General features: G+C 72.2%; 52 protein-coding genes (1 of these 52 only partly in view). 24 read left to right on the forward strand and 28 right to left on the reverse strand.

What is annotated here, in order from left to right:
- From DV20_RS30190 to DV20_RS30200, 3 genes are all read right to left on the reverse strand, one after another.
- On the reverse strand, positions 1-605 hold a 605-nt coding region (locus DV20_RS30190; protein ID WP_043782207.1), incomplete at its 3' end, for a helix-turn-helix domain-containing protein.
- 118 nt (positions 606-723) lie between these two features.
- Positions 724-2,169 (reverse strand): aldehyde dehydrogenase family protein, encoded by a 1,446-nt coding sequence (locus DV20_RS30195; protein WP_043786304.1) that lies wholly within the window; start codon positions 2,167-2,169, stop codon positions 724-726.
- 55 nt (positions 2,170-2,224) lie between these two features.
- The gene (locus DV20_RS30200) at positions 2,225-3,259 is read right to left on the reverse strand and encodes a zinc-dependent alcohol dehydrogenase family protein (protein ID WP_043786306.1); all 1,035 of its coding nucleotides are present in this window, start codon (positions 3,257-3,259) and stop codon (positions 2,225-2,227) included.
- Between the two features lie 75 nt (positions 3,260-3,334).
- Here DV20_RS30200 and DV20_RS30205 point away from each other — a divergent pair, with 75 nt between their 5' ends.
- Positions 3,335-3,940 (forward strand): rhomboid family intramembrane serine protease, encoded by a 606-nt coding sequence (locus DV20_RS30205; RefSeq protein ID WP_043786308.1) that lies wholly within the window; start codon positions 3,335-3,337, stop codon positions 3,938-3,940.
- On the opposite strand, the gene DV20_RS30210 is transcribed toward DV20_RS30205, so the two are convergent.
- Positions 3,908-4,453: a DinB family protein gene (locus tag DV20_RS30210; protein ID WP_043786310.1), complete on the reverse strand. Its 546-nt coding sequence runs from the start codon at positions 4,451-4,453 to the stop codon at positions 3,908-3,910. The two genes, DV20_RS30205 and DV20_RS30210, sit on opposite strands and share 33 nt — an antisense overlap.
- A gap of 107 nt (positions 4,454-4,560) precedes the next feature.
- Here DV20_RS30210 and guaA point away from each other — a divergent pair, with 107 nt between their 5' ends.
- On the forward strand, positions 4,561-6,117 hold the full coding sequence (guaA, locus tag DV20_RS30215) for a glutamine-hydrolyzing GMP synthase (RefSeq protein WP_043786312.1): 1,557 nt from the start codon (positions 4,561-4,563) through the stop codon (positions 6,115-6,117).
- Positions 6,118-6,180: 63 nt separating this feature from the next.
- On the opposite strand, the gene DV20_RS30220 is transcribed toward guaA, so the two are convergent.
- Complete coding sequence (locus DV20_RS30220; RefSeq protein ID WP_043786314.1) at positions 6,181-6,420, reverse strand: hypothetical protein; 240 nt, start codon at positions 6,418-6,420, stop codon at positions 6,181-6,183.
- Positions 6,413-7,693 (reverse strand): PspC domain-containing protein, encoded by a 1,281-nt coding sequence (locus DV20_RS30225; RefSeq protein ID WP_043786316.1) that lies wholly within the window; start codon positions 7,691-7,693, stop codon positions 6,413-6,415. The genes DV20_RS30220 and DV20_RS30225 overlap by 8 nt, the downstream gene beginning before the upstream one ends.
- Positions 7,694-7,830: 137 nt before the next feature.
- On the opposite strand from DV20_RS30225, the gene DV20_RS30230 reads away from it, so the two are divergent.
- The 3 genes from DV20_RS30230 to DV20_RS30240 are packed head-to-tail and all read left to right on the forward strand — an operon-like array spanning position 7,831 to position 10,493.
- Complete coding sequence (locus tag DV20_RS30230) at positions 7,831-8,448, forward strand: restriction endonuclease (RefSeq protein ID WP_051736201.1); 618 nt, start codon at positions 7,831-7,833, stop codon at positions 8,446-8,448.
- Positions 8,449-8,506: 58 nt separating this feature from the next.
- Entirely contained in the window at positions 8,507-9,805 is a 1,299-nt protein-coding gene (locus DV20_RS30235) for an ATP-binding protein (RefSeq protein WP_051736207.1), read from the forward strand.
- A 7-nt stretch (positions 9,806-9,812) separates the two neighbouring features.
- On the forward strand, positions 9,813-10,493 hold the full coding sequence (locus DV20_RS30240) for a response regulator (protein WP_043786320.1): 681 nt from the start codon (positions 9,813-9,815) through the stop codon (positions 10,491-10,493).
- Between the two features lie 4 nt (positions 10,494-10,497).
- Here the strand turns inward: DV20_RS30240 and DV20_RS30245 are convergent, their stop codons facing one another.
- Complete coding sequence (locus DV20_RS30245; RefSeq protein WP_235191013.1) at positions 10,498-11,466, reverse strand: DMT family transporter; 969 nt, start codon at positions 11,464-11,466, stop codon at positions 10,498-10,500.
- 104 nt (positions 11,467-11,570) lie between these two features.
- On the opposite strand from DV20_RS30245, the gene DV20_RS30250 reads away from it, so the two are divergent.
- Positions 11,571-12,479: a LysR family transcriptional regulator gene (locus DV20_RS30250; protein ID WP_043786321.1), complete on the forward strand. Its 909-nt coding sequence runs from the start codon at positions 11,571-11,573 to the stop codon at positions 12,477-12,479.
- Here DV20_RS30250 and DV20_RS30255 read toward each other — a convergent pair.
- The 7 genes from DV20_RS30255 to DV20_RS30285 form a co-directional block, all read right to left on the reverse strand.
- Positions 12,476-13,627 carry a serine/threonine-protein kinase gene (locus tag DV20_RS30255; RefSeq protein ID WP_043786322.1) on the reverse strand — a complete coding sequence of 384 codons (1,152 nt, stop codon included), beginning with the start codon at positions 13,625-13,627 and terminating at the stop codon, positions 12,476-12,478. The genes DV20_RS30250 and DV20_RS30255 overlap by 4 nt on opposite strands.
- Positions 13,628-13,643: 16 nt before the next feature.
- Positions 13,644-15,266 (reverse strand): serine/threonine-protein kinase, encoded by a 1,623-nt coding sequence (locus DV20_RS30260; RefSeq protein ID WP_043786323.1) that lies wholly within the window; start codon positions 15,264-15,266, stop codon positions 13,644-13,646.
- Between the two features lie 253 nt (positions 15,267-15,519).
- A complete protein-coding gene (locus DV20_RS30265) occupies positions 15,520-16,341 on the reverse strand; it encodes a hypothetical protein (protein ID WP_235191014.1) in 822 nt (273 codons plus the stop codon).
- Between the two features lie 260 nt (positions 16,342-16,601).
- Entirely contained in the window at positions 16,602-17,663 is a 1,062-nt protein-coding gene (locus DV20_RS30270) for a hypothetical protein (RefSeq protein WP_235191023.1), read from the reverse strand.
- A 961-nt stretch (positions 17,664-18,624) separates the two neighbouring features.
- Complete coding sequence (locus DV20_RS30275; RefSeq protein WP_043786325.1) at positions 18,625-18,939, reverse strand: hypothetical protein; 315 nt, start codon at positions 18,937-18,939, stop codon at positions 18,625-18,627.
- A 64-nt stretch (positions 18,940-19,003) separates the two neighbouring features.
- The gene (locus DV20_RS30280) at positions 19,004-19,300 is read right to left on the reverse strand and encodes a chorismate mutase (RefSeq protein WP_043786326.1); all 297 of its coding nucleotides are present in this window, start codon (positions 19,298-19,300) and stop codon (positions 19,004-19,006) included.
- Between the two features lie 161 nt (positions 19,301-19,461).
- Complete coding sequence (locus tag DV20_RS30285; protein ID WP_043786328.1) at positions 19,462-19,878, reverse strand: DUF1707 SHOCT-like domain-containing protein; 417 nt, start codon at positions 19,876-19,878, stop codon at positions 19,462-19,464.
- Between the two features lie 145 nt (positions 19,879-20,023).
- On the opposite strand from DV20_RS30285, the gene pcrA reads away from it, so the two are divergent.
- Entirely contained in the window at positions 20,024-22,438 is a 2,415-nt protein-coding gene (gene pcrA / locus DV20_RS30290; protein ID WP_043786329.1) for a DNA helicase PcrA, read from the forward strand.
- A 1,111-nt stretch (positions 22,439-23,549) separates the two neighbouring features.
- On the opposite strand, the gene DV20_RS30295 is transcribed toward pcrA, so the two are convergent.
- Complete coding sequence (locus DV20_RS30295; protein WP_043786331.1) at positions 23,550-24,230, reverse strand: M23 family metallopeptidase; 681 nt, start codon at positions 24,228-24,230, stop codon at positions 23,550-23,552.
- Between the two features lie 1,266 nt (positions 24,231-25,496).
- On the opposite strand from DV20_RS30295, the gene DV20_RS30300 reads away from it, so the two are divergent.
- Complete coding sequence (locus tag DV20_RS30300) at positions 25,497-27,179, forward strand: hypothetical protein (protein ID WP_235191015.1); 1,683 nt, start codon at positions 25,497-25,499, stop codon at positions 27,177-27,179.
- Here DV20_RS30300 and DV20_RS46275 read toward each other — a convergent pair.
- Positions 27,142-27,459, reverse strand: a complete 318-nt coding sequence (locus tag DV20_RS46275) for a hypothetical protein (protein ID WP_200876533.1) — start codon at positions 27,457-27,459, stop codon at positions 27,142-27,144. The two genes, DV20_RS30300 and DV20_RS46275, sit on opposite strands and share 38 nt — an antisense overlap.
- 150 nt (positions 27,460-27,609) lie before the next feature.
- Here DV20_RS46275 and sucC point away from each other — a divergent pair, with 150 nt between their 5' ends.
- From sucC to DV20_RS30340, 7 genes are all read left to right on the forward strand, one after another.
- Positions 27,610-28,779: an ADP-forming succinate--CoA ligase subunit beta gene (gene sucC, locus DV20_RS30310; protein WP_043786334.1), complete on the forward strand. Its 1,170-nt coding sequence runs from the start codon at positions 27,610-27,612 to the stop codon at positions 28,777-28,779.
- Position 28,780: 1 nt separating this feature from the next.
- On the forward strand, positions 28,781-29,671 hold the full coding sequence (gene sucD, locus DV20_RS30315; protein ID WP_043786336.1) for a succinate--CoA ligase subunit alpha: 891 nt from the start codon (positions 28,781-28,783) through the stop codon (positions 29,669-29,671).
- A gap of 207 nt (positions 29,672-29,878) precedes the next feature.
- Positions 29,879-30,658, forward strand: coding sequence for a DUF5336 domain-containing protein (locus tag DV20_RS30320; RefSeq protein ID WP_043786338.1), 780 nt, complete (start codon positions 29,879-29,881; stop codon positions 30,656-30,658).
- Between the two features lie 136 nt (positions 30,659-30,794).
- Positions 30,795-32,243: a cell division protein PerM gene (locus DV20_RS30325; RefSeq protein WP_043786340.1), complete on the forward strand. Its 1,449-nt coding sequence runs from the start codon at positions 30,795-30,797 to the stop codon at positions 32,241-32,243.
- A gap of 77 nt (positions 32,244-32,320) precedes the next feature.
- Positions 32,321-32,938: a phosphoribosylglycinamide formyltransferase gene (purN, locus tag DV20_RS30330; protein ID WP_043786341.1), complete on the forward strand. Its 618-nt coding sequence runs from the start codon at positions 32,321-32,323 to the stop codon at positions 32,936-32,938.
- On the forward strand, positions 32,928-34,496 hold the full coding sequence (gene purH / locus DV20_RS30335) for a bifunctional phosphoribosylaminoimidazolecarboxamide formyltransferase/IMP cyclohydrolase (RefSeq protein WP_043786343.1): 1,569 nt from the start codon (positions 32,928-32,930) through the stop codon (positions 34,494-34,496). Before purN ends, purH begins: the two co-directional genes overlap by 11 nt.
- 130 nt (positions 34,497-34,626) lie before the next feature.
- Positions 34,627-35,400: a hypothetical protein gene (locus DV20_RS30340; protein WP_043786346.1), complete on the forward strand. Its 774-nt coding sequence runs from the start codon at positions 34,627-34,629 to the stop codon at positions 35,398-35,400.
- On the opposite strand, the gene DV20_RS30345 is transcribed toward DV20_RS30340, so the two are convergent.
- Both DV20_RS30345 and DV20_RS30350 read right to left on the reverse strand, forming a co-directional pair.
- Positions 35,397-36,128 carry a hypothetical protein gene (locus DV20_RS30345; protein ID WP_051736209.1) on the reverse strand — a complete coding sequence of 244 codons (732 nt, stop codon included), beginning with the start codon at positions 36,126-36,128 and terminating at the stop codon, positions 35,397-35,399. The genes DV20_RS30340 and DV20_RS30345 overlap by 4 nt on opposite strands.
- Before the next feature lie 44 nt (positions 36,129-36,172).
- Positions 36,173-36,661 (reverse strand): GNAT family N-acetyltransferase, encoded by a 489-nt coding sequence (locus DV20_RS30350; RefSeq protein ID WP_043786348.1) that lies wholly within the window; start codon positions 36,659-36,661, stop codon positions 36,173-36,175.
- Positions 36,662-37,005: 344 nt separating this feature from the next.
- Here DV20_RS30350 and DV20_RS30355 point away from each other — a divergent pair, with 344 nt between their 5' ends.
- The 4 genes from DV20_RS30355 (at position 37,006) to DV20_RS30370 (ending at position 43,539) form a co-directional block, all read left to right on the forward strand.
- Positions 37,006-37,701: a hypothetical protein gene (locus DV20_RS30355; RefSeq protein ID WP_043786350.1), complete on the forward strand. Its 696-nt coding sequence runs from the start codon at positions 37,006-37,008 to the stop codon at positions 37,699-37,701.
- 268 nt (positions 37,702-37,969) lie between these two features.
- Entirely contained in the window at positions 37,970-39,577 is a 1,608-nt protein-coding gene (locus DV20_RS30360) for a DNA polymerase Y family protein (RefSeq protein ID WP_456356076.1), read from the forward strand.
- A 2-nt stretch (positions 39,578-39,579) separates the two neighbouring features.
- On the forward strand, positions 39,580-40,233 hold the full coding sequence (locus DV20_RS30365; RefSeq protein WP_043786354.1) for a hypothetical protein: 654 nt from the start codon (positions 39,580-39,582) through the stop codon (positions 40,231-40,233).
- Positions 40,234-43,539 carry an error-prone DNA polymerase gene (locus tag DV20_RS30370; protein ID WP_043786355.1) on the forward strand — a complete coding sequence of 1,102 codons (3,306 nt, stop codon included), beginning with the start codon at positions 40,234-40,236 and terminating at the stop codon, positions 43,537-43,539.
- Here the strand turns inward: DV20_RS30370 and DV20_RS30375 are convergent.
- Genes DV20_RS30375 through DV20_RS30385 form a run of 3 tightly spaced genes read right to left on the reverse strand, consistent with a single transcriptional unit; the run spans position 43,511 to position 45,498 of the window.
- Entirely contained in the window at positions 43,511-44,260 is a 750-nt protein-coding gene (locus tag DV20_RS30375; RefSeq protein WP_043786567.1) for a class I SAM-dependent methyltransferase, read from the reverse strand. The genes DV20_RS30370 and DV20_RS30375 overlap by 29 nt on opposite strands.
- 31 nt (positions 44,261-44,291) lie before the next feature.
- Positions 44,292-44,720 carry an acyl-CoA thioesterase gene (locus DV20_RS30380; protein ID WP_043786568.1) on the reverse strand — a complete coding sequence of 143 codons (429 nt, stop codon included), beginning with the start codon at positions 44,718-44,720 and terminating at the stop codon, positions 44,292-44,294.
- A complete protein-coding gene (locus DV20_RS30385) occupies positions 44,689-45,498 on the reverse strand; it encodes a helix-turn-helix domain-containing protein (protein WP_063607838.1) in 810 nt (269 codons plus the stop codon). Before DV20_RS30385 ends, DV20_RS30380 begins: the two co-directional genes overlap by 32 nt.
- Before the next feature lie 98 nt (positions 45,499-45,596).
- Between DV20_RS30385 and DV20_RS30390 the strand changes: the two genes are divergently transcribed.
- Positions 45,597-46,184, forward strand: coding sequence for a pentapeptide repeat-containing protein (locus tag DV20_RS30390; protein ID WP_043786356.1), 588 nt, complete (start codon positions 45,597-45,599; stop codon positions 46,182-46,184).
- Between the two features lie 45 nt (positions 46,185-46,229).
- Here the strand turns inward: DV20_RS30390 and DV20_RS30395 are convergent, their stop codons facing one another.
- Positions 46,230-49,373 (reverse strand): glycohydrolase toxin TNT-related protein, encoded by a 3,144-nt coding sequence (locus DV20_RS30395; protein WP_043786357.1) that lies wholly within the window; start codon positions 49,371-49,373, stop codon positions 46,230-46,232.
- 223 nt (positions 49,374-49,596) lie between these two features.
- On the opposite strand from DV20_RS30395, the gene DV20_RS30400 reads away from it, so the two are divergent.
- Together DV20_RS30400 and DV20_RS30405 are read left to right on the forward strand one after the other, a co-directional pair.
- The gene (locus tag DV20_RS30400) at positions 49,597-50,454 is read left to right on the forward strand and encodes a bifunctional methylenetetrahydrofolate dehydrogenase/methenyltetrahydrofolate cyclohydrolase (RefSeq protein ID WP_043786569.1); all 858 of its coding nucleotides are present in this window, start codon (positions 49,597-49,599) and stop codon (positions 50,452-50,454) included.
- Positions 50,451-50,768, forward strand: coding sequence for a DUF3017 domain-containing protein (locus tag DV20_RS30405; protein WP_043786358.1), 318 nt, complete (start codon positions 50,451-50,453; stop codon positions 50,766-50,768). The genes DV20_RS30400 and DV20_RS30405 overlap by 4 nt, the downstream gene beginning before the upstream one ends.
- Before the next feature lie 54 nt (positions 50,769-50,822).
- On the opposite strand, the gene DV20_RS30410 is transcribed toward DV20_RS30405, so the two are convergent.
- Together DV20_RS30410 and DV20_RS30415 are read right to left on the reverse strand one after the other, a co-directional pair.
- Positions 50,823-52,007 (reverse strand): MFS transporter, encoded by a 1,185-nt coding sequence (locus DV20_RS30410; protein WP_043786359.1) that lies wholly within the window; start codon positions 52,005-52,007, stop codon positions 50,823-50,825.
- 181 nt (positions 52,008-52,188) lie between these two features.
- Complete coding sequence (locus DV20_RS30415) at positions 52,189-52,512, reverse strand: ArsR/SmtB family transcription factor (RefSeq protein ID WP_043786360.1); 324 nt, start codon at positions 52,510-52,512, stop codon at positions 52,189-52,191.
- A 109-nt stretch (positions 52,513-52,621) separates the two neighbouring features.
- On the opposite strand from DV20_RS30415, the gene DV20_RS30420 reads away from it, so the two are divergent.
- Positions 52,622-53,800 (forward strand): MFS transporter, encoded by a 1,179-nt coding sequence (locus DV20_RS30420; RefSeq protein WP_043786361.1) that lies wholly within the window; start codon positions 52,622-52,624, stop codon positions 53,798-53,800.
- Here DV20_RS30420 and DV20_RS30425 read toward each other — a convergent pair.
- Positions 53,797-53,985 carry a DUF1918 domain-containing protein gene (locus DV20_RS30425; RefSeq protein ID WP_043786362.1) on the reverse strand — a complete coding sequence of 63 codons (189 nt, stop codon included), beginning with the start codon at positions 53,983-53,985 and terminating at the stop codon, positions 53,797-53,799. The two genes, DV20_RS30420 and DV20_RS30425, sit on opposite strands and share 4 nt — an antisense overlap.
- An 82-nt stretch (positions 53,986-54,067) precedes the next feature.
- On the opposite strand from DV20_RS30425, the gene DV20_RS30430 reads away from it, so the two are divergent.
- On the forward strand, positions 54,068-54,631 hold the full coding sequence (locus DV20_RS30430) for a hypothetical protein (protein WP_043786363.1): 564 nt from the start codon (positions 54,068-54,070) through the stop codon (positions 54,629-54,631).
- Between the two features lie 52 nt (positions 54,632-54,683).
- Here the strand turns inward: DV20_RS30430 and DV20_RS47355 are convergent, their stop codons facing one another.
- The 3 genes from DV20_RS47355 to DV20_RS30440 form a co-directional block, all read right to left on the reverse strand.
- Complete coding sequence (locus tag DV20_RS47355) at positions 54,684-55,217, reverse strand: HEPN domain-containing protein (RefSeq protein ID WP_407638361.1); 534 nt, start codon at positions 55,215-55,217, stop codon at positions 54,684-54,686.
- A gap of 80 nt (positions 55,218-55,297) precedes the next feature.
- A complete protein-coding gene (locus DV20_RS30435; protein WP_051736202.1) occupies positions 55,298-56,335 on the reverse strand; it encodes a ParA family protein in 1,038 nt (345 codons plus the stop codon).
- Between the two features lie 243 nt (positions 56,336-56,578).
- A protein-coding gene (locus DV20_RS30440; protein WP_043786366.1) for an HhH-GPD-type base excision DNA repair protein crosses the window boundary here: on the reverse strand, positions 56,579-57,138 show its 3' portion. The gene runs 22 nt beyond the window's last position; 560 of the gene's 582 nt are visible here — the last part of the coding sequence; its start codon lies beyond the right edge, outside the window; its stop codon occupies positions 56,579-56,581.

The following is a 57,138-nucleotide window of genomic DNA, read 5'->3' on the forward strand; positions in this document are numbered from 1 at the left end:
GCGACCGCGGTTTCCGTGGTCTCGTCGGCATGGATTTCGGTGTAGGCCAGCCTGCTGTGGTCGTCGACGGCGTTGTGCAGGTAGGCGTAGCCGTGGCCGCGTTGACCGCTGTTGCGGCGCCCGGCGGCGCGGCCGAGGGCGCGGTGGCCGCCGCCGTCGGGGATGTTGCCCAGCTTCTTGATGTCCACGTGGACCAGGTCGCCGGGGGCGGGGTGTTCGTAGCGGCGGATCGGGGTGGCGGTGGCTCGGTCGAGGTGTGTCAGCCGGGCCAGCCGGTAGCGGGTCAGGATTCGGTGCACCGTGGAGGGGTTGAGGCCGAGCAGGTAGGCGATCCGCGCGGGTCCCCACCGGCGGATCACCCGGACCTTGATGACTCGCCGCTCGGTCCGCGTCGGTGTCCGGGCCGGACTGGTGCGGGGGCGGCTGGACCGGTCGGCCATGCCGGCTTCGCCGAGGTCGCGGTAGCGGCCGGCCCAGCGGGCGGCGGTGGAGACCGACACCTGGAACCGTTCCGCGGCCCGTCGTAGCGGCCAGCCGTCCTCGACCACACAACGGGCCAGGCGCAGTCTGCCGGTTGGGGTGAGGGGTGCGTTAGCGTGGATCACGAGGGCCTCCGTGAGGCGGGGTAGACGTCGCAATCCACACCGAACCCAGAGGCCCTCCCTCACACCAAGATCATCCAATCACGTGTCACCACGATCGCAACCTCCCCGGGCACTACACCTAGAGGTCGATGCCCGTGAACACGGTGACGCGTTCCTCCGTCAGGTCGTGCATGGCCGCGAGGACGCCTTCGCGGCCGACGCCGGAGCCCTTCACCCCGCCGTAGGGCATCTGGTCGGCGCGGTAGGACGGGACGTCGCCGATGATCACGCCGCCGACCTCCAGTTCCGCCGACGCGTGGAACGCCAGCTGGACGTCGGTGGTGAACACGCCAGCCTGCAGGCCGTACGCGGAGGCGTTGACCGAGCGGAAGGCCTCGTCGACGCCGTCCACAATGGACACAGCGAGGACTGGGCCGAAGATCTCCTCGGTCCAGGCCTTCGTGTCCGGCGGGACGTCGGCCAGCAGCGTCGGGGCGACGGTCGCGCCGTCGCGGGTGCCGCCGGTGAGCACCTTCGCGCCCGCCGCGACGGCTTCGTCGATCCACGCGACGATCCGCTCGGCGGCGGCTTCGTCGACCACCGGGCCGACGTCGGTGTTGCGGTCGTACGGGTCGCCGGTCCGCTGCGCCTCGACGGCTTCCACCAGCGCGGGCACGAACTCCTCGGCCACGGCGGCGTCCACGATCACCCGCTGCACCGCGATGCAGGACTGGCCGGCCTGGTAGTTGCCGAAGGTGGCGATCCGGTGTGCGGCGCCCTCGGGGTCGGGCCAGTCGCGCAGCACGACGGCCGCCGCGTTGCCGCCGAGTTCGAGCACGACGTGCTTGCGCGGCGCGGCGTCCTTGAGCTGCCAGCCGACCGGGCCGGAGCCGGTGAACGACACGACCGGCAGCCGCGGGTCGGCGACGAGGGCTTGTGTTTGTTCGTTTCCCAGCGGCAGCACGGAAAACGCGCCTTCCGGCAGGTCCGTCTCGGCGAGGATCTCGCCGAGGACCAGCGCCGACAGCGGCGTCCGCGGCGCGGGCTTGACGATGATCGGCGCGCCGATCGCCAGCGACGGCGCGACCTTGTGCGCCACCAGGTTGAGCGGGAAGTTGAACGGCGCGATGCCGAGCACCGGGCCGCGCGGGACGCGGCGGGTCAGCGCCAGCCGCGCCTCGCCCGCGGGGTCGGTGTCGAGGCGCTGGACTTCGCCGGTGAAGCGGCGGGCCTCCTCGGCGGCGATCCGGAACACCGACACCGCGCGGTTCACCTCGGCTTCGGCCCACTTGAGCGGTTTGCCGTTCTCGGCGGTGATCACCTCGGCGATCTCCTCGGCGCGCGCGGCGAGCACGCGGGAGACGTGGTCGAGCGCCCCGGCCCGCAGGTGCGCGGGGCTGCGCCGGAACTCCTTGGCGACCGCGGCCGCGGCGGCCACCGCGCGTTCGACCTGGTCCGGCCCGGGCACGGCGACCGTGGCGACCTCGCTGCCGTCGTACGGGTGGTGCACGACGAGGGTGGTGGCGCCCGGCTCCGGGCGGCCGGCGATCCAGGCGGGGCGCGGCTCGGGGGTGATCATGTCCATGCGTACCAACGTAATCCGGGTAGGGGCTCGGCCGGCGGACCCCCACCCGGACGGGTCACGGCTTGATGAGCACCTTCAGCGCTTCGCGGTCCGCCATCGCGCGGTAGCCGGCGGGGATCCCGTCGACGTCGATGGTGCGGTCGAAGACCTTGCCGGGCTGGTACTTGCCGTCGAGGACGTCCGGCAGCAGCTCGGGGATGTAGTGCCGCGCCGGGGCGACGCCGCCGGTGACGGTGATGTTGCGCCGGAACAGCGTGGGGCCGATCGGGCCTTCTTCGTACTGCGGGACGCCGACGCGGCTGACCGCGCCGCCCGCGCGCACGACGCCGACGGCCATCTCGAAGGCGGGCTTCGTGCCGACGCATTCGAGGACGGCGTGCGTGCCTTCGCCGCCGGTCAGTTCGCGCACCTTCGCGATGCCTTCTTCGCCGCGCTCGGCGACGACGTCGGTCGCGCCGAACTCGCGGCCGAGGTCGGTCCGCGCCTGGTGACGTCCCATGAGGACGATCCGCTCGGCGCCGAGGCGCTTCGCGGCGAGGACGGCGGAGAGGCCGACAGCGCCGTCGCCGATCACGGTGACGTTCTGGCCGGCGCTCACGCGGGCCTTCGTCGCGGCGTGGTGGCCGGTCGGGAAGACGTCCGACAGCGTGAGCAGCGACGCGAGCAGCCCGTCGTCTTCGGTGTGCGGCACCTTGACGAGGGTGCCGTCGGCCTGCGGCACGCGCACGGCCTCGCCCTGGCCGCCGTCGACGCCGTTCGCGCCCCAGAACCCGCCGTGCACGCAGGAGGTCTGCAGGCCTTCGCGGCAGAACTGGCAGGTGTTGTCGGAGTAGACGAAGGGCGCGATGACGAGGTCGCCCTTGGCCACGGTGGTGACGTCCGGGCCGGTCTCCTCGACGATGCCGAGGAATTCGTGCCCGATGCGGCGGCCGTGCTCGCTCGGCGCCATGTCGGCGTACGGCCAGAGGTCGCTGCCGCAGATGCAGGACCGCACGACCCGCAGGATGACGTCGGTCGGCTCCACCAGCTTCGGGTCGGGGACGGTCTCCACCCGCACGTCGCCGGCGCCGTAAATGACTGTCGCTCGCATGCATGTGCCTTTCCCTGGGCGGACCGTGACAAACGTCGGGGGTGCGACGGCGGTGGCGCGCCTAGATTTTCGTCCATGACCACGCGCACCGCATCCCGCAACCCGTTCGTGGCGCTCGCTCCGGTGCGCCGCCGCCCGTACCTGACCGCCGTGATCTTCGCCGTGACGCTGGCCTGCGGAATCGCGCAGCTGGTCCACCCGCCGTTGTACGACGCGATGCACCGCGACGCGGCCCGCATCGACGCGGGCGAGTGGTACCGCCTGGTCACCGGCATGTTCTTCCAGGACGCGTGGGCGTTCGGCCTGGTCTTCAACCTGGCGTGGCTGGCGGTGTTCGGCATCCTCGCCGAGCGCGTCTTCGGCCGCGTCCGCTGGCTCGTCCTGTACTTCACCTGCGGTCTGTTCGGCCAGGTCATGAGCTACGTCTGGCTCAACCCGGTGGGCGCGGGCAACTCGATGTGCACCGCCGGCCTGATCGGCGGCCTCGCGGCCGTGGCCATGGTGGCGTCGCGCCGTTACGGCGTGGTGCTGCCGGTCCAGTTCCGGATCATGGCCTTCGCGGTGCCGGTGCTGGCCGTGGCCGACACGCTCGTGCACGACAACCACGGCCTGCCCGCGCTGCTCGGCCTGGCCCTGGGCTTCCTGCTGCTACCGGCTCCGGTACAGGTCGCGCAGCAGTAGGACCTCGGCGCAGTGGTGGATCATCTCGCGGTGGATGTGCAGCACCAGCGTCGCCATCGGGTACTGCGCGTACGGGCCCTCCGCAGGCCCGCACGGCCGCGCCAACGCCTCTTCGTCGAGCGACTGCACTCCGGCGACCCACTGCGCGTAGAGCTTGTCGAGCTCCGCAAGCGCTTCGGCGGCCGTCCCCGGGTAGGGGTAGGTGTCGTAGCCGATCGGCGCGCCGCCGAAGTGGGAGCCGATCCGCGCGCCCAGCACCCCGACCAGGATGTGCCCGAGCCGCCAGGCGATCGTCGTGACCGGTGGCGGGACCGGCTCCGGGAACGCGAAGTCGATGGTGAACGGGCCCGTGCCCGGCTCGTCGTCCGACTTGCGCGGCCGCACGGTCCAGCAGGTCGCGACCGGCTCCCAGAAGTACTCGTCGTCGGTGAGCCCTTCGAACTTCGGGCGCGTGTGCACCTTCCAGTGGAAGTCGAGCTGATCGGTCAGTTCCTTGGTCCAGTTCACAGCCATACCGCGCACCGTATGCGCGATTCAGGACAGAACCGGCCCTGAATCCGGGGTGACCCGGCCCACCTGGGACGATGGCGGGGAACCCACTTCTCGTCTGGAGGCGCCAGGTGCCCAACCCCACCGGTCCGGTTCTCGTCGTGGACTTCGGGGCGCAGTACGCGCAGCTGATCGCCCGGCGCGTCCGCGAGGCACAGATCTACTCGGAGGTCGTGCCGCACAGCGCGTCCACCGAAGAGATCCTCGCGAAGAACCCCGCGGCCATCATCCTTTCCGGTGGTCCTTCGAGCGTGTACGCCGAAGGCGCCCCGGGCATGGACCCGAAGCTCACCGAAGCGGGCGTGCCGATGTTCGGCATCTGCTACGGCCACCAGCTGCTGGCCAGCGCGCTCGGCGGGGTCGTCGAGCCGACCGGCGTCCGCGAGTTCGGCCGCACCGAGGTCCGCGTGACCGGTGACGGCGGTGTCCTGCACGCCGGCCTGCCCGCGCACCAGCCCGCGTGGATGAGCCACAACGACAGCGTCACCAAGGCCCCGGAGGGCGCGGTCGTCACCGCGTCGTCGGACGGCGCCGCGGTCGCCGGCTTCGAAGACGTCAAGCGCCGCTTCGCCGGCGTCCAGTACCACCCGGAGGTCGCGCACTCGCCGCACGGCCAGGAGGTGCTGCGCCGGTTCCTGCGCGACATCGCCGGGATCGAGCCGCAGTGGACGACGTCGTCGATCGTCGAGGAGCAGGTCCGGCGGATCAGCGACCAGATCGGCGACGGCCGCGCGATCTGCGGCCTGTCCGGCGGCGTCGACTCCGCGGTCGCGGCCGCGCTGGTGCAGCGCGCCATCGGCGACCGGCTGACCTGCGTGTTCGTCGACCACGGCCTGCTGCGCGCGGGCGAGCGCACCCAGGTCGAGCAGGACTTCGTCTCGGCCACCGGCGTCAACCTGATCACCATCGACGCCCGCGAGCGGTTCCTGGACGCGCTGGCCGGGGTCACCGACCCGGAGCAGAAGCGCAAGATCATCGGTCGCGAGTTCATCCGCGTCTTCGAGCAGGCCGAGCGCGACCTCAAGGCCCAGGGCGACTACCGCTTCCTGGTCCAGGGCACGCTGTACCCGGACGTCGTCGAGTCCGGTGGCGGCGAGGGCACGGCGAACATCAAGAGCCACCACAACGTCGGCGGCCTGCCGGACGACCTGCAGTTCGAGCTGGTCGAGCCGCTGCGGCTGCTGTTCAAGGACGAGGTCCGCCGAGTGGGCCTGGAGCTGGGACTGCCCGAGACGATCGTGCAGCGCCAGCCCTTCCCCGGCCCCGGCCTGGGCATCCGCATCATCGGCGCGGTCGACCAGGAGCGCCTCGACACCCTCCGCGCGGCCGACCTGATCGCCCGCGAGGAGCTCACGGCGGCCGGGCTGGACCGCGACATCTGGCAGTGCCCGGTGGTGCTGCTGGCCGACGTCCGCAGCGTCGGCGTCCAGGGCGACGGCCGGACCTACGGGCACCCGGTGGTGCTGCGGCCGGTGTCGTCGGAGGACGCGATGACCGCGGACTGGACGCGCCTGCCCTACGAGGTCCTGGAGCGGATTTCCACGCGCATCACCAACGAGGTCGCGGAGGTCAACCGGGTGGTACTGGACGTGACGTCCAAGCCGCCGGGCACCATCGAGTGGGAGTGACCCGCCCCTAGACAGGACTGGAGGCCCCGGCGTGGGATCCGGGGCCTCCAGTGTTCCGGTGGTTCAGCGACGCCGCTTGCCGCCGAAGGACGCCGCGAGGAGCAGCACGCCCACGAACACCGCGCCGCCGGCGATCACCCAGCGGAAGTCGAACGAGGGCAGCCAGCTCGCGCCGTCCGAGAGGACGTACGCCGACACCAGCAGCGTCGCGATCCCGACGACCAGGGTGAAGACGTCCAGGCCGCGCTTGGCGGGCTGGGTCTCGGCCGGGTTGTCGTAGGCGTAGGGGTTCTGGTCAGGCACGCCGCACCTCCACGTTGCCCACGCTGTTGGTGACCTTCAGGGTGATCTTCTGGCCGCCGGGGCCGTCGGCGCCGTTGTCGGTGCCGATCAGGGCTTCCTGGTCGACGCCGTCGCTCGAGCGGCCGAAGCACAACGCCTCACCCGCGCCGGTGTGGCAGTCGAAGGTGACGTCCGCGGTCTCCGGCACGATGACCGTGGTGTCGCCCGCGCCGTTGGACACGGTCGTCGAGTACGGCGCTCCGGCGGGCAGCTTGGTCAGGTCGAGGCGGATGTCGCCGGCCGCGTGCTGGTAGAGCGGCTTCAGCTCGGTCAGCGACTGCGGGACCGGGTCGAGGTCGCCGACCCCGCCGCGGACGTCGAAGTCCTTGAACGGCGCGGTCGTCAGGACCATGCCGGCGATGGCCAGCGGGATGGCGAGGCCGACCAGCCCGCGCCCGCCGCCGGCGAACGCGCCGGCGACCAGGCCGATGCCGACCACGCCGAGCACCAGTCCGACGATGTGCTGCGCGTCGAACCAGGCGACGCCGTTGAGGGCCGCCAGCACACCGGCGCCGGCGGTCACCACGGCCAGCGCGAAGGTCGCCGAGCCGATCTTCGACCGATGACGCCGTTGCGGCGCCTGGAACGAAGGCATCGGCCGCGGCGGCTCCGGGGGCCGCGGGGCTTCGGGGAGGTCCCACCCGGCCGGATCGGCGGCGAGCGGGTCCCAGCCGCGCGCCGGCGACGGCGCCTCGGCGGTGTCGGTCATGGTGAAGGCTCCGTTTCCGGTGAAGGCCGGGTACGACGTCCGCGCGACAACCGGCGCGGGGCGGTTCTCGTGGCCGCGGCTGCGGTGCAGCAGGTAGAGGGCGGCGGCGATGAGGGCGCAGCTGATGAGCCCGCCGCCGTCGAACCAGGAGCCGCTGATCGAGCCCCCGGCGCTGAGCACGGTGAGGACGATGAGCACGACGGCGAACGCGGGCGACACCGAAGACCGGCCACGCCCGATGAGGCTTTCGAAGCCGGAGACCTCGTCCCCTTCGCCGGGCAGGAACAGCCACCCCAGCAGGTAGAAGGGAACGCCGAAGCCACCGAAGATCGTCGTGACGACCAGGGCGATCCGCACGACGACGGGATCAACCCCGTACCGCCGCCCCACGGCGGCGGCCACCCCGGCCAGCTTCCGCCCGGAGTGCGGCCGCCGGGGCCGGCTGACCCAGAAGTCCTTGACGGTCTCCTCGAAGCCGTTCAGGGCGCCCGGCTTCGGCGACCGGGTTTCGCTCGCACCACTCATACCGAGAAGCATGCGGCACTCGCCGTGGCGGGACATCCGGGATGGTCCCTGAGGTTTCCCGGAGAGGGACGCCGGCGTAACAGGCGGCTGCCGGGCGCGACCTCTGTTCCGGATCCAGTGCGGAGGAGGAAGCTGCGATGGCCCGTAGGAAGAAGGCGGCCGCCACCCAAGGCGGTGCCGTGGCCGGGATCGCCGTGGCCGGCGTGGTGGTGCTCACCATCGCGAAGTTCGTCGCGGCCCACCCGGTCGCCTCGCTCGCCGGGTGCACCGCGGTGCTCGGTGCGGTGATCTGCGGGACCGTGCTGTGGCGGCGGCGGAAGGCACGCGAAGCGCGGCGGGCGTGGGAAATCGAGTTCGCCCGGTCCCAGGAGATCGCTCGCTACCACGCGATGGCACCCGACGAGTTCGAGCGCGCCCTCGCCTTCCTCTGCTCGCGGGACGGCTGCTCGCAGGCGACGGTCACGGGCCGCGCGGGTGACCTGGGCGCGGACGTCACCGCGTACGCACCCGACGGGCGCAAGATCGTCCTGCAGGCCAAGCGGTACGGCGGCACCTCCAAGGTCACCGGCCCGGATCTGCAGCGCTTCGGCGGTACCTGCTTCACCGTGCACGGCGCGGGCGTCGCCGCCGTGGTGACCACTTCGACGTTCACGAAGCAGGCGCGGCAGTACGCCGCCCACCACGGGATCCGCCTGCTCGACGGGCCCGGCCTCGCCGCCTGGGCCGGCCGGACCGGACCGGCTCCCTGGCACTGACGCGGGGGCACCGGATCAGGGACTTCCCCGATGGAACCGCACCCCGGCCCGTGTGACCATGGACGGCGTGCAGGAGTCCCTCGACCACGTCACCGCCGAGCAGGCGATCGCCACCGCGGAACCGGCCGCGCCCAAGATGTTCCGGCGCCGGTCCGGGCGGGCCATCGCCGGTGTCGCCGGGGGGCTCGCCGATCACCTCGGCGTGCCGGTCCTCTGGGTGCGGACGGCGTTCGCGTTGCTCGCCGCGCTCAACGGCGCCGGCCTGCTCGCCTACGGTCTCCTCTGGGTCTTCGTCCAGCAGCAGTCCGAAGAAGCCGCGGACGCGCCGAAGCCGAAGGAACGGCAGCAGGCGTTCGGCCTGATCGCGCTGGGCGTCGGCCTCGCCGTCGCCAGCGGGACGCTCACCGGGTTCATCAGCGGGTGGGTCGCGGTGCCCCTCGCCGTCGCCATGATCGGTCTCGCGGTCGTCTGGCGGGAGGCCGACGAGTCGCAGCGCCGCCGTTGGCGGGTCGGGGCGAAGGACGGCTTCGCGGGCGCTTTCCTCGGCGGGGGCGGCTGGTCGGCCGCCATCCGGATCGTCGCCGGCGTCGCGCTGGTGATCACCGGCATCACTGTCGTCGTGCTGCGCAGCGGCACCCTCGACCAGGTCCAGTTCGCGCTCATCGCCGTCATCGCCACCCTGATCGGGGTCGCCGTGCTGACCGTGCCGTTCTGGCTGCGGCTGGTCCGGGACCTCTCCGACGAGCGCAAGGCCCGCATCCGCACCGACGAACGCGCCGAGATCGCCGCCCACCTGCACGACTCGGTGCTGCAGACCCTCGCGTTGATCCAGAAGCAGAGCGAGTCGCCGCGCGAGGTCGCCAGGCTGGCCCGCAGCCAGGAACGCGAGCTGCGCGGCTGGCTGTACGGCGCGGGTGGCTACGGCAAGCCGGGCGAGAAGGCCGAGGAAGCGACCGGTCTGCTGTCCGAAGCGCTCGCGACGGCGTGCGGCGAGGTCGAGGACACTTTCGCGATCTCGGTCGGCCAGGTCGTCGTCGGCGACGCCGAACTCGACGAAGCACTGGTCGCGCTCGTGCAGGCCGCGCGCGAAGCCATCGTGAACGCGGCCAAGCACGCGGGTGTCGACGAGGTCAGCGTCTTCGCCGAGGTCGAGCCGACGGCGGTGACGGTGTTCGTCCGCGACCGCGGCAAGGGCTTCGACCCCGACCTCGTCCCGGACGACCGTCACGGCCTCGCCGACTCGATCCGCGGCCGGATGACCCGTCACGGCGGCACGTGCAAGGTCCGGACGGCACCGGGCGAGGGCACCGAGGTGCAGCTCGCCATGCCGGTGAAAGCGGGCAAGGGAGCGGCGTGAGGCGGCTATGCTCGACGACGTGACGGACAACCAGCGTGAACCGGTCAAGGTGTTCCTCGTCGACGACCACGCGTTGTTCCGCGCCGGGGTGCGCACCGAGCTGGATTCGATCACCGACGAGGTGCGCGTGGTCGGCGAAGCCGGCTCGGTGGCCGAAGCGGTGGCGGGCATCGCCCGCACGAAGCCCCAGGTGGTGCTGCTCGACGTCCACATGCCCGACGGCGGCGGCGCCGAAGTGCTGCGCCGGATCCGCCCGGAGCTCCCGGACGTGGTGTTCCTGGCCCTGTCGGTCTCGGACGCGGCGGAGGACGTCATCGCGGTCATCCGGGCGGGCGCCCGCGGCTACGTCACGAAGACGATCTCGTCGAAGGAACTGGTCCGGGCCGTGGTCCGCGTGTCCGACGGCGACGCGGTGTTCTCCCCGCGCCTGGCGGGCTTCGTGCTGGACGCGTTCGCGGACCGCCCGGGTTCGGCGCCGATCAACGACCCGGAGCTGGACCTGCTGACCCCCCGCGAACGCGACGTCCTGCGGCTGCTGGCGCGCGGGTACGCGTACAAGGAGATCGCGTCGGAGCTGTTCATCTCGGTGAAGACGGTGGAGACGCACGTTTCGAGCGTGCTGCGGAAGACCCAGCTTTCGAACCGCTACGAGCTCTCCCGCTGGGCCTCCGACCGCCGCCTCGTCTGAAGACTCAGTCCGCCAGGGGAGCGAGAGGCCGCGGCGCGCGCCCGGCGGTGTCGTCACCAAGCCCCTCCGCTTGGTCGCCGGGTGCCTCCACGGCCCCTCGCTCCGGCTTCTGAAGCCGCGTCAGGGCCACTCCGCCCAGCACGACCACCATCCCCGCGATCACCCGCAGGTGCAGCTGCTCACCCAGGAACACCGCGCCGAGCAGCACCGACACCACCGGCAGCAGGTACCCCACCACCGACGCCGCCACCGCGCCCTCGCTCGCCAGCAGCTGGTAGTTGAGCGCGAACGCGATCCCCGTCGAACCGATGCCCAGCACCAGCACCGCCAGCAACGGCCCCGTGGACACGTGCACCGGCGTCAGCCCGCCCACCGGCACGGCCAGCAGCAGCATCCCGCTGGCCAGGATCATCTGCCCGGCCGCGATCGCGTACGGCGAAGACGTCGAAGACGACAGGTACTTGCCCTCGTAGACGAACGCGAAGCCGTAGCTCGCCGCCGCCGCGAGGCAGGCCAGCGCGCCCCAGCTCAGCAGGCCGGACGCCTGCCAGGGCGCGAAGATCAGCAGGATCCCGCCGAGACCGACGACCAGCCCCGCCAAGCGCGTCCCCGTCATCCGCGACGATGTCCCCATCATCGGCGCCGCGAGCAGCACCCACAGCGGCGTCGTCGAGTTCAGGACGCCGGTGATGCCCGAATCGACCGTCGTCTCGCCGATCGCGAACAGCAGGAACGGCAGCGCGTTGTGGAAGAACGCCGCGACCGCCAGGTGTCCCCACATCCGGCGGTCGCGCGGCAGCCGGGCGCGCTGCAGCCGGCACAGCACCAGCAGCATGACGGCGCCGAGCACCAGCCGTGCCAGCACCAGCTGCACCGGCGAGAACATCCCCAGTCCCAGCTTGATCCAAAAGAAGCTCGAGCCCCACATCAGCGCCAGCGCACCGATCCTGAGCAGGGTCTTCGTCTCGCCCACCCCAGTCCTCCTTCGACAGCCGATGCCAGCTTCGCCCGGACCAGAAGTAAGGACAAGCGAAATTAACTGCATGAACACTTAAGCTGAGCTGTACGATTCGAGGCATGCTCGACGTCCGCCGCATGCAGGTCCTCCGCGCCGTCATCACCAGCGGGTCGATCACGGCCGCGGCCCGCAACCTCGGCTACACGCCGTCCGCGATCAGCCAGCAGCTGTCCGCGCTGGAACGCGAGGCCGGCACCGAGCTGCTCGAACGCGTCGGGCGCGGCGTCCGGCCGACACCGGCGGGCTCGCTGCTGTCCGAGCACGCCGAGACGCTCAGCGCCGAGCTCGCCAAGGCCGAAGCGGCCCTGACCGAGCTCAAGGAGGGCCGCATCGGCCGCGTCTCGATCCGCTACTTCGCCACGGCGGGCGCGTCGCTGGTCCCGCCCGCGATCGCCGCGGTCCGCCGCGAGCACCCCGGCGTCCGCCTCGACCTCAAGCTCGTCGAACCCGACGACCCGATGATGGACGTCGAAGCGGGCAACGCCGACGTCGCGATCACCGTCTTCCCGCGCAAGACCCCGCCCGGCAAGGGGGTCGAGCTGGTGCACCTGCTCGACGACCCGTACCGGGCCGTGCTGCCGAAGACCCACCCGCTGGCGCGCAAGCGCGTGCTGGACCTGACGGAGTTCGCCGAGGAGCCGTGGGTCGGCGTCGACGGCCTCCCCGGCGTCTGCCGCGACATCCTGGACAGCGCCTGCGCCTCGGCCGGCTTCACGCCCAACATCGTCGTCGAGTCGGAGGACTACCAGACGGCGCTGGGTTTCGTCGCCGCCGGCATCGGCGTCGGGCTGATCCCGGAACTCGGGCTCGGGATCGGCGCGCAGCACCCCGGCGTGGTCGTCCGCCGGCTCCGCAACCCCGAGCCGGTCCGCGCGATCCACGCCGCGGTCGCGTCGCGGTCCTGGAACCACCCGGCCGTCCGCACGCTGCTGGAGGCCATGCGCTCGGCGACCGCCAAGGTGGCCTAGACGAAGAACAGCTCCGCGGCGAGGATGCCGACCAGCACGGCCGCGAGAATCGCGGCCACGGTGATCAGCGTCTTCTTCGACACCGGCAGGTTCCACTCCTCCTCCGCCGACGGCGGCTGAGCAGCGGGCGGCGGCGCGTACTGCGTCGCCTGGTGGACCGGGGGGATCTGCTGCGTCGCGCCCTGCGGGTAGCCGGGCGGCGGCGTCAGCGGGATCTGCTGCTGGAACTGCGGTCCCGACGGCGGCATCGGGCCGGCCGGGTGCGGGCCCGACGGCGGCATCGGCGCGACCGGGTGCGGGCCCGGCGGCGGCATCGGGGGGCCGCCCGGTCCCGCCGGCCAGCCGACGGGCATGGTCGGCATCGCCGGCGCGGTCGGCGGGATGAAGGCCGTTTCGCGGCCTTCGGTGATCGCCTTCAGCGAGTGGACGGTGTCCGCCATGGTCGGCCGCGTGTTCGGGTCCGCGCGCAGCATCTTGCGCAACGCCTCGGTCAGGACACCCGAGTTCCGCGGCGGGCGCTCGGACGACTGGCCGTCGTCCCCGAACGGCGGCACGCCCTCCACCGCGGTGTACAGCGTCGCGCCGAGGGAGAAGACGTCCGCCGCGGGCGTGCCCGGCAACCCGCGGGCGACCTCGGGCGCGACGTACGCCGGGCTCGGCCCGCCGCCGCTGATGCCGATGTCGGTGAGCTTCACGCCGCCGTCGTCGGCCAGCAGCACCGTGCCCGGCTCCAGCGTGCGGTGCACGAACCCGGCCGCGTGGATGGCCGCCAGCGCGTCGCCGAGCTGGATGCCCAGCTGCGCCGCCTGGTCGGGGGTGAGCCTGCCGTGCTCGGCGAGGAACGTCGCCATGCTCCGCGAGGGGATGTACTCCATCACCAGCCAGACGTCCTGGCCGTCCGGCAGCACGTCGAACACCTTGATCGCGCACGGGTGCTCGATCCGGGCCGCGTCCTTGCCCTCCTGCATGGCGGCGGCGCGCGCCTGCTCGGCCCGCTCGCCCGCGCCGACCGGCAGGTACATCCGCTTCATCGCGACGGTGCGGAACAGCCGCGTGTCGAACGCCAGCCACACGATGCCCGCGCGGCCGCGGCCGATCGGCTGGTCCAGCCGGAACCGGCCGCCGACGATGGTGCCTTCAGAACTCAAGACTGACCTCGGGGCATCAGGGGTTGGTGGCGACCGAGCTGGAAGTCGGCGGCTCCTCAGACGACGAACTCGCCGGGGGCTCGGAAGTCGGGGTCGTCGTCTTCGGCGCCGTCGACCTCGGCGTGGTCGACGCCGGTTCGGTGTTCCGCGACGTCGTCGCCCGCTTCGACGTCGAGCTCGTCTCCGTCACCGGAGGCGGCACGTCGGCCGTGCTGACCTCGTCCTCCGTCGTCGGCGTCGGCGTGTCCGACGTCGCGACGGGCGACGGCTTGCTGCTGGACACCGGCGCGGCCGGCGCCTCCGGGTTGTTCGGGCTGAGCAGCCACACGACCAGCGCGACCAGGCCCACGACCACGATGCCGCCGATGATGGCCGGGCGCTTCCACGCGCCGGGCTTGCCGTCGTCCTCGTCGACCGGGCTCATCTGCGGACGCGACCGGGCCGGGGGCGGCGGCGCGGGTTCGTCGTCGTAGTCGTCGTAGTCGTCCTCGTACCCGCCGCGCTCGTGCGGCGGCACCGGCACCGCGCGGGTGGCGGCCAGCCCGGGCGGCACGCCCCCGGCCGCGTGGTCGTCCTCGTAGCGGCCGTACCCGTCGTAGTCGTCCTCCGGGTAGCCGGTGGCCTCCGGGTAGTCGTCCTCGTCGTAGTACGGCACGGCCTGCGTCGGGGCTCCGCCGCCGAGCAGCGTGCCCGAGTGACCCGCGGAGATGTCGTCGAACATCTGCGTCGCGTTCGGGTCGGCGACGGCGGCCGCGCCGAGGACGCCGGCGGACGGCGCCATCATGGTCTCGTCCGCCGGGCCGCCGAGCGGCGTCTCGCCGCGGGCGACGGCCGCCAGCAGCTCTTCGCACTCTTCGGCGGTCGGCCGGTGCTCGACTTCCGGGTGCAGCAGCACGGCCAGCACGCTGGCCAGCGGCCCGGACTGGCGTGGCGGGTTGATCTGCCCGGCCGCGACCGCGTGCAGCAGGCTCAGCGTGTTCTCCGACAGCCCGAACGGCGGCTGGCCCTCGCACGCCGCGTACAGCGTCGAGCCGAGGGAGAAGACGTCGGACTCCGGCCCGGGCTCGCCGCCGATGGCGACCTCGGGGGCCAGGTAGGCGGGCGTGCCGGCGATCATCCCGGTCTTGGTGACCGTGACGTCGTCCTTGGCGCGTGAGATGCCGAAGTCGGTGATCTTCACGACGCCGTTGGCGCCGAGCAGGATGTTGCCCGGCTTGATGTCGCGGTGGACGATGCCGACCGCGTGGGCCTCGCGCAGCGCCGCGGCGACCTGGGCGCCGATGCGCGCCACCTCGGTCGGCGGCAGCGTGCGGCGCTCCTGCAGCACGGCGGCCAGGCTGGTGGAGTTGAGGTACTCCATGATCAGGCACGGCTGGCCGCTGTCGTCGGTGACGACGTCGAAGACGGAGATCGCGTTGGGGTGGTGCAGCCGGGCCGCGATCCGGCCCTCGCGCATCGTCCGCTGGCGGGCGTCCTCGGCGTCGTGCTCGTCCAGGTGCGGCTGGAGCAGGAGCTGCTTGATGGCCACGGTGCGGCCCAGGACCTCGTCGTGAGCCTGCCAGACGGCCCCCATCGCGCCCGTGCCGATCCGGCCGACGATGCGGTATCGATCGGCGACCAGACGACCCTCGTCGCTCACGCGACCTCCCTTTGGGCTCCGGCTTCACCAGGGCGTGCGGATCGGTGCCTGGTGACGCGGCCACGAGCACGCCGCTTCGCTGGAGCGTATGCACATGTCGTGGGCTCTGAGCCGGTCTTCCCGAGACCGGCCCGTGACAAGGCTAGGCGCTCACTCTGCGCACACGAAATCGGCACGGGCACTTGAACCAGGGGTGAAGGGGTGATCGCGGTGGGCTACATGTACTGGGCCGAGACGAGCTCGGCTTCGGTGATCAACCCGCCGGTGCGGCGACCCGGAACAGCTGGGTGACGCGCACCAGCGCGCCGTCCGGCCGGTGCAGCGTCGCGACCGCGAGGATCGAGCCGTCCGGCTTGATCTGCGTGTCGGACTCCTGGACGTCGATGGCGTCCATCGCGCTCCAGGTGCGGACCAGCTCGCCGGCCGTGCCGTCGACCAGCGCCGGGCTCAGCAGCGCCAGCGCGCCCGCCGAATCGCGGGCGATCTTGGCGTAGAAGTCCTTGACGGCCTGAATCTTGCGGCTCGCGCTGCGGGCGTCGGCGGCCTTGTCCGGGACCGGGGTGGCGGCGGCCTGCGTCGGCTGCGTCCGCGGCGTGCCGTTCGCCGGCTGGGCGGACGGCGTGTCCTCGACGGTCGTGCCCGGCGTGGCCGGGCTGTGCTGCTCCGGCGCGCTGCCGCCGGCCTGGTGCTGCGGGACGGCGAGACCGCCGAGTTCGGCGGCGCCGGTGAACCCGGCGGGCGTGGCCTGGCCACCGGAAGGCGAAGCGGCGCGGTGCGAACTGGTGAGCATCGGCGCGGCGATCACCGCACCGGCGACGAGCGCGCCGGCGGCGACCAGCCCGGTCAGCTTCGCGCGGCGCGCGAACCGGCTTTCCGGCTCGCCGGCGTCTTCGGCCTGCTCCGGCTCACGGACCGGCTCGGTCCGCGACGGCAGGAACCGTTGCGGGTCGCGGAACACCTGCTCGAGATGGTGGCGGTCGGCGTCGGCGACGCCGTCCAGGATCTCGGCCGGGATGACGTCCTCGACGCGGACGGCGTGAGGTGACTCACGTCGTGTGCGCTGCCGATCAAGCACGAAAGTCCTCGCTCTGGGTTCCGGGGACGGTCACTCGGCCGTTCGGCCGGGTTCCCGTTGGTCCGGGCGGCCGACTCGTGGCCGGTTTCCGGATTCGCTGTCGCCAGGTAACCCTGTGCGGACGGCGATCACCAGGCTCTGTCGCCGGAATGCCGTCGCAGTACGACGAGCGGCAGCATATGTCACCCACCCGGACCAGGCATTACCGCTCGGCGCACCGCACGTGCATCAGAACGGGCGAACCGCACGTGCAGGATTGGTCACTGGCCGTCAGCGGTGATCTTGTCGCCGTCGCCGAAGGTCAGCGTGCGCTCCTCGATCGTTTTGGTCCCGTCGGTGTGGGTGACCTCGACGGTGTTAACCGTGACGCCGCGCTGCTGGTCGATGCTGACCTTCTTGACCTCGAAGTAGGCGATGCCGGCGTACCGCTGGGCGAGCGCCTGCGGGCCCTGGTCGTGCAGGTGGCCGGTGGTCACCGACGACGCCGCGGCCGGGTCGGTGGTGACGGTGTTGAAAAACTTCTCCGAGTTGTCCCCCATCGTCTGGGCGTCCGGTGGGAAGGAGTACCACCACGGTGGTTTGACGGGGGTTTCGCGCTGGGCGGGCGTGACCGGTGGTTTGCGCGGCCCCGCGCTCGGGGCGGCCGGGCCGGTGGTGGCCGCCTCGGGCGAGGCGGGGTCCGCGGCCGGCGGGGGAGCCGCGCCGTCGACCGGCCCGCCGCCACCGCCGCTCTCGGGCTGCACGGCGGTCGCGCTCTCGTCCGGCCGGGTCGAGGACTCCGGCCCGGGCGCGGAACCGCCCTGCGTGGGCGGCGGCCGGTGGTCACCGGTGGGGTCGCCCAGCGTCGGCACGCCCTGGTAGCCCGGCCAAGCGCCCTGCACGGCCTGGTCCATCGGCGGTTTCCCGACGAGGAAGGAGCCGGCGCACAGCAGCCCGACGACCACGGCACCGGACGCCCCGGTGGCGAACCAGGCCGCCTTCCGCCACGTCTTCGGCGGCGTCACCGACGCGGGAACGGACCCGATGGTGAAGCCGCCCAGGCCGTCGATCGGCGAAGTGGAGTAGATGCGGACGTCGTCCTCGTCGAGGTCCACGCACCGCGGCGCGGGCGTGGCCAGCGAGACCCGGGTCCGCCGGGCAACCTGCTCGGCGTGGCTTTCGGCCGGTGGTTCGTCCGGCGTGTCCTCGAGGTGGTCTTCGCCGAGGTCGTCTTCGTCGAGGCCGTCTTCGTCGAAAAGCGGAAGGCTGCCGTGCGAGGCAGGGAAGAGAGACGAGGAAGGCCGCCGGTCACGAGGTTGCGGGAGGGGAAGCAACCCGGACATGGGCGGATCGGCGGGTTCGGCGGTTTCGGCGGGCGAGCGCCGAAAAGGGAAGCTGCCCACCTCCGGCGAGCCAGCCGGGGCGTACTGCCGCAAGGGATGGGAGCTGGAGTCCGGGGGGCCGCCGGTCGTGGAGCCGGGGCCGTGCTGCCGCAGGGGATGGGAGCCGGTTTCCGCCGGTCGGCCCGGCGCTGAGCCGGGATCGTGCTGCCACAGGGGGTGCGAGCCGGGTTCCGTGGGGCTGCCGGGCGCTGAGCCGGGGCTGTGTTGCCGCAGGGGATGGGAGCCGGTTTCCGCCGGTCGGCCCGGCGCCGAGCCGTGCCGCAAGGGATGCGAGCCGGATTCCGCGGGCCAACCCGCTGCCGCCTCCGCCGGATAGCGCCGCAACGGGTGGCCGTCCGGCGGCTCGGCCGCGTAGTGCTGCCGCAAGGCGTACGACCCGCCCGCCGGCGTCTCGCCCGACCCGTGGCCCCGCGCGGGCGGCGCGCCCGGTTCCGGAGCGACCCCGGCCGCGCGGTGGCGCACCGGGCGGTGCTGCGGCAGCGGCGGTGTCCAGCTCTCCGCGCCGCCGCGCCGGTGCCGCCCGGGGTGCGCGGGGGCCGCGCCGCGTCCGTGGAACTCCGTGCCTTGGCTCATGTGGGCTCGACCACCCCGCGGCGCCGTCCTGACGCCAGCCGGCCCCAGGACGACCCGATCGGAGCACGCGCGGAATCTCGTTCGGAATCCTGCGCAAATGCACGCGCACGCGACGGTAGGCGCGCGGGGCCGATGCCCCCGCGCGTCCCCCGGGCATCGCCCGACCCAGACGCAAGGGTCCTCACAACCTCAACCCTAGGAGCATCCGGCGGAGAAAGTCGCCTTCAAACCTGCAAGTTGCAGAGGTTTCACTCGGTCGGGCGCGACCGAACGGGCGATGGTGACGCTGTGAAGTTTCACGCAGCGGCATCGGCCCTGATCAGGGGTTTCAGCCTCCCGTGCGGTAACGGTCCCGCGTGGACTGCAGCGCCTTCGTCGCCACCACACCGCTGCCGGCGGCGACGATGATCGCGAAGACGTCCAGCGTCGGTCCCCCGGCCGTGAGCAACCAGGCGAACAGGGAAGCCGCGGTGGTCCCGCCGGCCACGGCCCACCTGCTCTTGACGTACTGCGCGACCGGAGCGCCCCCGGCCCGCTTACCCGCTGCGTTGTTCAGCAGCGCCAGATATCCCACATGGCCCAGCGCGGCCAGCACGCTCACGAGCGCGACGATGACGGCGATGAGGTTCACGAGCCAGTCCATGACCACAGTCTGCCCGCACCGGGGCCGCGAGTGCCTCGGGGAAGTCCCGGAATTCGCCGCGACGTTACCGGCCGAGCCGCCCGCGGCCCAGGTTCAGCAGCGCCATGGCCAGCTGCCTGCCGTCCGGGCCGAGCTCGCGGTAGCGCGCCAGGACGTCCATCTCGCGGTTGTAGACGATGCGCGTGCCGCCCGCGGCCATCCGCGCCGCCCCGATCTTCTTGGAGACCTCGACCCGGCGTTTGACCAGCCGCAGGATTTCCTTGTCCAGCCAGTCGATCTCTTCCCGGAGCGACGCGATGTCGTCGCCCGCGGGGGTGTGCTCGGCGGGCTGGCCGTCGGCGTTCGTCGCGTGTGCGTTCATCGGGACCTCTTCCTCGAAGCCCGGACCCTGGCCCCAGGACGGCGACAGCCCCGGGTCCGTGGACTCCGGGGCTGGCGTGATGGCGGTTCGGGCACTACGCGATCACGGGAGCCGGAGTCCGGGTCCCGTAAAAAAATCGCTCTGCGTGGTGCCGCATGCGATCAGTATGGCACAGCGGCGCGGCGCCGCTCCCTGGCCGCGCGCACCCGGGCGTGCACCAGGAGGCTCATCCCGAGCCAGAGCAGCGGGAAGACCGGCCAGAAGAACCCGGCGCCCAGCACCGCCCAGCGGACGATCAGCAGCACCGCGACCACGACGGCCACGGCGAGGTGGACACGCAGCGCGGGGTGGCGCCGCAGCGCGTCCCGGCTCAGCGGGAACCGGGGCGCGGGCGGCGCGGGCCGCGGCAGGTCGGCGGTGAGCGAGGCCAGCTCGTCGGTGAACTTGGCGGCGTAGACGTGGGTGAGGCGTTCTTCGACCTCGTCAAGGGTGAGCCGGCCTTCGGAGCCGGCGGTCTGGACGGCGGCGGCCACGCGTTCGCGCTCGGCGTCGGTGGCCCGGATGGGGGTGGTTTCCATGAGAACCGATGCTCCGCGCGGACACCCCGCGGCGCGTCGGGCGGCAGGCGACACCTCCCGCTACGCCCGGCGCCGTAGCCCGGGAACGCCCGCCCCGGCACGCTTCTGCCGGAGCCCGGCCCGCCCGGGGTAGCGTGGGACAACGATGGACACCCTCTTCGATCTCCCCGCCGCGACCCCTGTGCGCAAGCCCGCCGCCGGCGGGCAGGCCGAGCTGCTCGACGACCTCAACCCCGCCCAGCGCGAAGCCGTCACCCACGCCGGTGGCCCGCTGCTGGTGGTGGCGGGCGCGGGCTCGGGCAAGACCCGGGTGCTGACCCGCCGGATCGCCTACCTGCTCGGCGAGCGCCGGGTGCACCCCGGCGAAATCATGGCGATCACCTTCACCAACAAGGCCGCCGCCGAGATGCGCGAGCGCGTCGCCGCGCTCGTCGGGCGCCGCGCGAACGCGATGTGGGTGTCGACGTTCCACTCGATGTGCGTGCGGATCCTGCGCCGCGAGGCCAAGACCCTGGACATGTCGTCGAGCTTCTCCATCTACGACTCCGACGACACCAAGCGGCTGATCACCTTGGTGGCGCGGGATCTCGACATCGACCCGAAGCGCTACGCCGCCCGCACGCTCGCCGTGCACATCTCGAACCTGAAGAACGAGCTCACCGACCCCGAGACGGCGGCGGCGAACGCGGGCAACGACCTCGAGCGCCGCGTCGCCGAGGTCTACGGCGAGTACCAGCGGCGGCTGAACCAGGCCAACGCCTTCGACTTCGACGACCTCATCATGCGCACGGTCTCGCTGCTGCAGGCGTTCCCGGACGTCGCCGAGTACTACCGGCGGCGGTTCCGGCACGTGCTGGTCGACGAGTACCAGGACACGAACCACGCGCAGTACACGCTGGTCCGCGAGCTGGCCGGGACCGCGCCGAACGAGGCGGGCGTCCCGCCGGCCGAGCTGGTCGTCGTCGGTGACGCGGACCAGTCGATCTACGCCTTCCGCGGCGCGACGATCCGCAACATCGAGGAGTTCGAGCGCGACTTCCCGAACGCGCACACCATCCTGCTGGAGCAGAACTACCGCTCCACGCAGACGATCCTGTCCGCGGCCAACGCCGTCATCGAGCGGAACCCGAACCGCCGGGCGAAGCGGCTGTGGACGGATTCGGGCGAGGGCGAGAAGATCGTCGGCTACGTCGCGGACAACGACCACGACGAAGCCGCGTTCGTGGCGGGCGAAATCGACGCGCTGGCGGAAAAGGGCGAAGCGGACTACTCCGACGTCGCCGTCTTCTACCGCACCAACAACCAGTCCCGTGTCTTCGAAGAGATCTTCATCCGGCTCGGCCTGCCGTACAAGGTCGTCGGCGGCGTGCGGTTCTACGAGCGCCGCGAGGTCCGCGACATGATCGCGTACCTGCGCGTGCTGGCGAACCCCGAGGACACGGTCAGCCTGCGGCGCGTGCTGAACGTGCCCAAGCGCGGCATCGGCGACCGCGCCGAAGCCGTCGTGGCGACGCACGCCGAGCGTGAGCGGATCTCGTTCGCGCAGGCGCTGCGGGACGCGGTCGAGGGCAAGGTGCCGCTGCTGAACCCGCGCTCGGTCAAGGCGATCGGCGGGTTCGTGGCGCTGCTCGACGAGCTGGGCGTGCTGATCGCGGACGGCGCGGAGGTGCACGACGTCCTGGAAGCCGTGCTGGAGAAGACCGGCTACCGCGTCGAGCTCGAAGAGTCGGAAGACCCGCAGGACCACACGCGCGTGGAGAACCTGGACGAGCTCGTCACCGTGGCGCGCGAGTTCACCGAGATCACCGCCGCGGTCGTCGCGGACGAGAACGCCGAGCTGGTCGTGGACGAGGGCGTCCCCGCGCCGGGCTCGCTGCCGGCGTTCCTCGAGCGCGTGTCGCTGGTCGCGGACGCCGACTCGGTGCCGTCACCCGACGGCGGTGAGGAAGGCGACGGCGGCGCGGGCGTGGTCACGCTGATGACCGTGCACACCGCGAAGGGCCTGGAGTACCCGGTGGTGTTCTGCACCGGCTGGGAGGACGGCGTCTTCCCGCACATGCGCGCGCTCGGCGACCCGACCGAGCTGGCCGAGGAGCGGCGGCTCGCGTACGTCGCGATCACCCGCGCCAGGAAGCGGTTGTACGTCTCGCGCGCGATCACGCGCTCGGCGTGGGGTCAGCCGTCGATGAACCCGGCTTCGCGGTTCCTCGACGAGCTGCCGCCGGACCTGGTCGACTGGCGGCGCCTGGAGCCGTCCAGCAGCGGCTTCGGCTCGTTCGGTTCCGGTTCGCGCGGGACGCCGCGAGCGGCGACCACCTGGGGCGGGCGGCGGTCCTCTTCGCCGTCTTCGTCGGGCACGCCGTCGTTCGGCAAGGGCTGGAAGGACACGGTGGCGCTGAAGCTGGACGTCGGCGACCGCGTCAGCCACGACAAGTACGGCCTCGGCACGGTGATCTCCTGCGACGGCGTCGGCCCGCGCGCGACGGCCACGATCGACTTCGGCCAGGCGGGCAAGGTCCGCCTGATGCTCATCGGCAGCGTTCCGATGGTGAAGCTCTAGCGGCCACTCGTCCGAGTGAATCCGGCGGCGACCTCCCCGATCGCCGCCGGAATCGTCGTACCCACCCGGTAGAACTGACCCTACGATCGAACAAAGGTTCGACGGAGGGGGTAGCGTGGTGTGGACGCGGTGCTGTTTGGGCTGTTGGCCGAAGGGGTACAGAAATACCTGCGAGGAGTCCTGGGGACGACGGTTCCGGATCGGGGTCGGGAACCTGCGGGGACTTCAGGAGTTCCTTCGCGTGCGGGAGCGGAGGCGTGCCGGCTGGCCGCCGCCTGGCGAGCGCTGCTCAGGCAGCACGAGCTCGGCGCGGACGGGCGTTGTGTCACCTGCGGCCGGGGACGCCGCTGGACCACGAGGGCCCGGAGTGCCGCGCGTGTCCGCTCCGCGGGGGGTGCCGGGGGAGCGGTGCCCTGGGGCTGGCTGCCGGTCCGCCGCCCGGCGGAGCTGTGCACGGTGTGGCAGGTCGCGGTGGCGTACTTCATCCGCCGTTTGCCGGGCGGACAGCGATAGGTGGTCGCGGGCGCTGAGGCGCCTGTGGGCGGCTCTTCCCGGCTTCGGAGTGGTTCCGGTCGTCAGGCGGATCTCGGCTTGGCTCGGGGCGCTTCCGGTGACGGATGCGCCGGAGATCGTCCGCGCGGTCGGTGGGCGTGCAGAAGCGATATCGCCGGAGATATTCCGCGCCGTCAGTGGGCGCGGGGAAGCGGCGTCGCCGGAGATCTTTCGCGCGGCCGGTGGGCGCGGGGAAGCGGCGTTGCCGGAGTCGCTTGATGTCGTCCGGTCGCCGTCGCCGGTGGGGTGTCGGACCCGGCCGAGCAGTGCTATCAGGTGGCCGCGATTCGGTGGACGGCCGGTCGCGCTCGGCGACGTCCCCGCGCGGCCTTCGCCGGAGGGTCGAGTCTTACCCGATCCGGGTGTTTGTGTTTGGCCATTTGTGGCCAACCTTCATCTTGTGACCGGTTCCAGCGCACGAGTGCCTCGGCGGAGCGCGTGTTGTCAGCGCCCTTCGCCGAGTGCGGCTGCGTGCGGTGTCCCGGCCGGAGCGGGTGGTCGCTCGACGGCCGGGTTTCCGGTGACGGTGCTGCCTGCTGCTCCCGGGGGAGCGAACGGATCAGAGAACGACGCCGCGCGCGGCCAGCCAGGGCCGGGGGTCGATCTTCTTGGTGCCGTTCTGCCACACCTCGAAGTGCAGGTGCGGGCCGGTGCTCTGGCCGCGGTTGCCGATCTCGGCGATCTGCTGGCCGCACTTGACCTTCTGCCCCTCCTTGACGGAGAAGCTGTTCATGTGGCCGTAGACCTGGACCGTGCCGTCGTCGAGCTGGATCCGGACCCAGAGGCCGAAACCGCTGGCCGGGCCGGCCTCGATCACGGTGCCGTCGGAGGCGGCGTAGATCGGGGTGCCGATCGCGTTGGCGATGTCGATGCCGAGGTGGCTCGTGCCCCAGCGGGCACCGAAGCCCGAGGTGAAGGTGCCGTGCGCGGGCAGGCAGGTCTTGGGGCGAGCGGCTTCTTCGGCGGCCTTCCTGGCGGCGGCGGCTTCGCGCTGCTCGCGGGCCTGCGTGACGGAAGCACTGTCGGCGAGCTTGGCGGCTTCGGCGGAGGCGTCGACGGCGTGGCCGGTCGGCAGGAGCTCCGGGGCGCCCCCGGAGCCCGCACCTCCCGCGGTCAGGGAAGCGCTGGCGTCCTGGCTGTTGGCCAGGGGGGTGACGGCGGTGTTCGAGTCGGTGACCGTCTTGAGGGTCGAGCCCGCAGCGGCGGCGGCGAACGCACCAGCCGCAACGGCGGCAACCACGACACGGCCGCGAAGGGCCGAAGAGGGCGGGGCGATGCGGTGCGCACCCCGGACACGGACGACCGCGCCTTCGAGCGCGTCCTTCAGTGCCGGGGAAGGAGCTTGGCCGCCGGGGGAGCGGTGTGAAGCCAAGACAGGGCCTTCCATCGTCGGGGAGCCGGGTCGAGGACTGCGGGCGGGGGAACCCGGTGAGCCAACCTCGGGGGTGGTTTGCTCGGCGTCCTACTTCGTGACCTGACTGTAATGGGGACCCCGGGACAGTAACGAAGGGGTACCGCAATCGGCAAGACGTGCCCCCGCTGTCGGCCGATCGGGTGGAACTCGCAGCCCGCTCACCTGGGAAAATCACCCAAAGTTAGAGGGGGTTTACGGCGTCCGGTGTGACTTGCCTTACAGACTGACAGGACGCTGAAGGGCCGCTGAAGGGCCCAATTAGCCTCCCGAGGCCCCCGGGGCCGGAATAACGGATTGCGGAGGCGGGTTTAAGCGCATCCGACGACTCGCGCCCCGCCCACGGCGGCCGCGCGGCCCGAACTTGCTAGCGTCGCGGCCAAGATGCCCCCACGCCCAGAGCCCCCCACCGGAAGCACCCCCGGCCCCCGCCCCGACCCGGCGGCGCAGGGAGCGAGCAAGCCCGCCCCAGGCCGGACGGACACCGGCATACAGCCACCAGAACCCGGCCGGCCATCGCTTTCCGGGAGCACACCCGCGGCCGGCGCCGCCGAGCCCATCCGCGCGGGTCGATCCGCCCACGGCCCCGGCGAGCCCCCAACGGAGCCGTTCCCCGGCGCCGGGGAAGCGCGAAGCCCTGGCGAGCCGTCGCGATCGGCGAGCGACGTGCGAGGTGCGGCCGCCGGTTTGGGTGAGCCTCCGACGGAGTCGTTCCCCAGCAGCGGGGAAGCACCGAGCCCTGGCGAGCCGTCGCGATCGGCGACGGGCGCGCGAGGTGCTGTCGCCGGTTCGGGTGAGCCTCCGACGGAGTCGTTCCCCAGCAGCCGGGAAGCGCAAGGCGAGCCTCCCACCGCACCCTTCACCCCCGGCCGAGCCGCTCAAGACCGCGGCGAGCCATCGCGCGACGCCAACGCCCCTTCCAGCGCCGACCGACCCGCGAACCCCGCCGACGAGCCACGCCGTCCCGCACCCGGCGAACCCGCACCCCCCGACCCCGCGGCCAACCCGTTCGCCGCCCCCCGAACCGCCGAGCGGACCGCCGAGGCGTCCGCCTGGGCCGACGACACCGAAACCCGCCCCCTGACCGCCGCCCTCGTGCTGGCGGTCCTCGGCGCCGTCGCCCTCGCCGCCGGCGGCGTCGTTCCCGTCTCGCCCTCCGCGGCTCCCGGGTTCACCAGCTGGCCCTGGCTCGCCCTTCTCGCCCTCGCCCCCGCGGTCGCCGCCGTCTGGTTCGCCCGCGGCGGCAGGCCCGGGCTCGGTGGTGGCCTCGTCCTCGGCCTCGCCGCCCTGGCCCCCGGCCGGCTGGTCCTCGACCTCCAGTTCGCCGTCAACGGCCCGCTCACCGTCCGGCCCGAGCTCTACCTGCCCGACCGGTTCATCGGCGGCTCCGCCGTCGGTGCCGGGTTCTGGCTGCTCGTCGCCGGGCACGTCCTCACCGGGGCCGCCGGCGTCGTCGCCTGGCGGGCCCTCCGGAGCCACGACGAACCGGAACGACGGCGCTGGCGGCTGTTCGTCCCGCTGCTCGCCGTCGTCGCCGGGGCCGGGCTGCTCACCGCGCCCGTCCACTCCGACAACGCCTTCCTGCTCGCCCGCACCGCCTTCGACGGGCCGTGGCCCGCCCTCGGCGGGTACCTCCTGCTCGCCGCCGCGCTGCCGCTGGCCGCCGCGCTCGCCCTGGCCACTCCGGCCGAGTACGCCGCGCGCGGGGCGCTCGCCGGGCTGGCCGCCGCCGCCTTCGGGGTGGCCGCGCCGCCCGTCCTCGCCGGGCTCTTCCGGCACGATCTGCAGATCACCTGGGGACCCTTCCTCGCCCTCGTCGCGATGGCCGTCGTCGCCGGGCTCGCCGGCACCCGGCTGAGCGAAACCACCGAAAGCACCGAAAAGACCGACCTCGCCGGCAGCGCGAAAGTCCCCGGCCTCTTCTGGTGGCGGCTCGCCACCGGCCTGCTCGGCCTCGCCACCGCGCTCGCCGCGCTCATCGGCGCCTTCGCCCCGCAGGTCGCCGTCACCGCGCTGAACCCGGAGACCGCCACACCGGTCAGTGCCGCCGCCGGCAGTCCCGCCCGCTGGTTGCTGCTCGCCGCCGCGGTCGTGCTCGCCGTTCCCGCCGCGTTCGTGCTCGCCGCGAAGACCTCCGCCGTCGCGCGGCCGGTGCTCGGGGTCGCCTGGGCGGGGATCGTCCTGGCCGGCACCGCCGTCCTCAACACCGCACTGACCGCCACCGAGGCCGGCAACCTCGCCGGCTTCGGTGGCGCAGCCGCCCGCGTCTTCACCTACGACCTCGGGGCCGGGGCCGTCTGGACGTTCGCCGCGCTCGTCCTCGCCGTCCTGGCCGCGCTCGCCGCCGCCGGCACCGGTGTCGTCGAACGCGAGGACGCGGGGGAGGACGCACCCCCCGGCACCAACCTCGCCCCGGTCGTGGCCGGCGCGGTCCTGGCCGTCGCCGCCTTCGGGCTGCCCGTCTTCGCCGTCCCCGGCTACGTCGCCGCCGGCCTCTGGTCTCACCTCGACACGCCGTCGTGGGGCCTGCTGACCGCCGCCGTGGTCGTCGTCGGCGCGGCCGCGCTCGCGACGCGGTCGCGGCCGAAGCCGGCGGCCGCCCTGCTCGCCGGGGCCGCGCTGCTGACCGCGTTGCACGCCGCGGAACTGCCGCTCGTCGGCGGCGCCCTCGGCGACGCGAGCCCGGCCGCCGGGTTCTGGGTCGCGCTCGCCGCCACGGCCGCGCTCCTGCTCGCCGCCGTCATGGCGGCCGGTCACGGGAGACGCCGTGCGCCGTGAGCGCCTCCGGGTGCTGCTCGTCGAGTTCGAGCGACCCGATCCGGCCGCCGTCGCGCTCGGCCGCGTTCTGCGCGACGACGGCGTGGAGGTCGTCCACGCCGGCCCGGTCGACAGCGTCGAGCAGATCCTGCGCACCGCCGAACAGGAGGACCCGGACGCGGTCGGCGTGCTCGGCGCCGCGCCGCCCGGAGACCTCGAAGAGGCGCTCGGGGACGTCCCCGTCTTCACGGCCGCGACGGCCGCGGAAGTGGTGGAACGGCTGGCCGGTGGGCGGTCTCACACCGCTGAAGCACCGTCTGACCGCGCACGGTGACCGACTTCACCAGGTGCGGAGTGCCCTGCGTCTGCGCAGGTCGCTAACCTCGACTGGTCCGACAGCGCGGTCCGGAAACGGACCACCACAGTGGCGTGTCGTCAGGAGACTGGAGTAGTGGACCTCTACGAGTACCAGGCGAGGGATCTCTTCGCCGCCCACGGAGTACCGGTTCTGCCGGGTGCCGTGGCTAGCACCCCCGAAGAAGCCAAGACCGCCGCGGAGCAGATCGGCAACCAGGTCGTCGTCAAGGCGCAGGTGAAGGTCGGCGGCCGCGGGAAGGCGGGCGGCGTCAAGCTGGCCCAGACGCCGGACGAGGCGAAGGAGAAGGCGGAAGCCATCCTCGGCCTCGACATCAAGGGCCACATCACGCGTCGCGTGCTGGTGGCCGAAGCTTCGGACATCGCGTCCGAGTACTACTTCTCCTTCCTGCTGGACCGCGCGAACCGCACGTTCCTGGCGATGGCGTCCTCCGAGGGCGGCATGGAGATCGAGCAGCTCGCGGTCGAGCGGCCCGACGCGCTCGCGAAGATCCCGGTCGACGCGATCGCCGGCGTCGACAAGGCGAAGGCGCTCGAGATCCTGAAGGCCGGCAACTTCCCGGCCGAGATCATCGACGAAGCCGCCGACGTCGTCGTGAAGCTCTGGGAGACCTTCGTCTCCGAGGACGCCACCCTCGTCGAGGTCAACCCGCTGGTCCGCGACCCGCAGGACAAGATCATCGCCCTCGACGGCAAGGTCACCCTCGACGAGAACGCGGACTTCCGCCAGCCGGGCCACGAGGCCCTGGTGGACAAGGAAGCGGAGAACCCGCTCGAGGCGAAGGCCAAGGCCAAGAACCTCAACTACGTCAAGCTCGACGGCCAGGTCGGCATCATCGGCAACGGCGCGGGCCTCGTCATGTCCACTTTGGACGTCGTGGCGTACGCGGGCGAGAAGCACGGCGGCGTGAAGCCGGCGAACTTCCTCGACATCGGCGGCGGCGCGTCGGCCGAGGTCATGGCGGCCGGGCTGGACGTCATCCTCAACGACACCGACGTGAAGAGCGTCTTCGTCAACGTCTTCGGCGGCATCACCGCCTGCGACGCGGTGGCGACCGGCATCGTCGAGGCCCTGAAGATCCTGGGCGACGAGGCCACCAAGCCGCTGGTCGTCCGCCTGGACGGCAACAACGTCGTGGAGGGTCGCAAGATCCTGGCCGACGCGAACCACCCGCTGGTCACCGTGGTGGACACAATGGACAACGCGGCCGACAAGGCTGCCGAGCTCGCCGCGGCAGGTGCGTGAGATGTCGATCTTCCTGAACGAGAACAGCAAGGTCATCGTCCAGGGGCTCACCGGCTCCGAGGGCATGAAGCACGCCACCAAGATGCTGAAGTCCGGCACGAACATCGTGGGCGGCGTCAACGCCCGCAAGGCCGGCCAGACCGTCACCATCGAGGGCAAGGACCTCAAGGTCTTCGGCACCGTCGAAGAGGCGATCAAGGAGACCGGCGCCGACGTGTCGGTCATCTTCGTGCCGCCGAAGTTCGCCAAGGACGCGGTCATCGAGGCGATCGACGCCGAGATCCCGCTCGCCGTGGTGATCACCGAGGGCATCCCGGTGCACGACTCGGCCTACTTCTGGGCCCACGCCGTCGCCAAGGGCAACACGACCCGGATCATCGGCCCGAACTGCCCCGGCGTGATCAGCCCGGGCAAGTCGAACGCCGGCATCATCCCGGCCGACATCTCCGGCCCCGGCCACATCGGCCTCGTGTCGAAGTCCGGCACCCTGACCTACCAGATGATGTACGAGCTGCGGGACATCGGTTTCTCGACCGCGGTCGGCATCGGCGGTGACCCGATCATCGGCACCACGCACATCGACGCCCTCGAGGCGTTCGAGGCCGACCCCGAGACCAAGGTCATCGTGATGATCGGCGAGATCGGCGGCGACGCCGAAGAGCGCGCCGCGGCCTACATCAAGGAGAACGTGACCAAGCCGGTCGTCGGCTACGTCGCGGGCTTCACCGCGCCCGAGGGCAAGACCATGGGCCACGCCGGCGCCATCGTGTCGGGCTCCTCCGGCACGGCCGCCGCGAAGAAGGAGGCCCTCGAGGCCGCCGGCGTCAAGGTCGGCAAGACCCCGAGCGAGACCGCCGTCCTGGCACGTGAGCTGTACAACAACCTCGGCTGAGGTTGGCGAGTAACTCCTGGTGAGGCCGGGCACCGCACGAGGTGCCCGGCCTTTCCTCGTTCCGGCACGAAACCGGGCGGGAGATTCACACGTCTGGTGGGCTGGCGGCCTCTGAGTGCGCTAGCGTTCTGCGCACACAAGCCGCCTCGTCTTCTTCCGGGCGCCCGCGCGCCCGGAGTGCCGGTCGAACCGACAGGAGTGCATCCGATGACCTTCCCCAGCGGTGGGCCCGGCTACCCCCAGCAGGGTGGCGGCCAGCAGCCCCCAGGCCCCCCGTCCAGTGCCTTCCCGGCGCAGCAGCCGCATTCGCACCAGGCGTCCGCCGGGGGAGCGGGCCTGACGCAGAACCTGCCGCTGCTGCTCGCCCTGGTCGCCGCCGGCCTCGGCCTCGTGCAGTACTTCCTCGGCTTCTCCGACAACGGCGAAGTCGGCCTCGGCGGGACGTTCCTGCTCGGCGGCGGCCTGCTCGCCGCGATGCACGCGCTGCCGAAGGGCCCGAGGACGCTGCCGTTCGCGGCGCTGTTCAGCGTCCTCGGCGCGCTCGAGGTCCTGGACTCGCTGGTCGGGATGCAGACCTCGCCCGGCATCGTCACCGTCATCCTGATCCTGGGGATCCTGCAGATGCTCGCCGCGGTCGGCGCGCTGCTGATCGCGCACGACATCATCAAGCCGCCGTCGCCGAAGCCCGCCGCGCCGTCTTACGGCGGCCAGTACGGCCAGCCGGGACAGCAGCAGTTCGGTCAGCAGGGCCAGCCCGGCCAGCAGTTCGGCCAGCCGGGCCACGGGCCGGGCCCGGTCGCCGCGACCGGGGAGCCGTCGGCGCCGTTCTCCCAGCCGGGCCAGTACGGCTCGCCGAACCCGCCGTCGACCACGCCGCCGCCGACCCAGCAGGCCACGACGTACGCCCCGCAGCAGGGCCAGTTCTTCCAGCAGCCGCCGCCGGAGAACCCGGGCACGCCGCCCGGCGGCTTCGGCAAGTCGAACTGACGCAGCCTGCTTTCGAACACCCGCTGTGACGCTCCGTGTCACAGCGGGTGTTTTGCGTCCGCGGTGACCCGACAGGGTGAGCCGCTCCCTCCGGCGGCGGCGTGGCTCACCCGGACGGAGCAGCCCGGATGTCAGGGTGCGGATCATGGAGCTGCTCACCGACGACCCCCACCCGCCGGGTGAAGCGGTGGGCGACCCCGGCCCCGAGCCGTCGACGGCGTCCTGGCCGCGGGTCCTGCTCGCCGCCGCTCTCGGCCCGCTGATCACCGGCTACGCCGCCGTCGCGACCGTGCTGGCCGTGGTCGCCCTCACCGCCGGCCGCACCGCCTTCTCCGGCACCGGCGTGCTGCTGGCCGCCGGGCCCGGCTGGCTCGCCGCGCACCAGGTGCGCCTCGGCATCGGCGGCCACCCGCTCGGTGTGCTGCCGCTGCTGCCGACGCTGGGCGTGGTCGCACTGGCCGCGCGGACGGCGTCCGGCGCCGCCCGCCGCCTCGGCTGCCGGTCCTTCCGCGCGGCGCGGCCGGTGCTCATCACGATCACCGCCGCGCACGCGGCGTTCGGACTCGTCCTCGCCCTCTGCGCGAAGGGCTCGCCGGTGACGGCGAACCCCGCGGCCGCCTTCGCCGTGCCCGGGCTGCTCGCCGCGGCGGCGTCGGCCGCCGGAATCATCCGGTCGTGCGGGCTGCCGGACGCCCTCGCCGACCGCCTCGACCCCCTCGCGCTGCGCGGGCTGCGCACCGGCGCGGCGAGCCTGGCGATCCTGGTGGCCGGCGGTGCCGCCGTGTTCACCGTCGTGACCGGGGTGTCGTGGGCGACGGTGGCCGACACCTACGAACCCGGGCTCGGCACCAGCGCCGGGCTCTTCCTGCTCTCGCTGCTGTACCTGCCGAACGCCGTGACGGCCGCGATGTCCTTCGTCACCGGCCCCGGGTTCTCGATCGGGCCGCTCACCGTCGGTGTGTTCGGCTACCACGGGGGCGCCGTGCCCGCTGTCCCGCTGCTCGGCGGCCTGCCCGAGCACCACGCGGCCTGGTGGCCGGCGCTGCTGGTGCTGCCCGCGGCAGCCGGCGCGCTGGCCGGCTGGTCGCTGCGCCGGGCCGACGCCGAGCCGGCGCAGCGCGTCCGCGCGGTCGCGATCGCCGGTGCCGTGGTCGCGCTCGGCTGCGTCGTGCTGGGCACGCTGGCCGGCGGGCGGCTCGGCGACGGCCCGTTCGACCCGGTGAGCGTCCCGGTCGGCGTCGCCTCGGTCGTCGCGTTCTGCTGGATCGTCATCCCGGGTTCGTTCGTCGCCTTCTTCGCGGGCGAGCACGAGCCGCCCGCACCGCCGCCCGAAGCGCTCGAAGACAACGAAGCATTCCAGGACGCCGACGACATCGACGTCCAAGAAGCGTCCAAAGCCGTCGAGGAGCTCGAAGCCGCCGAACGGGCGTCCGAAGAGGACGCGGAGTTCGAGGCCGAAGCCGACGCCGAGCTCGGCCTGGAGGACCCGGCACTTCCCCGTGAAAGTGCCCTCGAAGAGGACGGGGTTGTGACCGGAGGCACCGAGACCTGCGGCGACGTCGAGCCGGACGAGGGCGACCGTTAGGGTTTACGTGACCTGGTGAAGCGCCGTGCGCCCGGCTGCGCACCGCCCGCGGCAAGGAGCCCGCTCTGTCTCAACGGTTGGAGCTGCCCACTCCGGTGAAGCTCGTCGTGCTCGCGTCGGGCTCCGGCACCCTCCTGCAGGCGGTGCTGGACGCCACCGGGCGGTCCGGTTTCCCGGCCAAGGTCGTCGCCGTCGGCGCCGACCGCACCGGCATCGAGGCCCTGACCCGGGCGGAGCGGCTGAGCATCCCGTCGTTCACCGTCCGCGTCGCCGACCACCCCGACCGTGCCGCGTGGGACAAGGCGCTGACCGAGGCCGTCGCGGCGTACCGCCCCGACCTGGTCGTCTCGGCGGGGTTCATGAAGATCCTCGGGAGTGACTTCCTCGGCCGCTTCACGGTGATCAACACGCACCCCGCGCTGCTCCCGTCCTTCCCCGGGATGCACGCGGTCCGCGACGCGCTCGAGGCCGGCGTCAAGGTCACCGGCTCGACCGTGCACTTCGCGGACGCCGGGGTCGACACCGGGCCGATCATCGCCCAGGAGGCGGTCGTCGTGGAGAGCGACGACGACGAAGACGTCCTGCACGAACGGATCAAGGCCGTCGAACGCAGGCTGCTGGTGGAAACGATCGAGCGACTCGGCCGCGGTGGCTGCACCGTGGACGGACGAAAGGTGACATTTCGTGAGCACTGACCTGGGACGGCGCCCGGTCCGCCGGGCGCTGATCGGCGTCTCGGACAAGGCGGGCCTCCTGGACCTCGCGACCGGCCTGCACGCGGCCGGCGTCGAGATCGTCTCCACCGGCGGAACGGCGAAGGCCATCGCCGACGCCGGGGTCCCGGTCACGCCGGTCGAGCAGGTCACCGGTTTCCCCGAGTCGCTGGACGGCCGGGTGAAGACGCTGCACCCGAACGTGCACGCCGGGCTGCTGGCCGACCAGCACAACCCCGACCACGTCGAGCAGCTGCGCAAGCTGGACATCGCGGCGTTCGACCTGCTGGTCGTGAACCTGTACCCGTTCGCGCAGACCGTCGCCTCCGGCGCGAGCCCCGAGGACTGCGTCGAGAACATCGACATCGGCGGCCCGGCCATGGTCCGCGCGGCGGCGAAGAACCACGGCAGCGTCGCGGTCGTCGTCGACCCGGCCCGCTACGGCTGGGTGCTCGAGCGCGTCACCGACGGCGGCTTCGACTTCGAAGACCGCAAGCGGCTCGCGGCCCGGGCGTACGCGCACACGGCGGCGTACGACACGGCTGTCGCTTCGTGGTTCGCCAGCGCGTACGCCCCCGACGAGAACACTGTCGACGCCGGCTTCCCGGACTTCCTCGGCGCCACCTGGGAACGCGCCGAAGTCCTGCGCTACGGCGAGAACCCGCACCAGAAGGCCGCGCTGTACAAGAGCGAGCGGCCCGGCCTGGCGCACGCCGAGCAGCTGCACGGCAAGGCCATGTCGTACAACAACTACGTCGACACCGACGCCGCGCGCCGCGCCGCGTACGACTTCGCCGAGCCCGCCGTCGCGATCATCAAGCACGCCAACCCGTGCGGTCTCGCGGTCGGCGTCGACGTCGCCGAAGCGCACCGCAAGGCGCACGCGTGCGACCCGGTTTCGGCCTACGGCGGCGTCATCGCGACGAACCGGCCGGTCAGCCGCGAGGCCGCCGAGCAGATCGCCGAGGTCTTCACCGAGGTCGTGCTGGCGCCGGACTTCGACGCCGAAGCCCTGGAAATCCTGCAGCGCAAGAAGAACATCCGCCTGCTGAAGCTGCCCGCGGCCCCGGCGTCGCCGGTCGAGTTCCGCCCGATTTCCGGCGGCGTCCTGCTGCAGACGGCCGACGCGATCGACGCCTCCGGCGACGACCCCGCCAACTGGAAGCTGGCCACCGGCGCCCCGGCCGACGAGCAGACCCTGCGCGACCTCGAGTTCGCGTGGCGCTCGCTGCGCGCGGTCAAGTCCAACGCCATCCTGCTGGCCAGCGGCGGCGCGACCGTCGGCGTCGGCATGGGCCAGGTCAACCGCGTCGACTCGTCGCGGCTGGCGGTCTCGCGGGCGGGCGACCGGGCCAAGGGCGCGGTCGGCGCGTCGGACGCGTTCTTCCCGTTCCCGGACGGCCTGGAAGTGCTGGCCGAGGCGGGCGTGCGCGCGATCGTGCAGCCCGGCGGCTCGGTCCACGACCCCGAGGTCATCGCGGCCGCGGAGAAGGCGGGCGTCACCATGTACCTGACGGGGACGCGCCACTTCGCGCACTGACCGATCTGTGACATCCGGGGCGAAGCCCCGGGTGTCACTGACCGCTTTCGGGGGCTCCGGGTGGCGGAGCCCCCGGCCCTGGGGCGAAGCCCCGGATGTCACAGACCCGCGCTTCGAGAGGGAGGGCTCGATGCAGCAACCGCCGTACGGCCAAGGTCAGCAGGGGTACCCGGGCTACCCGCAGCAGCAGCCCGGGTACCCGCCGCCGCAGCCGGGATATCCGCAGCAGCAGGGCTATCCGCCCGGGTACCCGCCGCCCGGCTACCCGCCCGCGGGGTACGGCGCGCCGGTGCCGCCGCCGAAGAAGAAGCGGACCGGGCTGATCCTCGGCATCATCGGCGGCGTCGCCGTGCTGCTCGGCGCGGGCATCCCGCTGGGCATCATCGCCAGCGACTACTTCGCGAGCACCGGCGCGGCCCCGTCGTCGTCGCCGGTGCCCGCCGAGTGCCGGGTGCCCGCGCCGGTGCTGGAGAAGGCGGGTTTCCCGAGCTTCGTCCTGGGCGGCCAAGGCGACCAGAACCTGCCGGGCATCAAGCAGCAGGGCTGCAGCTGGAAGCCGGGACCGGACGAGAACGTCCGCGACGCCACCATGCACGTCCAGATCACCCGGTACTCCGGGCAGAGTGCGCGCGAGCAGGCGAACGACCTGTTCACGCCGAAGGCGCCGCCCCTCCCGCCGACGGAGGTGCGCGGCATCGGGGACAAAGCCCTCCTGGTCCGGCTGGCCACGCAGAGCGCGTTCAGCGGGTCCGAGCTGCACGTCCTGAAGGGCACGACCGTCGTCGTCCTCGAGGTGACCGGCTGGGACAAGGGGTTCTTCTCGAACTCGCCGATGCCGCAGGAGGAGACCGACGCCGCCGTGCAGGCGGTCGGCGCCGAGATCGTCAAGAACCTGGCGCGTTAAGCGGGCGCGCGCAGCGCCTTGCAGAGCGCGACCGGGAACTTCGGCTCGGCCGCCAGGATTTCCGCGCAGCCGCCGGACCGGGTCCGCGCGAACGACGTCCAGCCCGCGTCGCTCCAGCGGAAAGCCGTGCGGGACGGCGACCCGGCCTGGTGCTCCAGGAAGTCGGCGACCAGCCAGGCGGGGTCGCACGCGCGGGTCGTGCCCGGGCTGTCGGCGCCGGCGGCGGACACCGCGGCGCCGATCCACGCGGGGTCGCAGTGGTCGGCGGGCGCGGCGCAGCTTCCCCGGCGGTCGCAGCGGCCCCAGCCGGCGCCGAGCTTGTGCCAGGCGTTCCCGGTGTCGGCGTTGAACGTGACCGTGCGGTCCGCGATCGGGTCCGCCGTCGTCAGCCGCAGCTCGGCGGGAACCTTGTCCTGGCAGCCGCCCGCCGCGGGCCGGGTCGAGTAGACGACGTCGGCGCGGATGTCGGTCTTGGCCTCCACGACCTGCTCGATCCGCGGCTCCTGTACGCAGCCGGGATCCTTGCCGGGCAGCGAGACCTGCACGACGAGGCTGTGGTCGTCCGAGCCGGGGCGGATGCCGGTGACGTCGGCGCGGAAGGAGCGCCACTCCGCGCCGATGGTCGTCGGCGCGGGGGCCGCGGCCGTGGCGCCGGGCACCCCGCAGGCCGCCGCGGCCACGAGCACGCCGGCGACCGCCAGGATCGGCCGTCTTCGCGATCCGGTCATCGCCACCCCCCAAGTCCACCGGCAATCTAGCCGACGCCGCAGCGTCAGGCGGCCGGACCGGGTTTTTCGCGGAGGGTGACGTCCTTCTCGAGGTAAACCGCGCCGAGGATGTGGCCGGACGCGGGCGGCGCGTCGGTGAGCCGGTAGCCGGCCCGCTGGTAGAGGGCGATGTTGCGGGCGCTGCGCGCGCCGGTGAAGAGGGCGAACCGGCGGGCTTCGGCGGGCGCGTGCGCCTCGGCGTGGGCGAGCAGCCGACGGCCCCATCCGCGCCCGGCGAGGTCCGGCGCGACCATCAACCTGCCGATCTCCCAGCGGTTCCCGTCGAGGCGGGCGCGCACGGCGCCGACCAGCCGGTGGTCCTGCCGCAGCACCCACACCGACCACGTCTTCGCCCAGTCGCGCACCTCGTCGAGGGTTTCGTGCAGGGCGGGGATGTCGAGGGTGTCGTTGAGGACGGCTTCCTGGACCCAGCAGCAGCGTTGCAGGACCAGCAGTTCCGGGACGTCTTCGGGGCGGGCGTCGGTGGGCTCCACGCCGCCTGTCTAGTGACCGGCCGGGGCGCGGGCAACTTCATTACCGTGGCGGCGCCGCCACGGCCGGGGAGCTGAAACGACGGGTGGCTCGAGACGTTCCTGGCCCCTCGACGACGAACTCGGGCGGATCGCTGGGGACGCCGTCGCACGCTCGGCTTTCCAGGCCGCGTTCCCCACTAGTGGGTGACTTGACACCTCGGGGGGTTCGCGGTTGACTGGTTCTAGGTCGAACACCTGTTCGACCTAGAACCGCCGCCTTCCCCGCGGCGGACCAGTGCCGTCGGTCGCGTTTTTTGGGAGAGGCTCGGCCGCCGGCCCCAGTCCGTGGTGGGGAGGTGCGTGCGGTGACTGCTGTGGTGGAGCCGCCGGTGGCCCGGCTGGCGGCCCTGCCCGGGGTCAGCACGGCGAGCCGCGTGGCGGCCCAGGCCGAGCGGGCCAGGGCGACGGGAAGGGTGCTCCCGGTCGCCCTGGCGCTGGCCGGGCTGCTGCCCGGCGCCGGGCTCCGGCGCGGGAGCACGGTGGCGGTCCACGGGGGCACGTCGTTGCTGCTCGCCCTCCTCGCCGCGGCCACGGCCTCGGGCTCGTGGGCCGCGGTGGTCGGCATGCCGTCTCTGGGCGTCGCGGCGGCGGCCGAGTACGGCGTCGACGTCACCCGCCTGGCGTTGGTCCCGTACCCGGGCGTGGAGCTCCCGGCGGTGGTCGCCGCCCTGCTCGACGGCGTCGACCTGGTGGCGGTCCAGCCGGAAACCCTCCAGCCGGCCGTGGCCCGGCGGCTGTCGGCCCGCGCCCGGCACCGAGGCGCGGTACTGCTGGCGTCCGGCGCGTGGCCCGGGGCGGACGTGGAGCTGTCGTGCCGCCGCGAGCCGTGGTCGGGCCCGTCCGAGGGGTACGGCCACCTCAGGTCCCGCCGGGTCCAGGTCCGAGCCTCCGGCCGCGGCGCGGCGGCCCGCCCCCTCACGGCCGAGGTCCACCTCCCGGCTGCGGACGGCGGGGTCACCCAGGCCCACCCGGCCCCCTCGCTCCGCGAGGCCACCGCATGACCCCACACCACCTCCCCATCCCCGCAACCGGCCACCCCACTCCCACAAGCCCCACCCCCTTAAGCCCCGCCCCCACCCCGGCGAGTTCCGCCCCCAACCACGCGTGTCGTCCATCCAGGTACGCGTGTCGTCCGGCGGGGTGCGTGTGTCGTCCGTCGGCGTGCGCGTGTCGTCCGTTCGCGCGCGCCGGCGGGCTTCCCGGCGCCGCGAGCCGACCACCGCTCCATCACCTCCGCGCGCGTCGGGGCGGCTTTGTCCGGGAGGCCGAATGACCGTCCCCGCTCAACGTGGGGCGCCTGATGCCCCCGCCCGGATGCTCGTCCTGTGGTGCCCGGACTGGCCCGCCGTCGCCGCCGCGGCCGTCCATGGTGTTGCCGCCGATCTGCCTGTGGGCGTCTTCACCGCCAACCGGGTCGTTGCCTGCAACGCCGTCGCGCGGCGGAATGGCGTCCGGCGGGGGATGCGGCGGCGGGATGCCCAGTCGACCTGTCCGGACCTGGGCGTCTTCCCGGCCGACGACGGGCGGGACGCGCGGATGTTCGAAGCTGTCGCGCGGGCGGTCGAGGGGCTCGTCGTCGGGGTCGAGGTCGTGCGGCCCGGGCTGGTCGCCGTGCCCGTCGAGGGTGCTGCCGGGTACTTCGGCGGGGAACACGCGCTCGTCGAACGGCTTCTCGACGAGGTCTCCGCCGCGGCCGGGGTCGAGTGTCAGGTCGGCGTCGCCGATGGGCTCTTCGCCGCGACGCTCGCCGCTCGGTGCGGGGAGTTCGTCGCTGCCGGGCGGGCTGCCGACTTCCTCGCGACGCTGCCGATCACCGAGCTCGACCAGCCCGGTGCCGACCGCGCGGAGCTGGTCGATCTGCTGCGCCGCCTCGGGCTGAAGACGCTCGGTGCGTTCGCGGCCCTGCCCGAACGCGACGTCGCCAACCGCTTCGGTGCCGCCGGCCTGCTCGCCCACCGGCTGGCTCGCGGCCGCTCGGAACGGCCGCCGCTGCGCCGGCGGCCGCCCCCCGAACTGACCCTTGCCGAGGAGTTCGATCCCGTCGTCGAGCGGATCGACGTCGCGGCTTTCCTCGCCAAGGGCCTCGCGACGCGGTTCTGCGCGGGACTCGCCGGGCACGGTCTGGCCTGCACGCGGCTCGGCATCTACGCCGTCACCGAAGAAGGGGAGCACCTCGGCCGGGCGTGGCGGTGCGCCGAACCGCTGACCCCGGCCGGCGTCGCCGATCGCGTGCGCTGGCAGTTCGAGGGCTGGCTGCGTGCCGCGCCCGGGCTGCGTCCGACGTCCGGTGTCGTGCGGCTGCGGCTGGAACCCGAGGAGGTGGTCGAAGGCCGGTCGCTGCAGCTCGATCTCTGGCGCGACGGCGGCTCCGACGAGGCCGACGAGCGCGCGGCCCGCGCGTTCGTGCGGATCCAGGGCCTGCTCGGGCCCGACGGCGTGCTCACCCCGGTCCTCGACGGCGGCCGCGACCCCGCGGGCCGGGTCCGGCTGGTGCCCTGGGGCGACCCGCGCGAGCGGACGACGCCGCCGGACGCGACCTGGCCGGGACGCCTGCCGGCCCCCTCCCCGGCGACCGTCCTCGCCCGGCCGGTCCCGGCGCAGGTTTTCGACGACGGCGGCCGCGCCGTCGGGATCACCGCCCGCGACCAGGTGACGTCGCCGCCGCGGCGGCTCAGCATCGCCGGCGGCGCGGGGCGGGAGGTCGTGGGCTGGGCGGGCCCGTGGCCCCTGGCAGGCGACCGACGGCGACCGGGCCCGAGACGGGCGCGGTTGCAGCTGGTGCTCGCCGGCGAGGGTGACGAGCCGCCCGAAGCGGTGCTGGTGCACTGCGCGGGCACGGAAAATCCACTGTGGACGGTCGAGGGAGTGTACGACTGAGCATGGACGAGGACTACGCACGAAAACTGCGCAACTGGCTGCGAGCCGAGCCCGAGGCGACGCCCCGGGAGGCATCGGAGGAGCGCCAGTGGCTGCGCGAGCTCCCCGAGCCCGCGGCGGACGAACAGGCCGACAGGTGGACGGTCAGCGGACAGCTCCCGCAGACCCCCGCCGACGACGCCTGGGTCTGCCCGGTGATCACGCTCCCGGTCCCGCGCTCCTCACGGGAGAACGGGTGCCGCATCAGCGGGATCGAGCTCCGCTGGAGCCCTCCGGCGGCCGGGACAGCGCCGACGAGCCACCCGACCGGCGCCGAGACCGGCCGGAGCCCTTCGGCGAACGCCGACGGCATGAGCGATGCCGAGGCGCGCTCCCGCTGGAACCACCCGACGAACGTCAACCGCCGCACCGGAGCGGCAGGACCCAGGCACGCCGCCGACCTGGACCGCCGCAACGGAGCAGAACCCGGCCACGCCGCGAACCCGGACCGCCGCACCGAGGCGACGGGACCCAGCCACGCCGCGAACCCGGACCCGCGCACCCCAGACCCGGCCCCCATGACCGAAGCCGAGGCCCGCAGCCGCTGGAACCACCCCACCAACTGGCACCGCCGCCGCCGGGCTGCCGATGACCGTCGTGACCTCGGAGGCCGGTGAATGGGCTGGAACAACCCACCCGTCCGCTGGAAGGACCTCGCCCGCACCCTCTCCGGCGGGCTCCCGCCCGGCGACCACGGTGACAGCCCCGCCTGGGGACGTCGCCGCGACGGCTATCGCCGGCCCGGCGACCTGCCCGCCCGCCGCAACGACGATGGCGGCGAGACCGTCCGGGTTCCCTACGCCGAGCTGCACTGCCACTCCAACTTCAGCTTCCTCGACGGTGCCAGCCACCCCGAAGAACTCGTCGAGGAGGCCGCCCGCCTCGAACTCGACGCCATCGCCCTCACCGATCACGACGGCATGTACGGCGTCGTGCGGTTCGCCGAGGCCGCGCGGGAACTCGGCGTCGACACCGTCTTCGGCACCGAGCTCAGCTTCGGCCTCCACAGCCCGCAGAACGGCGTTCCCGACCCGGAAGGCGAGCACCTCCTCCTGCTCGCCCGCGGCGACCAGGGCTACCGGGCCCTCTGCCGCGCCATCACCGCGGGCCAGATCCACCACCAGGCCGAAAAGGGACGGCCCGTCTACGATCTCGGCGCGGTCGCCGAGGAGGTCGCCGGGCAGTGCGTGGTGCTGACCGGCTGCCGCAAAGGCGCGGTGCGCTCGGCCCTCGTCACGCACGGGCCGGCGGCCGCCGCGGAGAAGCTCGAGGAACTGGTCGACCGCTTCGGCCACGACAACGTCTACGTCGAGCTCACCGACCACCGCCAGCCACTCGACAGCACCCACAACGACCTCCTGACGCAGCTCGCCGGCGAGCTCGGCCTGCCGACCGTCGCCACCACCGCCGCCCACTACGCGCGGCCCGAACGCGCTCCGCTCGCCGACGCGCTCGCCGCGATCCGGGCGCGGCGGGGGATCGACGAGCTCGAGGGCTGGCTGCCCGCCGCCGGGACGGCCTTTCTCCGCAGCGGCGCCGAAATGGACGTCCTGTTCCGGCGGTACCCCGGTGCGGTCCGGCGCTCCGCCCTGCTCGGCATGGAATGCGCGTTCCCGCTGAACCTGATCGCCCCCGAGCTGCCGCCCTTCGACGTTCCCGAGGGATACACCGAGACGACCTACCTGCGGAAGCTCACCGCGGAAGGCGCCGAAGAACGCTTCACCGGCAAACCGCACGAAGAAAAGGCCAAGGCGCAGATCAAGCACGAGCTCGCCATCATCGAAGAGCTCGGCTTCCCCGGCTACTTCCTCATCGTCTGGGACATCGTGCGGTTCTGCCGCGAGAACGACATCCTGTGCCAGGGCCGCGGCTCGGCCGCGAACTCCGCCGTCTGCTACGCGCTCGGCATCACCAAGGTCGACTCCGTCGCCTACGAGCTGCTCTTCGAACGCTTCCTCGCCCCGGACCGGGACGGCTACCCCGACATCGACCTCGACATCGAGTCCGACCGCCGCGAGGAGGCCATCCAGTACGTCTTCCGGAAACACGGCCGCCTCAGGACAGCGCAGGTCGCGAACGTGATCACCTACCGCGCCCGGTCGGCCGTCCGCGACGCCGCCCGGGCGCTGGGTTACTCGCCGGGCCAGCAGGACGCCTGGAGCAAGCAGATCGACCGCTGGGGCTCGTTGCAGAGCACCGAAAAGGACCACGACCACGACATCCCGGACGAGGTCGTCCAACTCGCCTTCGCGCTCGAGGACTTCCCGAGGCACCTGGGCATCCACTCCGGCGGCATGGTCATGTGCGCCGAGCCGGTGAGCCAGGTCGTCCCGGTCGAGTGGGCGCGGATGGCCGACCGCAGCGTCATCCAGTGGGAAAAGGAGGACTGCGCCGCCGCCGGGCTGGTCAAGTTCGACCTGCTCGGCCTGGGCATGCTGTCCGCGCTGCACTACATGATCGACCTCGTCGCGGAGTACAAGGGCGAGCGGGTCGACCTCGCCGAGCTGGACCTCGCCGACGAAAAGATCTACGACATGCTGTGCCGCGCCGACGCGATCGGCGTCTTCCAGGTGGAGAGCCGCGCCCAGCTGGCCACCCTGCCGCGGCTGCAGCCACGCGAGTTCTACGACCTCGCCGTCGAGGTCGCGCTGATCCGGCCCGGCCCGATCCAGGGCGGCTCGGTGCACCCGTACATCCGCCGCAAGCAGGGCCGCGAGAAGTGGACCTACGACCACCCGCTGCTGGAAAAGGCGCTGCACAAGACCAAGGGCGTGCCGCTGTTCCAGGAACAGATGATGCAGATCGCGCTGGACGTCGCGAACTTCACCGCGGCGGAGGCCGACCAGCTGCGGCACGCGATGGGCTCGAAGCGGTCCGACCGGAAGATGGAACGGCTGCGGCGGCGGTTCCTCGAGGGCGCCACCGCGAACGGCGTCGAAGACGAGCTCGCGGAGAAGATCTTCTCGAAGCTCAAGGCGTTCGCGAACTTCGGCTTCCCGGAAAGCCACGCGCTGAGCTTCGCGCACCTGGTCTTTTCGAGTGCCTACTTCAAGTTCTACCACCCGGACGCGTTCCTGGCGGGCCTGCTGCGCGCGCAGCCGATGGGGTTCTACGCACCGCAGTCGCTGGTCGCCGACGCGCGGCGCCACGGCGTCACCGTGCACGGCCCGGACATCAACCGCAGCCTGCCGCACGCCACCCTGGAGGCGGGCACCGGGAAGTTCCACGACGTGCGCACCGGGCTGAGCACTGTGCGCAAGGTCGGCGAAGACCTCGCGAAGCGGATCGTGGCCGAGCGGACGGAAAACGGCGAGTACCGCGACATGGCCGACGTCGCCCGCCGCGTGCGGCTGACCACGCCGCAGATCGAGGCGCTGGCCACGGCGGGCGCGTTCGCCGGCTTCGGCGGGGATCGCCGCCAGGCGCTGTGGACCGCGGGCGCCGTCGCCGGGGAACGCCCGGGAAAGCTGCCCGGCCTGGTCGGCGCGCCGGCGCCGGTGCTGCCCGGGATGGACGGGCTCGACGTCGCGGCGGCCGACGTCTGGGCCACCGGCGTGTCGCCGGACAGCTACCCGACCCAGTTCATCCGCGACCGCCTCGACGAACTCGGCGTCGTCCCGGCGAGCGGACTGGCCGGTCTCGACGACGGCGCGCGCGTGCTGGTCGGCGGCGCGGTCACGCACCGGCAGCGCCCCGCGACCGCGGGCGGCGTCACCTTCCTCAACATCGAGGACGAAACGGGGATGGTCAACGTGATCTGCACGCTCGGCCTCTGGCAGCGCTACCACCGCGTCGCGCGCGGCAGCCCGGCGCTGCTGATCCGCGGCGTGGTGGAGAAGGCCGACGACGTGGTCAGCGTGCTCGCCCATCGCGTCGAGCCGCTGCCGATGCGCATCAAGGCGAAGTCGCGGGACTTCCGGTGAGGGGGCGCCGGGCGAGGGTGATGATCTCCGGGCTGCTGCCCGTCACCGGCGAACGGTCCCAGTAGCCGTACTGCTCGTCGACGACGAGCCCGGCTTCTTCGACGAACGCGGTCAACGCGGGGACGTCGAGGAAGCGCAACGTGCTTTCGCTGTACCTCGGCGCGTCCCAGCTCGGGCTTTCGTAGGTCGTCGTGAAGCTGACGAAGCCGTTCTCGAACGGCCCGGCGTCGTTCCACGAGCGGACGTCCCCGGCCTCCCAGACGTTCGCCGGTGTCCAGCGCTCCCAGCCGCGGGCGGCCGGGTTGCGCGTCTCGAAGCCGAACCGGCCGCCGGGCTTCAGCGCGCGGTGGATCGCCGAGAACGCCGTGCGCAGTTCGTCGTCGGTCAGCAGCACCTGGAACGCGTGCCCGCTCATCACCGCGAAGTCGAACTCGGCGTCCCAGGACGCGGTCGACAAATCGCCGTGGACCCACTCGATGTCGCTCCGGCGGCGGGCCTGGACGAGCATGCCCTCGGCGGGATCGAGGCCGACGAGCCGTCCGGTGTGGCCGGACTCGCGCGCCCAGTGCAGCAGCGAGCCGGTCCCGCAGCCGACGTCCAGCACCGACTCCGCGGCCATGATCATCGGCAGGTAGAACTCGTAGTCGCCGCCGCTGTCCCGCGGGTTCAGGGCGTCGTACAGCGCGGCGAGATCGACGTCGGCGTAGTGCTCGTCGGGCATGTGGTCACGGTAGTGATTGACACCGGGGATCTCATCCGGTTTTCGGGTCCAGGCCGAGGAGTTCGGGACGCGTGGCCAGCTCGCGCCAGTACTCGCCGGGGCCGGGCAGCAGCCGCCGCCGGTCGAGGTCCAGCAGACCCGACACCGACGACACCGTGGCGACGAGCGTCCCGTCCGGGGCGTGGAACTCCTGCCGGACCCGCGAGGTTTTGCCGTCGCCGTAGGAGAATTCGCAGCTGACCGTGACCTCGCTGCCCGGGACGAGCTCGCGGTGGAACCGCACGGTCGTCTCCAGGTTGACCGGGCCGATCCGGCGCGCGGCCAGCTCGGCCGGGTCGATGCCGGCTTCCCGGACGCACACCCAGCGCGCGTGGTCGGCGTAGGCGAGGTAGGCCGGGCCGCGGACGTGGCCGTTGGTGTCGAGGTCGTCAGCGCGCACCGCGATGGTGACTCGGAACATGGGCACGATCGTGGCGTGCGGGCGGCGCGGCTGTCTGGAACTTTTCGGCCACCCGCACGAGCGCGGCGGGGGAGGAGCCGGAGAGCCGGCGGCACTCACGGCCGAGGTGGGACTGGTCGGCGTACCCGAGTCCGGCGGCGACGACGGCCAACGAGGCCTGCCCGGCCGCGAGGGGCTCGAGCAGGCGCAGGAACCGCTGGAACCGGTGGACGCGGTGCAGCTGCTTCGGCCCGGCGCCGACGGCGTGGACGAAGTGCCGCCGCAACGCGCGTTCGCTGAGCCCCACGGCGACCCCGGACGTCCGCGCGGCCGTGCCGAGTGCGTGGACGGCGGCCAGCACCCGCCGGTCCGGTGCCCCGCCGCGGCGGGCGACGAGGGCTTCGAGAATCCCGCGCTGTGCCCGGGGATCGGCGGCCGCGAGCTGTTCCTCGGCGAGCCGGGCGGCGGCGCCCCAGAGGTCGCCCAGCCTCGTCACGGCGGGCAGTTCCGCCATCGAGCATCCGAGGACCGCGGCCGCGGCACCGCAGCGCAGCCGCACCCCGACGCGGGACGCCGACGCCGGGACCCACAGCCGCAGCGGAGCGCCGACGGTGACGACGACCGTGAGCGCGTCGCCGTCCCAGACGAGGTCCGCGCAGCCGTCGGGGAGGACACGCAGCGGCCGCGCCCAGCCGGTGCGCCCGTGCCAGCCGCAGGCGAGCACGTCCGCGAGGGCGGGGGGCGGTGCCACTTCGCGGTACACCGACCGCGCCGCCACCGGCCGCAGCGGAACTCCCATCGCCCCAGTATGCAGCGGCCTGCCCGGCTTCGTGCGGCTCCAGCGAGGAGACCCGGCGCCGCGCGAGGCCCTGGCCGCCGGTGTGACACCCTGGGGCCGTGCTGGAGACCGGGGAGGACTACCGCGAAGCGGTGTTGTCGGGGCAGTGGTGGGAAAAGCGGCGGTTCACCGGCTGCGACTTCACCGGCGCGGACCTGAGCGGGCTGCGGACGCGCGGCTGCACCTTCGACGACTGCGTGTTCAGCCGCGCCGACCTGTCGCGCTCCCGGCACGACGCGTCGGCGTTCCGCTCGTGCACCTTCGACCGCACCGTGCTCGCCGAAAGCCGCTGGACGGCGTGCTCGCTGCTGGGCACGTCGTTCACCGAAAGCGGGTTCGGCGGGATCGCGCTCACCGAATGCGATCTCTCCCTGGCGTCGCTGTCGAGGGCGAGGCTGCGCAAGCTCGGGCTCTCAGGCCTGCGGCTGCGGGAAGCCAACCTGATGGAAGCCGACCTCACCGGCGCCGACCTGCGTGGCAGCGATTTGACCGGTGCCCGGCTGCAGGGCGCGAAGCTCGAAGGCGCCGACCTGCGCGGCGCGCGGCTCGACGCGAACGCCCTGGTGCAGGCCGACCTGAGGGGCGCGGAGGTCGACGTCGAAACGGCGATCGCCTTCGCCGCCGCGCACGGTCTGATCGTCCGCTGAAACGTCGAAGGCCCCGGCAGCGCGCTGCCGGGGCCTTCGCGGCACTCAGTCGATCGGGGGTTCACCCGGGTCGAGCTCGATCAGGTCGCCCTCGGCCAGCAGTTCCTCGATCGACGCCGGCAGCAGGTACGCCGACCCGCCGCCCGGCTGGTTGAACCACGGGATCGCGACACCGGCCAGCGTCTCCAGGGGCCGCTGCACCCGGTAGACGTGGTACGGGCGGTTGACCCACTCCGGCACCAGCGACCGCTCGGCGAACGGCGTGCCCGCCGCGTACGTCAGGTTGCCGTTCGGGCCGCCGAAGCGGTCCAGCTCGCTGCCCGCGGGCAGCTCGCGCAGCTCCTTGCCGCGGAACAGCGTCAGCGGCGGCTCACCGGCCAGCGGGCCGATCGGCCACTGCTGCTGGCCACCGCCCCCGCCACCGTTGACGGCCGGGCGGGCCGGCTCCTCCCGGCGCGGCGGCACGGGCGGGGCGGCCGGACCGGGCGGCGGCACCGGCGGGGCACCCGGCGGCACCGGGGCCGCCAGGACGGTCGGTGCCGACGGCGGTTCGCGCCGGGGCGGCGGACCGGCCTGGGGTCCCGGCCCGGCGGGCACCGGCGCGGGCGGACGCGGGGGAGCCGGCGGCTCGTCGTCCTCGAGGTCGCCGAAGAGCTCTTCGGCGCTGGTGAAGGCCGTCTGCTCCTGCGGCGGCACCGGCTCGGGTTTGCGGACCGGGTACGAGCCGGTCGCGATCTCGGGCGACACCGTCGCGACGACCCGCTGCGGCGCCGGTTCCGGTTCGGGCTCGGGTTCGGGCTCCGGCGCGGGCGGCTCTTGGGGGGGCAGGTGGCCCTCCGGGTTGAGCAGCACCTTGCCGAGCATGAACGCGGCCGCGTCCTCGGCGTCGCCGAAGACCGCCGGGTTGCTGAGCTTGCCGTCGTACCAGCCGACGCGCCAGCCGCCATCGACCTCTTCGACGCTCCACCCGTGCTCGGCGGGTTCGCCCAGCTTGTAGCCGCTTTCGGGGACGTCGAGCTCGTCGAGCTTGGCCTGCAGGCCGGCGAGCACCGGGTGGTCCGGGGTCTCCCGGCGCAGCGCCCGGCGACCCGGACGCGGCGGCGAGGGCGGCTCCGCCTGGGCCACGGGCTGGGCGGACGGCGCCTCCGGCACCGGCAGCACGCCGGGCACCTCGGGCTGGGTGATCATGGTCGGCGGCCCGGGGTCGAACGCGGGCTGCTCACGCCGAGGCGGCTGGAACACGGGCTCGTCTTCGGCCCGGCCGGGCCGGCCCGGGGCCTGGAAGGCGTGCTCGTCCTCGTGCCGCGGCTGGAACGCCGCGTGCGACGGCTCATCGTCGCGGCGCGGCGGCTGGAAGGCGTGCTCGTCGTCGCGCTGCGGCGGCTGGCCGGGGGCTTGGTAGGCGTGTTCGTCGTCGTGTCGCGACGGTTGGCCGGGTGCCTGGTAGGCGTGTTCGTCCTCGTGCACCAGCGGTTGGCCGGGCGCTTGGAAGGCGTGCTGGTCGTCGCGCTGCGGCTGGCCGGGGGCCTGGTAGGCGTGCTGGTCGTCGCGCTGCGGCTGGCCAGGGGCCTGGAAGGCGTGCTGGTCATTGCGCTGCGGCTGGCCGGGTGCCTGGTACGCGTCCTGGTCGTCGTGTCGCGGTTGCCCCGGAGCGTGGAACGCGTGCTCGTCGTCGTGCACCGGCGGTTGGCCGGGCGCCTGGAAGGCGTGCTGGTCGTCGCGCTGCGGTTGGCCGGGTGCCTGGTAGGCGTGCTCGTCCTCGTGCCGCGGCTGGAACGCCGCGTGCGACGGCTCGTCGTCCGCCTGGCCGGTGTCGAAGGCGTGTCCCGCCTCGTCGTCGTGTCCGGCCGGGCCGGGGTCGAACGCCGCGTGTGACGGCTCCTCCTCGGCGGCCGCTGCGGGCTGGAACGGCTCGCCGTCGTGTGGCGGCTGCTGCTCCTGCCCGATCGGCTGGTCGGGGACGTACTCCGCGGTCTCCTCGAGGTCGGGCACCCGGCCCGGCTCCGGCGCCGAGCCGTTCGTCCCGGCCGCGTGCTCGGGCTGCTCGGCGTACCCCTCTTCGCCGTACTGGTGGTCTTCCTCGGCGAAGCGGTCGTCGAACTCTTGCTCGTCGTAGCCCTCTTCGGCGTACTCGTGCTCTTCGGCCGGAGCCTCCGGTCCGGCCGGGGCGTGCGCCGCGGGCGGTACCTCCACCGGCGCGGGCGGCTCCTGGTGCTGCGGCGGCGGCGCCACAGGCGGGGGCGCGACGGGCGGCGGGCCCGCGGGCACCTGCTGCTGCGGCGGCATCGGGGGCTGCGGCGCGCCCTGCGGGGGCGGACCCTGCGGCGGCGGCCCGGCCGGGCGCTGCTGCGGCGGCGGCTGGCTGCCCCGGGTCAGGTACGCGGCCGCGGCCTGCAGCGTCGGCTCGTCCACCGGCGGCAGCGTGAAGCCCACCTTGCGGACGTGCTCGACCAGGTCCGGTTCGGGCGAAACGCCGTACTTGTGGAGGTAGAAGTTGACGGCGGCGGGCCAGATCCACTGGCCGTCGCTGTGGAAGGCGACCGGGACGGTCGCTTCCGGCGTCGCGGCCAGCCGGTCGATGTCGTAGCCGCGCTCGGGCACCACCAGCGGCGCGTGCTCCAGGTACTCCAGCAGCCGGTCCTGCTCCTCGACCTCGAGGTCGGGGCGGTTGATCACCGGCCGGCCCGCCGGGCCGACGGTGTCGAAGATCCGGGCGATCCGGAAGTGCGGCCCCGGCTGCTCCGGGCCCAGCCCGGACATCCGCCGGATCAGCCACTCGGGCACGTTCTCCTCGGTGCGCGGGAACATCCGCAGCTCGTCGGAGTAGGCCTGCGGCGGCGGCGCGAGGTTCCACACCGGTTCGTCGCGGTTGTACTCGAGGTTGTAGCTGGACGGGTGATCGAGCTGGTAGCGCGCGTTGAACCACGTTCCGCGGCCGTCGCGGTACATGCCGCCGCGCAGCCTGCCGAACAGGGTCGCGATGTCGTGGGTGGCGAGCCATTCGTGCACCGTGCCGTCCTCGGTGACGATCTCGCCGGTCAGCTCGTGGTACCTGCCGACGGCTCGGTACTCCGCGGTGACCTTGCGCCAGTCGCGCGGGGCGGCACGCAGCAGGGCAAGTCCGATCTGCTTGACCAGGGTGTCCTGCTCGGTCGCGTTCAGCTGCGTCGTCGGTTGTGCCACCCGCACATTTTGACTGCTCGCGCGCGCGAGTGCACCCCGCATGTGGGTTTTGCCGCCCGGTCACCCGGTGGCACCGGGTCTGACCTCGGGTGATGCGACGTGCGGTAGGTCACAGCTTGATCGCGGGCACCGTCGCGATTGGACCGTGTGGGGTAGCGATCAGTCTACGGGCCGCGACCGGCCGCGCCTGGAAGCGACGCGCGGGGGTCCCTTTGCCAGAATGGGGCGCGTGACGGCGAAGATTCTCGACGGCAAGGCCACCAAGAACGCCATTTTCGCGGAGCTCGAGCCCCGCGTCGCGGCCCTCGCCGCGAAGGGGGTGACGCCCGGCCTCGGCACCGTCCTGGTCGGCGACGACCCGGGATCGCACTCGTACGTGCGGATGAAGCACGCCGACAGCGGCAAGATCGGGGTCAACTCGATCCGGCGCGACCTGCCCGCCGACATCACCCAGGAGAAGCTCGAAGCCGTCATCGACGAGCTGAACGCCGATCCGGCCTGCCACGGCTACATCGTGCAGCTGCCGCTGCCGAAGCACCTCGACGCGAACCGCGTGCTCGAGCGGATCGACCCGGAGAAGGACGCCGACGGCCTCGCGCCGGTCAGCCTCGGCCGGCTCGTGCTGGGCCAGCGGGGCGCGCTGCCGTGCACGCCGTACGGGATCATCGAGCTGCTCAAGCGCCACGGCGTCGAGCTGAACGGCGCGCGCGTCACCGTCGTCGGCCGCGGCATCACCGTCGGCCGCACGCTGGGCCTGCTGCTGACCCGCCGCAGCGAGAACGCCACCGTGACGCTGTGCCACACCGGGACCCGCGACCTGGCCGCCGAGGTCCGCCGCGCCGACGTCGTGGTCGCCGCGGCCGGCGTGCCGGGGATCATCACACCGGACATGGTGGCGCCGGGCGCCGCGGTGCTCGACGTCGGTGTGTCCCATGTGGACGGCAAGCTCACCGGCGACGTCCACCCGGGAGTCGCCGAGGTGGCCGGCTGGATCTCGCCGAACCCGGGCGGTGTCGGCCCGATGACCCGCGCGATGCTGGTGAGCAACGTCGTCGAAGCGGCGGAGCGCTCGGTCGCGGGCCGATGACGATGACCGAGGACCGGCAGGAGGTGTCCGGTCACCGGTCGTCCCGGTTCACCCAGCTGCCGTTCGCGGCGGTGCTGCTGGTGGTGGCCGTCGCGGCGCTGCGGATCTTCCAGTACCACTGGCGGGAGGGCGCGGCGCTGATCGGCGCCGCGCTGCTGCTCGCCGCGGCGTTGCGGGCGGCGCTGCCGACGGCCAAGGCGGGCCTCCTGGCCATCCGCGGCAAGCTCGTGGACGTCGTGACGTTCACTTCGCTGGCGGCCGCGGTGCTGTACGTCGCCTTGACGATCATCGGTGGCCCCCTCGGCTCCCCTTAGCAGGACGCCAAAAGGGGCACTTTCACGTGAAAGTGCCCCTTTTGGCAGTGACTGTCAGGATGCGAGGGCGAGTTCGCGGCGTTCGGCCTTCGCCTCGCGACGGTCCAAAGTGCCGGAGACGACGGCCAGCGTGAGGCCGAAGACTGCCAGCAGGGCGCCGACCCAGTTGGGGGCGACCAGGCCGAGGCCGCCGGCGATGACCAGCCCGCCGAGGTAGGCCCCGATCGAGTTGGCGATGTTGAACGCGGACTGGACGGCGGCCGACACCAGGGACGGAGTGCCGCCCGCCTTCTCCATGATCCGCGCCTGCATCATCGGGCCGATCATGAACCCGGCGACGCCGACGAAGAAGATCGTGATCGCCGCGCCGACCTTGCCCTGGGCGGTGATCGTGAAGATGCCCAGCACCGACGCCAGCGCCAGCAGCGCGATGTACAGGCTCGGCATCAGCGCGCGGTCGGCCAGCCGGCCGCCGAGCAGGTTGCCGATCGTCATGCCGACCCCGGCCAGCGACAGCAGGAGGGTGACGTTGGCCGGCGAGTAGCCGGCGACGTCGGTCAGCATCGGCGTGATGTAGGACAGGCAGGCGAACACGCCGCCCAGCCCGAACGTGACGATGGCCAGCGCGAGGTGCACCTGCGGCCGCTTGAACGCGCCGAGCTCGTTGCGCAGCGACGCTCCGGCGGCGGGCTTGCCCTGGTGCGGCACCAGCTTGGCGATGGCCGCGATGGCGACCAGCCCGATCACGGCGACGACGCCGAAGGTGGCGCGCCAGCCGACCTGCTGGCCGAGCAGCGTGCCCAGCGGCACGCCGATGACGTTCGCCAGGGTCAGGCCGAGGAACATCATCGAGACGGCCTTGGCGCGTTCGCCGTGGCCGACGAGGCTGGAGGCGACGACGGCCCCGGCGCCGAAGAACGCGCCGTGGGGCAGGCCGGCGAGGAACCGGAACGCGACGCCGAACTCCTGGTTGGGCGACAGCGCGAAGAGGGCGTTGCCCACCGTGAACAGGCCCATCATGGCCAGCAGCATGGTCTTGCGCGGCAGCCGGACGGCGACCGCGGTGAGCAGCGGGGCGCCGACGACGACGCCGAGGGCGTAGGCGGAGATGAGGTGGCCGGCGGTCGGGATGTCGACGCCGAAGTCGGCGGCCGCCTGGGGCAGCACGCCCATCATGACGAACTCGGTGGTCCCGATGCCGAAAGCTCCGATGGCGAGCGCGAGCAGCGCGACGGGCACGGCACTCCTTCCAGGTGGGTAAACGATTACTCAGCCGATCTCTGGATCGGTTCAGTACGGGGTCATAAAGAAAGGCAGCCGATGGCCCCAGTGCCGTGAGCTGCCTACGTCCTAGTCCAACAAGCGAGGGGGGCGGTTGTCATCCCGATATCGGGTGACGATCCACACCGTAACGCGAAGATCAGCGGGGAGCGGCCAGGACGCCGGCCAGCAGGCCCGGGAACAGGGCGTCGAGATCGTTGCGGCGCAACGAGTTGAACCGCGTGGTGCCTTCCTGACGGCCGGCGACGACCCCGGCCTGGCGGAGGATGCTCAGGTGGTGGGTGATTGTGGACTTCGTCACCGGCACGGTCAGGCCGCTGCACGAAATCTCCTGATCGGTCGCCGCGAGCTGGCGGACGATGGCCAGCCGCACCGGGTCGGCGAGGGCGCGGAGCACGCCTTCGACCGTGATCTCCTCCCGTGCCGGGTAGTAGAGCGGCGGCAGGGTCCCGTGCTTGGCCATGTGGCCATTGTACGACGCCGGTCGAAATTGTGGGGCGGGTCGTAGTACGGTGGCTGTCGAACTACGACGTTCGTCGAACCAATCCCTGCTTCGCTTGGGGGCTCAGCCCATGTCCGCACCTGCTCCTTCGAGGATCTCGGTCCTCGCCTTCGGCGCCTTCGGCGTCGGGACCAGCGGTTACATCGTCGCCGGGCTGCTGCCCGCGCTGACCGGCGAGCTGCACGTCTCGGCCACGGCCGCGGCGCAGCTGGTCACCGCCTTCGCCATCGCGTACGCGATCGGCTCGCCGCTGTTCGCCGCCGCCACCGGCACCTGGGAACGCCGCACGCTGCTGGTCGCCGCGCTCGCCGTCACCGGCGCCGGCAACCTGTTCGCCGCGCTCGCGCCCGGCTACGGCTCCCTGCTGGTCGCCCGGGTGGTGACCGCGGTCGGCGCCGCGGTGTTCACGCCGGCGGCGAGCGCCGTGGCGGCCGAGCTGACCGCACCCGAACGCCGGGGCCGCGCCGTCGCGCTGGTGTTCGGCGGCCTGACGGTGGCGCTCATCTTCGGCGTCCCGCTCGGGAGCCTCATCTCGCAGCACCTCGGCTACCGGCCGGCGTTCGCGCTCGTCGCCGCGTTCTCGCTGGTGAGTGCGCTGGCCGTGCGGTTCGCGCTGCCGAAGGTCGCCGCGCCGCCGCGGGTGGGCCTCGCCGAGCGGTTCGCCGCGGGCCGCGACCCGCGCGTGCTCGTCATGCTGGCCACGACCGTGCTCGCCTGCCTGGCCGCGTTCATGGTCTACACGTTCGTCTCGCCGCTGCTGGCCGCGACGGCGGGCGTCCACGGCACGACCGTCACGGTCCTGCTCTTCTGCTACGGCGTCGGCGGCGCGATCGGCAACTTCGCCGGCGGCCGCGCGACCGACCGCTGGGGCTCCCGGGCGCCGCTGCTCGTGGTCACGGTGGCGATCACCGCCGTGATGGCGTTGCTGCCGCTGACGACGGTGACACCGGTCGCGGCCGGCGTCTCGCTGTTCGTCTGGGGGCTGGCGACGTGGTCGTTCAACCCGCCGGTGCAGCACCGCCTGATCGAGCTGTCGCCGGGCCACGCCGGCCTGGTGCTCTCGCTCAACGCGTCCGCGATCTACCTCGGCGTCGGCCTGTCCGGCGTGGTCGGGGGAGCGGTGCTCGCTTCGGGCGGCCCGCTGCTGCTGCCCGAGGTCGCGGCCGCGCTGACCCTCGTCGCCCTGCTGCTGGTGGGCTCGGCGTGGGGGCGGGTCCGCGAGCCTCGGGAACAGGTCGCGGTCGGTTAGTCGGCGCGGGTCAGGACCTCGCAGTCGGGCCCGGGGTAGACGAGCCCTTCGTGCCCGTCGGCGAACCGCACCAGGTAGGGCGGTGCGCCGTCGGGACCACGGACTTCGAGGATCTCGCCGCGCCGCTCGGCCGACCCGACCGTCCGGCCGTGCACCTGGATTTCGTCTCCTACTCCGGCGTGCATGGGCTTCACCTCCAGGTCCAGGGTAGGAGCGGAACCGGGTGCCGGGTAGGCCTGCGAACGGGTGGCGTGCGAGTGTTCCGAAGTGGACGGTCGACGAGCCGCGGCGGCGGAGAACGCGGCGTGGTGCGCCCTGGTGGCCGGCGGCGGGCACTGGGGTTCGCGCGCTTGGACGAGCCGCTTCCGCACTCCGGAGTACTACCCGGACGCCGTGACGCTGACCCCGGACGCCACCGCCGCCGACATCCTCCCGTTCGTCGACGGCTCCGCGGGGTGTTCGGTGAAGGACAGCTTCGCGAACCTGGACCTGCCGGGGTTCTCGGTGCTGTTCGAGGCGACGTGGATCGCGTGCGGGCCCGGGGTGCCCGAGCCGGGCTGGCGGCGGGCGAGCGGCCACGGCTTCCCGGTCGACGACTCGGTGGCGGTGTTGTCCCGCGGCCCGGCGGTGGTCGTCGCGCACCGCGGCGACGGCGTGGTGGGGCTGTCCAACTTCTCGGGACCGGGCCGCGCCTGGCCCGGCGCGGTGGCGGCGGTGGCCGCGGCGTTCCCGGGCCTCCCGGTGGTCGGCTACGAACACGGCGACGCGCTGCGGACCGCGCTGGACCGCGGCGCCGAGTGCCTGGGCCCGCTGCGCGTGTGGGTGCGTTAGCCGACTCAAATTCGAATGTAACGGAATCTGCGCGGCGATAGGAAAACGAGGCCTAGACGTTTTCAGCGAACTGATTTATGTTCGAAGATACGTGCGAGATGTGGTCCATTGCTTCAGTGACCATTGCGTTGTCAATTGGCCATTTTTCGCCTAAGGTTGAGTCTGCAAGATCAGCTTCGTGAACAATCTTATTTCGCCGAGTTGCTATTAGGTTTAGTTCTCTCTTCGCTGACTCGCACGTCGATCCCCTGCCGTAGGTTCCTGACCAAAAAGGAGTGTCGCATATCAGCTTCAGTCCGCTGGCTATGTCGTCTGCACGCTGGTAGGTCTTTCGCGACAGTGACTCGCTGATTGTCTGACGATACAGCAACTCCTTCTCGTAAGGTGATGATGTGGCAGATAGGTCGTACGAGAAACTTGCTGGCAGTTGTAGCAGTTCGAAGCCCTTGGCGCGATTCCGATTCCCTCGGAAAACATCGACTAGGCATTCTAGGACCAAGTCGTGAATGTAGTAGTCAAGAGCGCTGATGGCAAATACGACCGCAGACCGGAGGAGATCGTCGCATTCTAGTGATGGGCCGACCATTTTGCGGAGAGTCTCGCCAAGGCCGGCGAGGTCTCTTGCGCGAGTGATCTCCCTGACGAAATTCTGGTATGGTCGGTGATTCACGCCGTAAGAACTTCAATCTTGTGGGCCATCTCATTGAACGTCTCATGGAAGGAGTCAATGCTCCGCTTCGTGTTCTCCCAGAGGTTGCCACCGCGCCTGACATCGTGATGGTCAAGGGAGAATACTGGTTTTTGTTGCTTCTGTGATACTGCGATCAAAGAGTTGAAATCGGAGATCGACGACAAGCGCAAGTCGGATTCCAGGTCGGCTTCCAGGTACTTGGCCTCTGGTAGAAGCATGCCACACGAGGCGAGTGCTGGCTTAAGCTTGTCGGCGAGTACCGTGCTTAGCTCATCGAAGTACTCCTGGAACGCCCGTGTCGGCTTCTTTGCCTTGAGGTTATAACGCTGAATCAGTGCGCCGAGTAGTTTGAGGTTTGGCTTGGGGAACGGGTAGTCCGCCTCGCGGAACATCTCCGTCTCGGCGGCGCGCTGCGCCCAGCGAAGCCAACGAGGCAGGACGCGCGCAAGGGACTCAACGGCCATTACAGAGAATACGTCCGGCGAGGTTGGGACGATGAGGTAGTCTGCTGTTGTGACAAGATTTTGATTTATTGAACCTAGCCCGGGGCTGAGGTCGACGATGACATACTCGGCATTCAGTTTTTCTGCAGTGATGCGAAAAAGATGAGTAAAACTGCCGGGTATGTTTTGGAGCGCTTGTATGCTTCCACTGAGCTCTTGGGAGATTCCGAGTTGCACTTCATACTCGGCCAATTGGATATGGCCAGGCATCAAAAATAGGCCGGGCCTCGCGGGGACCTCGACGCAGTCCACGGGAGATAATTCTTTTGGTCGCGACTCGAAAACCGGCTGAAGCGCGCTTTTGATATTTCGGCTGTCGTCTCTGGAGTAGAAGTCTTCTAGTGCTTCCATCCCACTGAAACCCATAACCATTCCGGTAAGGTTGCACTGGGGGTCGGCGTCTACGACGATCACTCGGTGTCCTCGTTCGGCAAGGATCCAGCCAAGGTTGAACGTTGTTGTCGTCTTGCTTACGCCGCCCTTGTTGTTGAAGAGCGCTATCGACTTCACGCGGAGCCTCTCGTCGATGTGACCAGAGCATCAGTGTATCGTGACTCTTTGTGTAACCCAAGTATTGACAATCCGTTGTTGAACGGGTGTATACAACAATGAGAGTTGCCCCTCTTGGGTAGCCGAGTGACGTCTCACGACGCGTGACTCGCTACTCACGTGGGTGAGGCCGGCGAGAAGCAGTGGGTGCTCCTACGGCGGATATATGGTGAACGGAATGATCAACCTCTGCGTCTGGGTGCGTTAGCCGGGATTGGCCGCCGCTTTGGCGGCCTTCTTGAACGCGCGGACCTGGGCGAGGGTTTCGGCGCTCGTGACGTCGGCGATCGACCGGCGCGCGCCGCGGTCGCCGTACGCGCCGGCCGCCTCGCGCCAGCCCTTCGGCTGGATGCCGCGCTGCTTCCCCAGCAGGGCGAGGAAGATCTTGGCCTTCTGCTCTCCGAAGCCAGGCAGGGCGCGCAGCCGCTTCAGGACTTCGGGGCCGTCCGGCTTCGGGCGGCCGTCGAGCCAGATGCCTTCCGTGCGGCCGTCGTAGGTCTCGATGATGTGCTGCGCCAGCGCGTGCACGCGGCGGGCCATCGAACCGCCGTAGCGGTGGATCGCCGGCGGGACCACGCACAGCTCGACGAACTCCTCGACGTCCGTCGCGGCGATCTTCGCCAGGGAGAACCCGTCCATCCGGTCGGCGATCTTCCGCGGGCCGGCGAAGGCGTGCTCCATGGGGTACTGCTGGTCCAGGAGCATCCCGACGAGCAGGGCGAACGGGTCGTCGTTCAGCAGCCTGTCCGCCGCCGGGTCGCCGG

The sequence above is a fragment of the Amycolatopsis rifamycinica genome, from assembly GCF_000695625.1.
Taxonomy (GTDB): domain Bacteria; phylum Actinomycetota; class Actinomycetes; order Mycobacteriales; family Pseudonocardiaceae; genus Amycolatopsis; species Amycolatopsis rifamycinica.

Coding starts and splice junctions, on each gene's coding strand:
- DV20_RS30195 (WP_043786304.1), bottom strand. CDS start 2,169: ATGGACATGATCACCCCCGAGCCGCGCCCCGCCTGGATCGCCGGCCGC.
- DV20_RS30200 (WP_043786306.1), bottom strand. CDS start 3,259: ATGCGAGCGACAGTCATTTACGGCGCCGGCGACGTGCGGGTGGAGACC.
- DV20_RS30205 (WP_043786308.1), top strand. CDS start 3,335: ATGACCACGCGCACCGCATCCCGCAACCCGTTCGTGGCGCTCGCTCCG.
- DV20_RS30210 (WP_043786310.1), bottom strand. CDS start 4,453: ATGGCTGTGAACTGGACCAAGGAACTGACCGATCAGCTCGACTTCCAC.
- DV20_RS30225 (WP_043786316.1), bottom strand. CDS start 7,693: ATGAGTGGTGCGAGCGAAACCCGGTCGCCGAAGCCGGGCGCCCTGAAC.
- DV20_RS30230 (WP_051736201.1), top strand. CDS start 7,831: ATGGCCCGTAGGAAGAAGGCGGCCGCCACCCAAGGCGGTGCCGTGGCC.
- DV20_RS30235 (WP_051736207.1), top strand. CDS start 8,507: ATGGACGGCGTGCAGGAGTCCCTCGACCACGTCACCGCCGAGCAGGCG.
- DV20_RS30240 (WP_043786320.1), top strand. CDS start 9,813: ATGCTCGACGACGTGACGGACAACCAGCGTGAACCGGTCAAGGTGTTC.
- DV20_RS30250 (WP_043786321.1), top strand. CDS start 11,571: ATGCTCGACGTCCGCCGCATGCAGGTCCTCCGCGCCGTCATCACCAGC.
- DV20_RS30270 (WP_235191023.1), bottom strand. CDS start 17,663: ATGTCCGGGTTGCTTCCCCTCCCGCAACCTCGTGACCGGCGGCCTTCC.
- DV20_RS30275 (WP_043786325.1), bottom strand. CDS start 18,939: ATGGACTGGCTCGTGAACCTCATCGCCGTCATCGTCGCGCTCGTGAGC.
- DV20_RS30280 (WP_043786326.1), bottom strand. CDS start 19,300: ATGAACGCACACGCGACGAACGCCGACGGCCAGCCCGCCGAGCACACC.
- DV20_RS30285 (WP_043786328.1), bottom strand. CDS start 19,878: ATGGAAACCACCCCCATCCGGGCCACCGACGCCGAGCGCGAACGCGTG.
- pcrA (WP_043786329.1), top strand. CDS start 20,024: ATGGACACCCTCTTCGATCTCCCCGCCGCGACCCCTGTGCGCAAGCCC.
- sucD (WP_043786336.1), top strand. CDS start 28,781: ATGTCGATCTTCCTGAACGAGAACAGCAAGGTCATCGTCCAGGGGCTC.
- DV20_RS30320 (WP_043786338.1), top strand. CDS start 29,879: ATGACCTTCCCCAGCGGTGGGCCCGGCTACCCCCAGCAGGGTGGCGGC.
- DV20_RS30340 (WP_043786346.1), top strand. CDS start 34,627: ATGCAGCAACCGCCGTACGGCCAAGGTCAGCAGGGGTACCCGGGCTAC.
- DV20_RS30345 (WP_051736209.1), bottom strand. CDS start 36,128: ATGACCGGATCGCGAAGACGGCCGATCCTGGCGGTCGCCGGCGTGCTC.
- DV20_RS30360 (WP_456356076.1), top strand. CDS start 37,970: ATGACCGTCCCCGCTCAACGTGGGGCGCCTGATGCCCCCGCCCGGATG.
- DV20_RS30365 (WP_043786354.1), top strand. CDS start 39,580: ATGGACGAGGACTACGCACGAAAACTGCGCAACTGGCTGCGAGCCGAG.
- DV20_RS30370 (WP_043786355.1), top strand. CDS start 40,234: ATGGGCTGGAACAACCCACCCGTCCGCTGGAAGGACCTCGCCCGCACC.
- DV20_RS30375 (WP_043786567.1), bottom strand. CDS start 44,260: ATGCCCGACGAGCACTACGCCGACGTCGATCTCGCCGCGCTGTACGAC.
- DV20_RS30380 (WP_043786568.1), bottom strand. CDS start 44,720: ATGTTCCGAGTCACCATCGCGGTGCGCGCTGACGACCTCGACACCAAC.
- DV20_RS30385 (WP_063607838.1), bottom strand. CDS start 45,498: ATGGGAGTTCCGCTGCGGCCGGTGGCGGCGCGGTCGGTGTACCGCGAA.
- DV20_RS30405 (WP_043786358.1), top strand. CDS start 50,451: ATGACGATGACCGAGGACCGGCAGGAGGTGTCCGGTCACCGGTCGTCC.
- DV20_RS30415 (WP_043786360.1), bottom strand. CDS start 52,512: ATGGCCAAGCACGGGACCCTGCCGCCGCTCTACTACCCGGCACGGGAG.
- DV20_RS30420 (WP_043786361.1), top strand. CDS start 52,622: ATGTCCGCACCTGCTCCTTCGAGGATCTCGGTCCTCGCCTTCGGCGCC.
- DV20_RS30425 (WP_043786362.1), bottom strand. CDS start 53,985: ATGCACGCCGGAGTAGGAGACGAAATCCAGGTGCACGGCCGGACGGTC.
- DV20_RS47355 (WP_407638361.1), bottom strand. CDS start 55,217: ATGGTCGGCCCATCACTAGAATGCGACGATCTCCTCCGGTCTGCGGTC.